Annotated in this window: 56 protein-coding genes (2 of these 56 only partly in view); 37 read left to right on the forward strand and 19 right to left on the reverse strand. The window is 51.4% G+C overall.

Annotated elements, in window-relative coordinates:
• On the reverse strand, positions 1-1,152 hold the 5' portion of the coding sequence (locus tag U740_RS07720; RefSeq protein ID WP_160172060.1) for an AMP-binding protein. It extends 342 nt beyond the left edge of the window; only the first 1,152 of its 1,494 coding nucleotides appear in the window; it begins with the start codon at positions 1,150-1,152; the stop codon falls past the left edge of the window.
• A complete protein-coding gene (locus U740_RS11870) occupies positions 1,127-1,882 on the reverse strand; it encodes a thermostable hemolysin (RefSeq protein WP_081890888.1) in 756 nt (251 codons plus the stop codon). Before U740_RS11870 ends, U740_RS07720 begins: the two co-directional genes overlap by 26 nt.
• 249 nt (positions 1,883-2,131) lie before the next feature.
• Between U740_RS11870 and U740_RS07730 the strand changes: the two genes are divergently transcribed.
• The 8 genes from U740_RS07730 to alr all read left to right on the forward strand — a co-directional run bounded on the left by U740_RS07730 (position 2,132) and on the right by alr (position 8,982).
• A complete protein-coding gene (locus tag U740_RS07730) occupies positions 2,132-2,650 on the forward strand; it encodes an aminoacyl-tRNA deacylase (RefSeq protein WP_051921295.1) in 519 nt (172 codons plus the stop codon).
• Positions 2,651-2,835: 185 nt separating this feature from the next.
• Positions 2,836-3,618, forward strand: a complete 783-nt coding sequence (locus tag U740_RS07735) for a putative hydro-lyase (protein WP_036860063.1) — start codon at positions 2,836-2,838, stop codon at positions 3,616-3,618.
• Positions 3,619-3,643: 25 nt separating this feature from the next.
• Positions 3,644-4,378 carry a 5-oxoprolinase subunit PxpA gene (locus tag U740_RS07740; RefSeq protein WP_036860064.1) on the forward strand — a complete coding sequence of 245 codons (735 nt, stop codon included), beginning with the start codon at positions 3,644-3,646 and terminating at the stop codon, positions 4,376-4,378.
• Positions 4,378-5,058 (forward strand): 5-oxoprolinase subunit PxpB, encoded by a 681-nt coding sequence (gene pxpB / locus U740_RS07745; protein WP_036860065.1) that lies wholly within the window; start codon positions 4,378-4,380, stop codon positions 5,056-5,058. Before U740_RS07740 ends, pxpB begins: the two co-directional genes overlap by 1 nt.
• On the forward strand, positions 5,055-5,996 hold the full coding sequence (locus tag U740_RS07750) for a 5-oxoprolinase subunit C family protein (RefSeq protein ID WP_051921296.1): 942 nt from the start codon (positions 5,055-5,057) through the stop codon (positions 5,994-5,996). The genes pxpB and U740_RS07750 overlap by 4 nt, the downstream gene beginning before the upstream one ends.
• Before the next feature lie 21 nt (positions 5,997-6,017).
• Complete coding sequence (locus U740_RS07755; protein WP_036860066.1) at positions 6,018-6,872, forward strand: glutamate cyclase domain-containing protein; 855 nt, start codon at positions 6,018-6,020, stop codon at positions 6,870-6,872.
• A 116-nt stretch (positions 6,873-6,988) separates the two neighbouring features.
• A complete protein-coding gene (locus U740_RS07760; protein WP_036860067.1) occupies positions 6,989-7,846 on the forward strand; it encodes an aminotransferase class IV in 858 nt (285 codons plus the stop codon).
• A 41-nt stretch (positions 7,847-7,887) separates the two neighbouring features.
• A complete protein-coding gene (gene alr / locus U740_RS07765; protein WP_036860068.1) occupies positions 7,888-8,982 on the forward strand; it encodes an alanine racemase in 1,095 nt (364 codons plus the stop codon).
• Here the strand turns inward: alr and U740_RS07770 are convergent.
• The 5 genes from U740_RS07770 to ectA form a co-directional block, all read right to left on the reverse strand.
• Positions 8,970-10,391 carry a sodium/proline symporter gene (locus U740_RS07770; protein ID WP_036860069.1) on the reverse strand — a complete coding sequence of 474 codons (1,422 nt, stop codon included), beginning with the start codon at positions 10,389-10,391 and terminating at the stop codon, positions 8,970-8,972. The two genes, alr and U740_RS07770, sit on opposite strands and share 13 nt — an antisense overlap.
• Before the next feature lie 179 nt (positions 10,392-10,570).
• Positions 10,571-12,010 (reverse strand): aspartate kinase, encoded by a 1,440-nt coding sequence (locus U740_RS07775; RefSeq protein WP_036860070.1) that lies wholly within the window; start codon positions 12,008-12,010, stop codon positions 10,571-10,573.
• Between the two features lie 61 nt (positions 12,011-12,071).
• A complete protein-coding gene (locus U740_RS07780; protein WP_036860071.1) occupies positions 12,072-12,476 on the reverse strand; it encodes an ectoine synthase in 405 nt (134 codons plus the stop codon).
• A 90-nt stretch (positions 12,477-12,566) separates the two neighbouring features.
• Positions 12,567-13,928, reverse strand: coding sequence for a diaminobutyrate--2-oxoglutarate transaminase (gene ectB, locus U740_RS07785; RefSeq protein WP_036860072.1), 1,362 nt, complete (start codon positions 13,926-13,928; stop codon positions 12,567-12,569).
• A 27-nt stretch (positions 13,929-13,955) separates the two neighbouring features.
• Entirely contained in the window at positions 13,956-14,465 is a 510-nt protein-coding gene (gene ectA / locus U740_RS07790) for a diaminobutyrate acetyltransferase (protein WP_036860073.1), read from the reverse strand.
• A 238-nt stretch (positions 14,466-14,703) separates the two neighbouring features.
• On the opposite strand from ectA, the gene U740_RS07795 reads away from it, so the two are divergent.
• Positions 14,704-15,255 carry a MarR family winged helix-turn-helix transcriptional regulator gene (locus U740_RS07795; RefSeq protein ID WP_407674719.1) on the forward strand — a complete coding sequence of 184 codons (552 nt, stop codon included), beginning with the start codon at positions 14,704-14,706 and terminating at the stop codon, positions 15,253-15,255.
• Positions 15,256-15,280: 25 nt separating this feature from the next.
• Here the strand turns inward: U740_RS07795 and U740_RS07800 are convergent, their stop codons facing one another.
• Together U740_RS07800 and U740_RS07805 are read right to left on the reverse strand one after the other, a co-directional pair.
• Positions 15,281-16,384, reverse strand: a complete 1,104-nt coding sequence (locus U740_RS07800; protein WP_036860075.1) for a phosphoribosylaminoimidazolesuccinocarboxamide synthase — start codon at positions 16,382-16,384, stop codon at positions 15,281-15,283.
• 149 nt (positions 16,385-16,533) lie between these two features.
• A complete protein-coding gene (locus U740_RS07805; RefSeq protein ID WP_036860076.1) occupies positions 16,534-16,929 on the reverse strand; it encodes a DoxX family protein in 396 nt (131 codons plus the stop codon).
• A gap of 175 nt (positions 16,930-17,104) precedes the next feature.
• On the opposite strand from U740_RS07805, the gene fabV reads away from it, so the two are divergent.
• The 6 genes from fabV to U740_RS07835 all read left to right on the forward strand — a co-directional run bounded on the left by fabV (position 17,105) and on the right by U740_RS07835 (position 22,700).
• Positions 17,105-18,292, forward strand: coding sequence for an enoyl-ACP reductase FabV (fabV, locus tag U740_RS07810; RefSeq protein ID WP_036860077.1), 1,188 nt, complete (start codon positions 17,105-17,107; stop codon positions 18,290-18,292).
• 171 nt (positions 18,293-18,463) lie between these two features.
• Complete coding sequence (locus tag U740_RS07815) at positions 18,464-18,697, forward strand: DUF2789 domain-containing protein (protein WP_036860078.1); 234 nt, start codon at positions 18,464-18,466, stop codon at positions 18,695-18,697.
• An 85-nt stretch (positions 18,698-18,782) separates the two neighbouring features.
• Positions 18,783-19,715 carry an LpxL/LpxP family Kdo(2)-lipid IV(A) lauroyl/palmitoleoyl acyltransferase gene (gene lpxL / locus U740_RS07820; RefSeq protein ID WP_036860079.1) on the forward strand — a complete coding sequence of 311 codons (933 nt, stop codon included), beginning with the start codon at positions 18,783-18,785 and terminating at the stop codon, positions 19,713-19,715.
• A 254-nt stretch (positions 19,716-19,969) separates the two neighbouring features.
• Positions 19,970-20,884, forward strand: coding sequence for a 4-hydroxy-tetrahydrodipicolinate synthase (dapA, locus tag U740_RS07825; RefSeq protein WP_051921297.1), 915 nt, complete (start codon positions 19,970-19,972; stop codon positions 20,882-20,884).
• Positions 20,881-21,924 (forward strand): NlpB/DapX family lipoprotein, encoded by a 1,044-nt coding sequence (gene bamC, locus U740_RS07830; protein WP_036860080.1) that lies wholly within the window; start codon positions 20,881-20,883, stop codon positions 21,922-21,924. Before dapA ends, bamC begins: the two co-directional genes overlap by 4 nt.
• A gap of 2 nt (positions 21,925-21,926) precedes the next feature.
• Positions 21,927-22,700 (forward strand): MBL fold metallo-hydrolase, encoded by a 774-nt coding sequence (locus tag U740_RS07835; protein ID WP_036860081.1) that lies wholly within the window; start codon positions 21,927-21,929, stop codon positions 22,698-22,700.
• Between the two features lie 373 nt (positions 22,701-23,073).
• Here the strand turns inward: U740_RS07835 and U740_RS07840 are convergent, their stop codons facing one another.
• Positions 23,074-23,508 carry a leucine-rich repeat domain-containing protein gene (locus U740_RS07840; protein ID WP_051921298.1) on the reverse strand — a complete coding sequence of 145 codons (435 nt, stop codon included), beginning with the start codon at positions 23,506-23,508 and terminating at the stop codon, positions 23,074-23,076.
• A 138-nt stretch (positions 23,509-23,646) separates the two neighbouring features.
• On the opposite strand from U740_RS07840, the gene U740_RS07845 reads away from it, so the two are divergent.
• A complete protein-coding gene (locus tag U740_RS07845; protein WP_036860082.1) occupies positions 23,647-24,297 on the forward strand; it encodes a YiaD family glycine zipper/OmpA-like lipoprotein in 651 nt (216 codons plus the stop codon).
• Positions 24,281-25,105 (forward strand): class I SAM-dependent methyltransferase, encoded by an 825-nt coding sequence (locus U740_RS07850; protein ID WP_235189838.1) that lies wholly within the window; start codon positions 24,281-24,283, stop codon positions 25,103-25,105. The genes U740_RS07845 and U740_RS07850 overlap by 17 nt, the downstream gene beginning before the upstream one ends.
• Positions 25,106-25,115: 10 nt before the next feature.
• Here the strand turns inward: U740_RS07850 and U740_RS07855 are convergent, their stop codons facing one another.
• The 4 genes from U740_RS07855 to U740_RS07870 form a co-directional block, all read right to left on the reverse strand.
• Positions 25,116-26,120, reverse strand: coding sequence for a DUF481 domain-containing protein (locus tag U740_RS07855; RefSeq protein WP_036860083.1), 1,005 nt, complete (start codon positions 26,118-26,120; stop codon positions 25,116-25,118).
• Between the two features lie 177 nt (positions 26,121-26,297).
• On the reverse strand, positions 26,298-27,434 hold the full coding sequence (dapE, locus tag U740_RS07860; RefSeq protein WP_036860084.1) for a succinyl-diaminopimelate desuccinylase: 1,137 nt from the start codon (positions 27,432-27,434) through the stop codon (positions 26,298-26,300).
• A gap of 137 nt (positions 27,435-27,571) precedes the next feature.
• Complete coding sequence (dapD, locus tag U740_RS07865; protein WP_036860085.1) at positions 27,572-28,603, reverse strand: 2,3,4,5-tetrahydropyridine-2,6-dicarboxylate N-succinyltransferase; 1,032 nt, start codon at positions 28,601-28,603, stop codon at positions 27,572-27,574.
• Positions 28,604-28,625: 22 nt separating this feature from the next.
• Complete coding sequence (locus U740_RS07870) at positions 28,626-28,979, reverse strand: ArsC family reductase (protein ID WP_036860086.1); 354 nt, start codon at positions 28,977-28,979, stop codon at positions 28,626-28,628.
• Between the two features lie 115 nt (positions 28,980-29,094).
• On the opposite strand from U740_RS07870, the gene U740_RS07875 reads away from it, so the two are divergent.
• Positions 29,095-29,616: a SixA phosphatase family protein gene (locus tag U740_RS07875; protein ID WP_036860087.1), complete on the forward strand. Its 522-nt coding sequence runs from the start codon at positions 29,095-29,097 to the stop codon at positions 29,614-29,616.
• Positions 29,617-29,647: 31 nt separating this feature from the next.
• Positions 29,648-30,517, forward strand: a complete 870-nt coding sequence (locus U740_RS07880; protein WP_036860088.1) for a CHAD domain-containing protein — start codon at positions 29,648-29,650, stop codon at positions 30,515-30,517.
• On the opposite strand, the gene nth is transcribed toward U740_RS07880, so the two are convergent.
• From nth to map, 4 genes are read right to left on the reverse strand one after another with little or no spacing between them, the layout of a single operon-like run.
• Positions 30,518-31,171: an endonuclease III gene (gene nth / locus U740_RS07885; protein WP_036860089.1), complete on the reverse strand. Its 654-nt coding sequence runs from the start codon at positions 31,169-31,171 to the stop codon at positions 30,518-30,520.
• Positions 31,172-31,174: 3 nt separating this feature from the next.
• The gene (gene dapC, locus U740_RS07890; RefSeq protein ID WP_036860090.1) at positions 31,175-32,389 is read right to left on the reverse strand and encodes a succinyldiaminopimelate transaminase; all 1,215 of its coding nucleotides are present in this window, start codon (positions 32,387-32,389) and stop codon (positions 31,175-31,177) included.
• Between the two features lie 52 nt (positions 32,390-32,441).
• Entirely contained in the window at positions 32,442-35,153 is a 2,712-nt protein-coding gene (gene glnD, locus U740_RS07895) for a [protein-PII] uridylyltransferase (RefSeq protein WP_051921299.1), read from the reverse strand.
• On the reverse strand, positions 35,153-35,923 hold the full coding sequence (map, locus tag U740_RS07900; protein WP_036860091.1) for a type I methionyl aminopeptidase: 771 nt from the start codon (positions 35,921-35,923) through the stop codon (positions 35,153-35,155). The genes glnD and map overlap by 1 nt, the downstream gene beginning before the upstream one ends.
• Positions 35,924-36,185: 262 nt before the next feature.
• Here map and rpsB point away from each other — a divergent pair, with 262 nt between their 5' ends.
• From rpsB to U740_RS07990, 18 genes are all read left to right on the forward strand, one after another.
• Positions 36,186-36,944: a 30S ribosomal protein S2 gene (rpsB, locus tag U740_RS07905; protein WP_036860092.1), complete on the forward strand. Its 759-nt coding sequence runs from the start codon at positions 36,186-36,188 to the stop codon at positions 36,942-36,944.
• A gap of 91 nt (positions 36,945-37,035) precedes the next feature.
• On the forward strand, positions 37,036-37,899 hold the full coding sequence (tsf, locus tag U740_RS07910; protein ID WP_036860093.1) for a translation elongation factor Ts: 864 nt from the start codon (positions 37,036-37,038) through the stop codon (positions 37,897-37,899).
• 76 nt (positions 37,900-37,975) lie between these two features.
• Complete coding sequence (pyrH, locus tag U740_RS07915) at positions 37,976-38,713, forward strand: UMP kinase (protein WP_036860094.1); 738 nt, start codon at positions 37,976-37,978, stop codon at positions 38,711-38,713.
• A complete protein-coding gene (gene frr, locus U740_RS07920) occupies positions 38,706-39,263 on the forward strand; it encodes a ribosome recycling factor (RefSeq protein WP_036860095.1) in 558 nt (185 codons plus the stop codon). The genes pyrH and frr overlap by 8 nt, the downstream gene beginning before the upstream one ends.
• A 25-nt stretch (positions 39,264-39,288) precedes the next feature.
• Complete coding sequence (uppS, locus tag U740_RS07925) at positions 39,289-40,047, forward strand: polyprenyl diphosphate synthase (RefSeq protein ID WP_036860096.1); 759 nt, start codon at positions 39,289-39,291, stop codon at positions 40,045-40,047.
• Positions 40,040-40,882, forward strand: coding sequence for a phosphatidate cytidylyltransferase (locus U740_RS07930; protein ID WP_036860097.1), 843 nt, complete (start codon positions 40,040-40,042; stop codon positions 40,880-40,882). Before uppS ends, U740_RS07930 begins: the two co-directional genes overlap by 8 nt.
• Positions 40,869-42,062, forward strand: coding sequence for a 1-deoxy-D-xylulose-5-phosphate reductoisomerase (ispC, locus tag U740_RS07935; protein ID WP_235189839.1), 1,194 nt, complete (start codon positions 40,869-40,871; stop codon positions 42,060-42,062). The genes U740_RS07930 and ispC overlap by 14 nt, the downstream gene beginning before the upstream one ends.
• A gap of 77 nt (positions 42,063-42,139) precedes the next feature.
• Positions 42,140-43,495, forward strand: coding sequence for an RIP metalloprotease RseP (gene rseP / locus U740_RS07940; RefSeq protein WP_036860099.1), 1,356 nt, complete (start codon positions 42,140-42,142; stop codon positions 43,493-43,495).
• 40 nt (positions 43,496-43,535) lie between these two features.
• On the forward strand, positions 43,536-45,890 hold the full coding sequence (gene bamA / locus U740_RS07945) for an outer membrane protein assembly factor BamA (protein WP_036860100.1): 2,355 nt from the start codon (positions 43,536-43,538) through the stop codon (positions 45,888-45,890).
• A 30-nt stretch (positions 45,891-45,920) separates the two neighbouring features.
• On the forward strand, positions 45,921-46,451 hold the full coding sequence (locus tag U740_RS07950) for an OmpH/Skp family outer membrane protein (RefSeq protein WP_036860101.1): 531 nt from the start codon (positions 45,921-45,923) through the stop codon (positions 46,449-46,451).
• Positions 46,452-46,484: 33 nt separating this feature from the next.
• The gene (lpxD, locus tag U740_RS07955) at positions 46,485-47,501 is read left to right on the forward strand and encodes a UDP-3-O-(3-hydroxymyristoyl)glucosamine N-acyltransferase (protein ID WP_036860102.1); all 1,017 of its coding nucleotides are present in this window, start codon (positions 46,485-46,487) and stop codon (positions 47,499-47,501) included.
• A gap of 40 nt (positions 47,502-47,541) precedes the next feature.
• On the forward strand, positions 47,542-47,979 hold the full coding sequence (fabZ, locus tag U740_RS07960; RefSeq protein ID WP_036860103.1) for a 3-hydroxyacyl-ACP dehydratase FabZ: 438 nt from the start codon (positions 47,542-47,544) through the stop codon (positions 47,977-47,979).
• A gap of 3 nt (positions 47,980-47,982) precedes the next feature.
• Positions 47,983-48,759 carry an acyl-ACP--UDP-N-acetylglucosamine O-acyltransferase gene (lpxA, locus tag U740_RS07965; RefSeq protein ID WP_036860104.1) on the forward strand — a complete coding sequence of 259 codons (777 nt, stop codon included), beginning with the start codon at positions 47,983-47,985 and terminating at the stop codon, positions 48,757-48,759.
• Positions 48,760-48,762: 3 nt separating this feature from the next.
• Entirely contained in the window at positions 48,763-49,914 is a 1,152-nt protein-coding gene (gene lpxB / locus U740_RS07970) for a lipid-A-disaccharide synthase (RefSeq protein ID WP_036860105.1), read from the forward strand.
• A complete protein-coding gene (gene rnhB, locus U740_RS07975; protein ID WP_036860106.1) occupies positions 49,911-50,522 on the forward strand; it encodes a ribonuclease HII in 612 nt (203 codons plus the stop codon). The genes lpxB and rnhB overlap by 4 nt, the downstream gene beginning before the upstream one ends.
• 260 nt (positions 50,523-50,782) lie before the next feature.
• A complete protein-coding gene (locus tag U740_RS07980) occupies positions 50,783-52,294 on the forward strand; it encodes a wax ester/triacylglycerol synthase family O-acyltransferase (RefSeq protein ID WP_051921300.1) in 1,512 nt (503 codons plus the stop codon).
• A gap of 55 nt (positions 52,295-52,349) precedes the next feature.
• Complete coding sequence (gene dnaE / locus U740_RS07985) at positions 52,350-55,844, forward strand: DNA polymerase III subunit alpha (RefSeq protein ID WP_036860107.1); 3,495 nt, start codon at positions 52,350-52,352, stop codon at positions 55,842-55,844.
• An 88-nt stretch (positions 55,845-55,932) separates the two neighbouring features.
• Complete coding sequence (locus U740_RS07990) at positions 55,933-56,883, forward strand: acetyl-CoA carboxylase carboxyltransferase subunit alpha (protein ID WP_036860108.1); 951 nt, start codon at positions 55,933-55,935, stop codon at positions 56,881-56,883.
• A gap of 68 nt (positions 56,884-56,951) precedes the next feature.
• Here the strand turns inward: U740_RS07990 and U740_RS07995 are convergent, their stop codons facing one another.
• A protein-coding gene (locus U740_RS07995; protein ID WP_051921301.1) for a sigma-54-dependent Fis family transcriptional regulator crosses the window boundary here: on the reverse strand, positions 56,952-57,671 show its 3' portion. 621 nt of this gene lie beyond the right edge of the window; only the last 720 of its 1,341 coding nucleotides appear in the window; its start codon lies beyond the right edge, outside the window — the gene reads right to left on this strand; its stop codon occupies positions 56,952-56,954.

The raw sequence follows: 57,671 nt of genomic DNA on the forward strand, positions 1-57,671 counted from the left end.
GCCGTAACTGGAAATCATCAGGTTTTTACGTCGCCCGAGAATATGCAAGAAGCCCCTGGCATCGAGATAGCCGAGATCGCCCGTGTGGATAGTCTGTTGTCCCCAACTTGATGGAGTATTGGCATAACCGAGCATGGCGTTGCCATTAACGACAACTTCTCCATCGATAATTTGCACATTCAGGTGCCGCAGGGGCTTTCCACAACTACCGGGAACCTGATCGCGGGGGGTGTTCAGACTCACCACAGAGGCGCATTCTGACAGGCCGTAGCCCTGGTAAGCGGGAATGCCTGATTGCCATGCCTCTATCAGCAATTGATTCGCCACCTTGGCACCGCCCACTGCGACGAACTTCAATGATTCGGGGGTCTGCCACCCATTGCGGACACTGACCACCAGCAGTTGCAGGAGTTGTGGTGTCAGGATCAGTGTGTTGGGCTGGTATCTGGTGATGGTTTCAATCAGGGTGGTCGGTTCCACTGTTGAACTACCGCAGACGCCCATTTCCTCCAGAGTGGGGACAATGACCTTTCCGCCGAACAACAGCGGTGCATAAATACCGGCAACATTTTCCAGCAGGGTGCTCAATGGCAACAGGCATAGGTGTCGTGGCTTTGATAGCCCCACAGCACTGCCGAGGAACATCGCCTCATCGATTAGTTGCCGGTTGCTGAGACAGACCCCTTTGGGGGTACCAGTAGATCCAGAGGTGTAAGTGATTTTTCCGGTATTCTCAGGAATGAGTGCATGGTCCTCGAAGGCCGGGATACGGTTCAGCCAGAGTTCGGCAGCGCCGGGTAGCCGGACGGTTTCCGTTACCTGTTCTGATAGGCCGAATACAGCGTTGGGACCGCTGATGATGGCATCGACGGGTGTTTCTCTCAGGGCATGTTGCACCTGCCTGTTGGAGAAAAAGGTTGGCAAGGGGAGTAGGCAGATGTCAGCCTGCTGGCAGGCCAGATCAATCACCACCCAGTCGGGGCCATTATCGAGGTGTAACGCCAGTCTGCCGATCTGATGTTTCTTCAGCAGAGCAGCCAGTTCGCCACAGCGTTGTCTCAACGAACCGTATGTCAGGCACTGTTTTGCGTCTCTGACGACGATCTGGTCGTCGTTATAAAGCCCATCAAGCCGCGAAAGAATAGTCGGCACTATCTACCCCACGGAGCTGTAGCTGTTCTTTGGCCAGGCTGTTAATGCGCGCATCATAAAATGAAAGTGCGGCCCGCAAGGTTTTCCTCTCGTTGATTACCTCTATGGCCTGTGCCAATTGTCCGGCAACCACAACGGGCCGGGTCTGGTAATAACTGCCCCATTCCTCTTCGGTGGATGTCTGCAGTCGGGAAGCTCTGGCGTCTGCGACAGGGTGCAGTTCAAATCCCAGCTTGCTGATGGCTTTCCTGACTTGTGGTGTCGCAGTAAACACCAGCCATTCAAAATTAGCCCGCTGTAGGGTGGCCGCCAGCAGAATGAATAACAGTTGACTCGAGCCCCTTTGGGTGGCGGCCAGATTGCCGATTTCGGCAATCTGATGGCGAGCTACGGGTACAGACGAATAACGGTTAATTTCCAGCTCGATGGGATTGTCCAGGTACTGCTCAAGAAACAGCGGACTTGCATCGACGGGCCGGATGCCTGTTACGGCAGACAGTTGATCCCGACAGGACAGACTGAGGAAGATGGGCAGGAACTCGTGCACTGTGGCGCCATAGGTTTGAAAAAACTGTCTGGCGACATACTGTTGTACAGTCGCGGTGCTTTCAGAATGCGGTGAGTGCAGGTTGAGAGCTGGCGCCGGGACAAGCCATCGGTTCAACCACTGCTTGGCATGGATGTTGTCGGAATATTCCTGACTGGTTTGTCTGATCTCTTGCATGTTCATACCCTGATCGGTACCTGGTTACCTTGCAGAGTACTGACTAATACTTAAAGTATTCTTAACAACAACGGGGGATGCATAATTTCTTCAGCAACCCGGCCAAATCTCGCAGTAAAAAATGGATTAAGTTGGATTAGACCTGTCCCGATGAACCCGATAGATCGAATTGTTCTGTGCCCTGCGAAGGTGAAAGTGCATCAGTCGAACTATACTGTAAGTAACCTGTTTACACTGATCAGGAGGTGCCGGATTATGAGTATCTCACCCGTATTGGCTGATTATCTCGGTCGCAAAAAAATTAATTATGAAGTGCTGAAACATGCACAAACCAGTAACTCGATGGCCACTGCCCGAGAGGCACATGTGCCCCCGGAAAAACTGGCAAAAGCTGTGGTCGTCAAGCAGAACGATCATTATGCAATGTGTGTTATCCCCGCATCCAATAAGTTGATACTTGAGTGGCTGGAGTACGGTCGCCAGCACGAGTATGAAATTGCCGATGAAGGGGATCTGCAGGGACTTTTTCCCGACTGCAATGAAGGTGCAATCCCGGGCCTGGGGCAGGCATTCAAGCTGGATGTCATTGTGGACAGCGCTCTGCTGGATAACCTCGATATTTATATCGAGGCGGGTGACCACAATCATCTGCTTCATTTGAGTCAGGGGGATTTTCAGGAGGTCATGAAAAATGCCTGGTCTGCACCGATAAGTTGTCTGCGAAATGGGCAAAGCGACAAGCCTTATCTATGGGCGCCACCTGAAGACGGTTAAGAAGCCAGCCTCCATTATCCCTAGATGCATTGTTTGCGGCACTAAGCATTCGGGTGCTGTCGGATTTTGTTGTTGAAGTTGGAAAGACTTGCCCCTGAAATTTTGATCATCTCCTGCCTGTGGTCATAGGCCGTGTTCGATGGTTGAATGTCAGTTGACGGTTACTCTGGTCAGGAATATTCCAAATGCCAATATCCAATCCGCATGAGTTGCGACTGGCTGTCCGATCCGGTCAATTTACCGGGCACACTTCTGGGCATTGCCGCGGTTTTGTGCAGGGGAATGTGGTCATTCTTCCTGAGAGCTGGGCCGGTGAATTTCTGCGTTTTTGCCAGCTGAATCCCAAGCCCTGCCCATTGATCGCCGTCTCTGACGCTGGCCAATACAGTTTGCCGTCACTCGGCACCGAGCTGGATATTCGTAGTGATGTGCCGTGTTACCGTGTCTTTGAGGAAGGGCGGCTAGTTGACGAGCCCGTGGATATTACTGCCTACTGGCGGCAGGATCTGGTGACTTTTGTCCTGGGTTGTTCCTTTTCCTTTGAAGAGGCACTGCTGACTGATGGCCTTGAAATACGCAACATTTCGGAGGGAGTCAACGTGCCGATGTATCGCACCAGCATACCCTGTCGCTCGTCGGGTCGCTTTGGTGGAAACATGGTGGTCAGTATGCGTCCCTTCAAAGCAGCCGACGCTATCCGGGCGATTCAGGTATGTACCCGGTTCCCCAGCATGCACGGTGCCCCGATACACTTGGGCGATCCGGCCCAAATTGGTGTCGGGCAGCTAGAAAAACCGGATTATGGCAATTCGGTAACAGTCCATGCCGATGAAACACCCCTTTTCTGGGCCTGTGGGGTGACGCCACAGGTTGCGCTCGAGCAGGCCAGACCACCGTTGTGTATTACCCACAGCCCAGGTTCCATGCTGGTGACCGACCTGCTAAACAGCCAATTGGCGATAATGTGATGGCTCGGCTTCAGAGAGGTTTGTGATGTCATTGATGTTGAACGCTGATCTCGGCGAAACCATTGATAGCGGATTGGTTGGCGCAGACGAAGCGGTGATGCCCTACATTCACCAGGCCAGCATTGCCTGTGGCTACCATGCCGGTGATCACCTGATAATACAGCGGACGCTCAATCTGGCGGCAAAATACAGTGTGATGGTTGGGGCACACCCCGGCTACCTTGATCGCGAGGGTTTTGGGCGCCGTTCCATGACTTGCTCAAACGATGAACTTGTTGCGCTTATGCATTATCAGATATCGGCACTAGACGGAATGAGTCGTTCGCAAAACCTGTCTCTATCCTATGTCAAACCCCATGGGGCGTTATACAACGACATGATGGTGGATGATCAACTTCGTCGTGCAGTGATGTTATCCGTAGCCGGTTTTTATCGACCGATTCATCTTGTCCTGCAAGCCACACCCGAAGCCGAACTGCACCGTCGTGAGGCCGAAGCACTGGGTGTTACGCTCTGGTTTGAGGCTTTTGCCGATCGGCGCTATGACAGCAATGGTATGCTGGTGCCCCGTTCCGAGCCGGGTGCGGTCCACGACAGGAAAACAACGCTCGCTCAGGTTAAACAGCTTAAACGTTATGGCTCGGTTACCACCGAGGATGGCGACTCGCTGTTCATTAAAGCGGATACCCTGTGTATTCATGGTGACAATCCGGAGAGCGTCGCGGTGATTCGTGAAATCCGGGCATTGCTTGAGCAATAATGAAGGTCGTTCCCGCCAGTGAAAATGCGCTGATTATCTATTTTGATCAGGTGGTTAGCGCAGATACCTCAGCCAGAGTACGGCAGGCAACTGTTGTGCTGGAGTCTGCGTTAGCCGATGTGCTGATTGATCTGGTGCCTTCCTATGCCTCGCTACTGGTTATATTCGATCTCTCGAGGATTGAAGCCACAACCCTTGAGCAGCAGATTACAGCGCTACTTGACGTTGCACCAACTGCTTCCGATTCAGTCGGCAAGCTCGTCGAGTTACCTGTCTACTACAGTATGGAGTCCGGGCCGGATCTCGCTGAAATCAGTCGCGCCAAGAAAGTCTCGGTGGAGGAGGTGATCACTCTGCACCAGTCCCGGGAATACCTTGTGTACGCAATAGGTTTTGCCCCGGGATTTGCTTACCTCGGGGAGGTCGATTCGCGCATTGTCATGCCCAGACTTGATACACCCAGGACTTCGGTGCCCCGCGGTAGCGTGGGTATAGCGGGCCGACAGACTGCTGTATATCCGGCGGACTCCCCCGGTGGCTGGAATTTGATTGGCCTTTGTCCCGAGCGAATGTTTGATCCCCTCAGCGAACCCGGCATGCCAATTCGGGTGGGGGATCGGGTACGCTTTTTCAGTATCAGCCGGGAAACCTTTCTTGCCAGGGGTGGCCGGTTAGTATGAAGGGTGGTTTTCGTGTGGATCGTCCCGGCGTCCTGACCCTTCTCCAGGATGCAGGTCGCTTTGGCTATCACCGCCTTGGGTTGACTACCGGTGGTCCTGCCGATCCCCTTGCGTTCAATTGGGCCAATCGTCTGTGCGGGAATGATCCCGGCATGACGGCGCTCGAAGTGACTATCGGCGGTCTGGAACTTGAATGCCGGGCAGCTACAATTTTTGCCCTCTGTGGTGCAGACATGCCACTGACTATTAACGGGCAACCAAAGGAGAGCTGGCGTAGCCACCGGGTAAGATCCGGTGACAGGGTGGTGTTGGGTTATGCCCACAGGGGCATGCGTGCCTATTTGGCGGTGGCTGATGGGTTCAATATCTCCGCAACCTTCGGCAGTACGGCGACGGTTATTCGTGAAGGCGTGGGAGGCTTGTCAGGTAATCCGTTGCAGGCTGGGGACCATTTGCCCTGTGCAGACACCTCGGGTCGTCAATGTCTCTCGCTGGGGCGTGGCTATCGACCGGTTTATGGTGGCCGCGTATTGTTGAGGGTCGTGAGTGGTTATCAGTCAACATTGATCGCAACTGACCAGCAGCAACGTTTTTTTACCAGTGAGTACCGATTGTTGAGTCAGTCCGACCGGATGGCGTCTCGGTTGGCAGGCCCCCCCATTGGTATTGATATCCCCGATCTTTTATCCGAAGGTATTTGTCTGGGGGCGATACAAATCCCTCCGGATGGTCTGCCCATCATACTGATGCATGACCGTCAGACTATCGGTGGTTACCCCAAGCTTGGCTCAGTGATTTCTTTGGACATGTCACAACTCACGCAATTAAAACCGGGTGGTCTGATTTCTTTTAAGTCGGTCACGATGGCGGAGGCCCGTCGCATCCGACTGGCGGCGGACAGAATGTACTGGCAACTAAAACCCGAGGTTTGTGATTGATGGCTAATATTGTGGTGGCGTATGAATGATCTCCGGCGTGAGTTGGCAGTTAGCAAAAGCATTGAACACCTGCTGGTGGCACGCAATCTGCGGGGAATGCAATCCGTTCAGTCCAGCCTTAAACCCGGCTACTGTCTGCGGGCAGCCAGGCGGCTGTTGAGCTGTTCTGGCCGGGTATTGATCGGCACGGGTTTCCCTGTGCTCGACACCTTTGAATCTGATGGGCCGGCCGGTGCAATTGCGCTTTATCGAGTGCTTGAACAGACTGGTGCCGAGCCGATACTGGTTTGTGGCGATGTATTGGCTAACGCCATAGGCGGTGATTATTGCGTGGAGCGCGTGCCCCTTGGTCGTCCCGCAGGGCTCAGGCAGCAGGTAGCCGACCTGTTAGCGTATTGCCAGCCAGAGCTCATGGTCAGTATCGAACTTCCCGGGCCCGCAGCTGACGGACATTATTACAATATGCGCGGCGAGGATATCAGCTCCGGCACCCTCTGCTTTGATGTCTTTCTTGAGCTCACGGATTGTCCGGTCATTGCATTAGGTGATGGTGGCAATGAGATCGGCATGGGTAATGTGCTCGATAAACTGGGTGAACTGACCATTATTCCGTCGGTAACCACCTGTGACGAGTTGGTCATAGCGGATGTATCCAACTGGGCAGCGCTCGGGTTGGTGGCCATGATGTCCCATTGCGTAGGGACAGACTATCTGGCGGACTGGGATAACCGGGCAATACTTGAATACCTGGCCTGTCGGGGCAGTATCGATGGCGTCACCCTTGATAACACACTGACAGAAGATGGCCTGCCCAGTGAAACGGGCAAGGCTCTGGTTGATTCGTTGCGTGATTTGATCGGTGTTAGCGGTGTTTAGGGTCCAGGCTGAGTTGCTGGGGAATTTACTTTGCCTGTCTGGGTACCCACTGCTAAGATTTGCCGCTTTATGACCCCGCTGGCCGGCTTTATTTCGGCGAGATACAAGGTAACTTAATGAGTATTGTCTATCTCGACGGCGTCTATCTGCCAATGGCTGAAGCCCGTATTTCGCCGATGGATCGGGGCTTTTTGTTTGGCGATGGTATTTATGAAGTGTTGCCGTCCTATGATGGCAAGATCGTCGGTTTTTCACTGCATATGCAGCGTATGCTGAACGGTCTTAGGTCTATTGACATAACACTTGACTGGTCGCAACACCGGTGGCGCGTGGTTTGTAATACACTCATCGATAAAAATGGTGGTGGCAATCTCGGCCTTTATTTGCATGTCAGTCGCGGTGCCGATGTCCGCCGTTTTCATGCTTACCCGGAAAATATCACCCCTACCATTTTTGCTTTCACTTATGCGATTCCAGCTGCACCCGTGGCGGACAAAAATCGGGTTAGACCCTACCGGGTTGTCACCGGTCTCGATTTGCGATGGGATCGCTGCCACATCAAGTCCACTGCATTGTTGGGTAACGTCATGCACTTTCAGCAGGGTTTTCAACAGGGTGCTGATGAAATTCTGCTGTTCAATGAGCGTGGTGAGCTGACAGAAGCCAGTGCCTGTAATGCCTACATCGTTAAAAACGGGGAAGTCATTACTCCAGCGCTGGATAGCCAGAAATTACCGGGAGTTACCCGCCATATTCTGTTGGAGCTACTGCGCAAAGAGGGATCTATTGCCGTGCAGGAACGACCTGTCCTGATGGAAGAAGTACTCAATGCGGACGAAATCTGGCTGACGAGTTCCTCAAAAGAGGTGGTGCCTGTCATTGAAGTCGATGGGAAGTGCGTCGGAAGCGGGGAAGTTGGCGATGTATGGCTGGCTGCTCAGCGCATCTATACGGCCGGTAAGTTTAATTATTAATAGAGTGTATCAGCCCGCCTATACTTTTTGGTGAAAGCATTATGTCGAGACCAGCAAAAGCTTATATCGATCTCCTTGCCCTCAGGCACAATTGCGAGTTGGCAAACAGTCTGGCCCCCAATTCCCGAACAATGGCGATTATCAAAGCCAATGCCTATGGACACGGTGTGTTACCTGTTGCTCGCGCCCTGGAGCCGCTGGTTCCCGCCTTTGGTGTTACCTGTTTGGAGGAGGCAATAGAGCTCCGTGAAGGGGGCATCACCAAGCCTGTGTGCCTTTTGGAGGGGACTTTCTCCGACGACGAGATACCCCTGGCCGCTGAACTCGGTTTTTGGCTCTCAGTGGTGAATAAACAGCAACAACAGTCGATCTTGAGAGCATCGCTGAAAACCCCTGTAACTGTCTGGATTTGTGTGGATAGCGGCATGCACCGACTGGGTATTGCGGTTGACGATATTGAGTCTACCTATCGGATGTTGGCCGCCAGCCGCAATGTTGCCAGCGATATTGTGATTGCCACCCACTTTGCCTGTGCCGATGAGTTGGCGAGTGATCTGACTTATCGACAATTACAGCAGTTCAAAGCAGGAGTGGCCAGCTTGGCAAATGCCGATACAGTGCCATTAAGTCTTGATAATTCTGCGGGGCTACTCGGTTGGCCGGAAACCCACGCTGATTGGAACAGGCCGGGGATAATGCTTTATGGTAGTTCCCCTTTTTCTGTTCCTCATGCGGAAGCCGACAGATTGCAACCCGTCATGACATTGCGCTCTTCCGTTATTGCTTTGCGGGATGTTCCCGTAGGGGACTCGGTGGGCTACGGTGCGCGTTGGTCGGCACAACGGCCCAGCAGGATTGCCACGGTTGCAATCGGTTATGGCGATGGTTATCCGGTACATGCGCCAGATGGAACGCCGGTGCTGGTCAATAAGCAGCGCTGCTCCATGGTGGGCCGCGTATCAATGGACATGATAACGGTGGATGTCACGGACTTGCCGACGGTGGCGGTGGGGGATGAAGTGATCCTTTGGGGTAAAGGCCTCTCCGTCAACGAAGTGGCGGGTTGTGCGGGTACGATCAGTTACGAGCTGTTAACCAGGATGCCCCGCAGGGTTCCGAGGGTCTACAGTGGTTGAGTGAGTTGGGCCTCCCTTCTTCTGGATAGAAAAAGGGCTCCGCACAGGATTAACAAACCCGACAGAATACCTGGCATGCCCTCATAGGCGAAATCGTGCCACCCCATCATGCGCCAGCCCAGTGCGACCAGAAGCCCCGAGCAGACGGCCAGGATGCTCACTCCGGATCCCGGTTTGCCTCCCAAACATAGGATAATCAGTAAGGGTGCGAAAGCGCTTGCAAGGCCAGACCATGCCATTACTACTAGGCTGAAGACGCTCTGGCTGTTGAGCAAAGCCCAGAGCAACGCAAGGGCTGTGACGAGTACTGTAATAATCTTCATCACGCTGGTGCGTTCAACATTGTGGGGTAACAGATCGTGGGTGATGGCTGCTGAACAGCCGAGAACCAGTGAGTCCGCTGTCGACATGGTGGCAGCAAATATGCCTGCCAGTACGAGTCCTACCAGTACGGGGGGAAATAGTGCCTGAGCCATCACCGGTAGTGCGAGCTCGGCATCAAAACTTGCCGCATCGGACAGGTATACCCGCGACAGCATGCCAACCGCCGTCGCCATGGCATAAAACATTACGTACCACGCATAATACCAGCGCCGTGCCTGATTCATTTTGCGATTATCGTTCAGCGCCATGAAACGCACCATGATGTGGGGCTGGCCGATAATTGAGAGACCGGCAAATAACCAGCTGGCGGCGAACAGCAATGCGCCCGGTACACCTGGCAGGGGCAAATCGCTCGGGAACCAGCTCATAAAGCCATCTATAGCGCCCATTTCGATAAGTGCCTGCTCAACACCGCCCAGGGAGCTGGTAGCTATAACCAGTAGCAGGCCCATGGCTAAAACCATCACTATGGATTGCGCCGCATCTGTCCAGATCGATGCGCGAATGCCGCCGGCAATACAGTAAAGGGTTACCAGAAAAGCGGAGAGTGTCGCGCCAGCCCAGATGGGCCAGTCGAACAGCACATGAAGTGCCTTGCTGCCAGCGACCAGCTGGGCACTGGCATATACCAGTAAAAACGACAATGAAATTAACCCCATGGTCCGCTGTAGGGCAGAATTTCGTTTGCCGTACCAGTTGCTGATAACTCCGGCATAGCTCACTTCACCGGTTCGCGGTGCGGCATCCCTGAGTCTGGCGTGAACAAATCGCGATGCGAGGTAATCGCCGCTGATCCAGCCCAGCATCAGCCACACAGAAGACAATCCAGCGACATAGGTGTAACCGATTACACCGATAAACATGTAACCGCTATTATTTGTGGCAACTGCAGACAAGCCAACCAGCCATGGCTGGACGGTATTGCTGGCCAGGTAATAGTCCTGCTTTGTTCCCCGACTTTTCTTTGCAGAAAGAACCCCTACAAGGGTGAACATCAAGAGGAAGCAGAGGAAGGAGGGAATCATGGTGCTGTCAGGCTATCCAGGGGTACGGTGCAACTACTCGAAGGATCGGATAATTCACGGTTTGGCAGGCCATAGGCGTTTTCGGGTCTTCCCCGATATATTCGGCAGGGTGCGAGAGTGTATCGCACACCCCGGTGTGTTGGTCCCACAATAGTGGATAGAAGCTGCTGGCTTGCAGATCAGGATGCGAGGCATATGGCACGTCCGTGATCATGTACTTCAACAAGGCATCTGTGCAGGCTTCGTACGGCATCTTCCCAGCGGTCCTTGTTGATAACAAACTGCATGTCGACCTGACGCATGCACTGGTGCATCGCCAACACACTGATATCCTTTTCCGCGAGCGCGCCTACTGTTTTGGCCAATAGTCCGGGTACCTGCATGTCACTGCCGACAGCCGATACGATAGCGACTTCCTGATTATTGATTTCTGCATCGGGAAATTGTTCTTCCAGTGCACGACAAATGCGCTTCACTGTCTTCAGGTTGGTGGACAGGTAATGGGTAATCGTGTTCGCGTTGATATCCTTTGAAACCACATGTGCCTTGAACCGGCTGATACACCCCAGGATGGTTGTGTCATAACGGCTGAAATTGCCGGCCATATCTTGGTCAAATAGTTCAATAGCATGTACTCCCCGACACCCTGCAATAATCTCGACGCGAGGTTTTTCACTAATATAGTCGCTGGTAATCAACGTCCCGGCGTGCTCCGGTTCAAAAGTATTCTTGACGCGCAGGGGGATATTGTTTTGACGCAGACCCTTGGCGGCCTTGGGGTGAATTGCCTCCATGCCGAGATTGGCCAGCTGGTCAGCCACATCGTAGTTGGTGCGACCGATGGGTACAGCATTGTCGTCGCCCACGATACGGGGATCGGCACTGCTGAGGTGAAATTCTTTATGGATGACGGCTTCACGCGCATTTGTGATTACGGTCAAACGACTGAATGTCATTTCACTGTAACCTCGGTCAAAACTGGACATTAATCCATCCTGAGTATGGGCATAGCCGGTGACGATAGGCAGTTGACTCTCGAGATCTATGTCCTCAAAAGTGACTTTAATTCGTTCATCCAGCGACATGTGTCGCGTGGTTTTCCAGCCGGTTAAATCTACAAAGCAGGCATTGACACCATCTCTCTGAAGCAGCCGGGCAGTATTCCAGGCACTGTGTGCTTCACCGATACTGGCCAGCATTTCACGGACGGTTGCCAGGTGGACGTCCAGTGCAAAGTGGCCGTGTTGGCAAAGTTTTTTCAGGTCGCTCAGGCAGTGTTCGGCCTCGTCGAGCCGATCACCAATAAACCGGTTGGCATCGGCGAGCATTTCCGGATCGTCAAATAGATTGCTGTTGATTTCAATAACCTGGGTTCTTAATTCATTAAGAAGATCCAGCCAGCTATCGTCATTGACACCATTGGCAAATGAGGCAAAAACACCGGCTTTGCCCGTTTTCTTATGCTCCAGCAGTTGATCCGTTATGCCGGCATAGGCGGACACCACAAAAATACGCTGATAAAGCGTATCACCTGTGGGTTTAAGAATAATATTGTCTCTGACAGCGGCATAGTTGCTCATTGAAGTGCCGCCGATTTTTTCCACACTGTGAAAACTCATTAAAGGGCTGTCTCCTGTTGCATCTTTTTCCATTTTTCTGAGCTGGAACGACTCTCGTCACTCATTGGCTCACTGAATCCGCATCCAGTTCATATGCACCTTCCGCGTTGTGTACTTCCTTGCCATTGAGCGGAGGATTGAATACGCAGGCCATTGTCATTTCTTTAAAGGATCGCAGAATATGACGGTCGTGTTTATCAAGAATATAGAGGGTCCCGGGGCTAATCGAATATTTTTTGCCGTCGTCCAGTGTTTCCACTTCACCCTCTCCTGAAATACAGTAAACAGATTCCAGGTGGTTCTGGTAATGCATCCGGAAATCGGCTCCGGCATAGATTGTTGTGATGTGGAAAGAAAATCCCATCTGATCATCTTTGAGTAGCATTCGCGTGCTTTCCCAGTTGCCGTCGGGGGAGACGATTCTGCGAGAGGTTTTTTCTGCTTCCTGAAGTTGTCTGACTATCATCGTGACCTCGGTTGTCTGTAACGGGGCGGGGCTGACCCCGCCAGATAAGTGAATATCCTGTATTGACCGGAGATAGGCCCCCGGTATCTATCAGGCAGAAATGGGGTTAGACCCGGTTCTTTTCGGCGTGCCCTTGTCAACTTCATCGCTGACCGAATAGTCGCCTTCAAAAAAATCTTTTTCCTCGGGGATGGAGTCTGCTTTGGCGCAGACTTCCTTGATTGCTTCCTCGAGAATATCGATACCTTTTTGCAGGTTTTCCTGACGGATTGTCAGTGGGCAGAGGAACTTGACCACATGATCCTCCGCACCGCTGGTCTCAATAATCAACCCTTTCTGGAAACACCGTCGGGTAATCTGCTCAGCCAGTTCGCCGCTGACACAGTTGATGCCCCTGAACATACCGCGACCGTGAGAGTTGAAGTTTCCTTCACCGTATTCGCTGACGATCTTATCTACCCGGTCGGCAATGTAGTCGCCTTTTTGCTGGATTTCCTTGGCAAATTTGTCGTCTTTCCAAAAGTGGTCGATGGCCGCTTTGGCGGTGACAAATGCGTGGTTGTTGCCCCGGAAAGTACCGTTGTGCTCGCCCGGCTTCCATTCATCAATCTCCGGTTTCATCAGAACCACAGAAAATGGCAGGCCATAACCACTCAGTGACTTGGACAGGGTGACAATGTCGGGGTAAATACCGGCTTCTTCAAAACTGAAGAAGGTCCCGGTGCGACCGCAGCCAGCCTGAATGTCATCAATAATCAACAATATCTCATGGCGCTTGCAGATTTCCGACAGGCTTCTGAGCCAGGTCATCGAAGCAGCATTGATGCCGCCCTCGCCCTGTACCGTTTCGACGATAACGGCTGCGGGCTTGTCGACTCCGCTACTGGAGTCTGACAACACTTTATCCAATAGATTGGTGGTATCAAAATCATCACCGAGATAGCCGTCATAAGGCATTCTTGTCGCGCCTGGCAATGTGATGCCTGCACCGCCACGGTGGGTCGCGTTACCTGTGACGGATAGAGCGCCGAGTGTCTGGCCGTGCCAGCCATTGGTGAACGAAATAATGTTTTCGCGGCCAGTATACTTGCGCGCAATCTTGAGAGATGCTTCAACTGCATTGGTCCCGGTCGGGCCGGTAAACATGACAATGTAATTGTAATCTCTGGGTTTCAGGATGTTCTCGTTAAAGCTTTCCAGAAACTCACCTTTGGCTTGAGTATGTAAATCAAGGCCCTGGGTGATGCCGTCCCGTTCTATATATTCCAGGAGTTTTTTCTTGAACACCGGATGGTTGTGCCCATAATTCAACGAGCCGGCACCGGCCAGAAAATCCAGATATTGGTTACCTTCATCGTCATAGATAAATTCGCCCTGGGCCTTGTTGAATAAACGTGGGAAGGCTCTGGCGTAACTGCGTACTTCAGATTCAATTTCATCAAAAATTTTCATGATTTCCTCAATTAGTCCTTTCTGGAATTAGGCTTCAGTGGTCACGGGCTGCTTAAATGGACCGATTCTGACCAATACCTCTGTGTCATGTTGACCGGCAAAATGCAATTCACGGTCAAATTGTGGAGACTGGGTCAGAGTGGTTTGTAATTTGTCCGCCAATCCCTGGAACAATGCCCAGGAAGCTTGATTGTCTTCAGTGATAGTGGTTTCAAGGTGATCGACCTCTTTGCACTCATCCCGGGCGAGTATATTCACCAACATCCGAGAGGCGAGACCTTGACCGCGTGCTTTTTCACCGACAGCGACCTGCCAGATAAACAGAGTGCTGATTTGTTGTGGTGGGCGATAACCCGAGATAAAACCGACCAGTTCCCCTTCAATGTCAGCTGCCACGGATGTACCTGAAAAATGAGTACATTGCAGTAGGTTGCAGTAGATGGAGTTAGGGTCGAGAGGAGGACACTGGGCAACCAGTTGGTGTACCGGCACGCCGTCCTCCGGCGTTGGTGGACGAAGTGTTATTTTACGGTCCATAAGAAGTGACAAAATTCCCGTTATTAATAAAAGTTATAGCTGAAATAATATTTTCTTGTGAAAACTTTTCATTTCATTTGGAAGCCAACAATGACTTCCTTATTTCTAAAAATAATTAAACTATATAATTAGAGCTCTAAACATTATACTCGAAAGCATTAAAATGTCCAGTTTGGCCTCGCCTTGAGGGCAGGCGACAGAGCGGATGTATTCCATAACAGGGCGGTATAAATTGATTATGAGAGGTAGTTCTATCGAGCATGTCTTGGTTGCACTGCGGCGGGTTATCAGGGCGACAGACCTTTATTCCAAACGCTTGGCTAAAACGTCCGGTCTGACTGTGCCGCAAATTTTGCTACTGCAGGCGATTCGTGACCGGGGGCAGGTGACAATTGGTGAATTGGCCGCCGAAATCAGTCTGAGTCAGGCGACGGTAACCACCATTATTGATCGACTCGAGAAGCGACAATTGGTTTACCGTGTCCGGTCATCGACAGACAAACGCAAAGTGCATGCTTTTTTGACAGAGAATGCAGTTGATGTATTGAAAAATGCACCCACTCCCTTGCAGGAACATTTTTCGCGCCAGTATGCCAATCTTCGTGACTGGGAGCAGGCCATGATTGTTTCTGCACTGCAGCGAGTCGCCCAAATGATGGATGCAGAACATATTGATGCCTCACCGGTGCTGGACCTGGGCGTCCTGGACAGTCATTCGTCCTTGGCAGAGCCAGATGCTCTGCAGTTGGGAGATGAAATCAAAGGGCGCTCAACCTCGCCTGCAGACTGATTGGTCAGACTGACCTGGTTAAAACCTAGACAATGAGGTTATATCGGCTACTGAGGATATCCATAATTTCTGCTTTCGGCCGGTCGGGTAGGTGTAGTTTTCTCCCGATGATCTTTTCGGCAATCGAAACATACGTTCTGGAAACTTCCAGCAGAACATCGGCAGGCAGTTCGTTGTTTCTGGCCAGTGCCTGGCGTTCGGTCATCCGGTCCTTGTTGAGTAGGATGTCGGGATCCGGGAAGTGGTTGAGCAGCAATTGCCGGAAACTTTCTTTTGAGTTTTCGACCACTTCGCCGTTTCGATAGCTCTGACCGTCCCAGATACGGGATGAGTCAGGAGTGCCAACCTCGTCCATGTAGATTAGCTTTTCGATACCGGCTTTGTCTTTGACGTAGCCAAATTCAAATTTGGTATCCACAAAAATCTGATCCAGTGCAGCCAGTTCACGGCTTATGACATCGAACCCCTCTCGCAACAGATTTTCGTAGAGATCGATATCGTCAATACTGCGAAAATTGAAGGCTGTATGGTTTCTTTCAATATCACGTCGGGTAATGTTCACGTCATCCGCTTCTGGAATACCCGGCAAACCCGTCAGTATGCCTTTGGTGGATGGAGTAATCAGTAATTCTGGCAGCTTCTGGTCTTTTTTTAGATTGTCCGGCAACTGGATGCCGCAGAACTCTCTCTCTCCCTTGGCATATGCACGCCACATGGAGCCGGTAATGTATTGGCGACAGATAGCCTCGATCATGACAGGTTGGGCTTTTTGTACAATCCATACCAGGGGATGTGGGATATCCAGAATGTGGCTGTCTGCCAGACCATTCTCGCGAAATAACCTGAACCAATGGTTCGAAATGGCATTCAGTGCCGCCCCCTTGCCCGGGACGCCATGCATGCCGCCTTCGCCATGCCAGATGCAGTCAAATGCAGAAATGCGATCACTGATTACCATGATGGCAAGTGGCGCACCGGGAGCCACATCATAACCCTGTTGCTCTATCAGTCTGAGACTGTCTTTTTCTGTAAGCCAGTAGACTGAGCGTACCTTGCCACTGTGCACAGGCGCATCAGTGCGAATAGGGAGATCATTGTTAACGGCGAGAACTTTGTCTGCGAGTTTCATGGTTATGGGTCCTGTCAGCGGGCAGGTAGTGTTATGGAATAATTTGGGGCTTTTGTGCTCACATCTACCAGAGGGTCTGGAAACATTTAATTCTAGCAGATCGATAGCCCTCAGATACAGGCAACCCTGCGTTGTCTGTACCCTGAGGATCAGTCCGGGCGAATGGCATATTTGCCGCTGCCCTGTAGCGCGATAGCCAGTGCTGCTAAAAGATAGAGGCCCTGTAGTTCCAGCGCCCAGCCACCATGATTGGTTAGTTGGAAAAGCTCACCGGCATGGACCAACAATATAGCCGCCAACATATTGCCAATGACCAACAGGGCCCCGGCTCTAGCGAAGTAACCGAAAATAATCATCAGCGGACCTAATACCTCACCGAGATAGACGGCATAGGCAATCTCTGGCGGTATGCCAAACTCTGTCAGTTTGCTACCAATAAAGCCCAGCGAATCCGGGTTCAGGATCTTGGCAATGCCGTGTAATAAAACGAGCAGCCCGACAGCGATGCGCAAGACCAGTTTTGCGAGCTCTTCATAGTAGGTCATAACCAGTAATCTCCGGTATAAACGGGTTTGAAAGTACAATTTAACGGGATAGTACCAGTGGGGCAATTCCTTTAATACGCATTCCGGGAGGTTTCTTGGAGCGTTGCTGCCTTCGGGGTATCATTGCGGCGTTATTTTAACTGACGCCCCCTCGGGGTTCCTGTGGAGATAGGCAATGATTATTAAACCGAGAGTCCGCGGTTTTATGTGTATTACCAGCCACCCGGTTGGTTGTGAGGCAAATGTCAAAGAACAGATTGATTACATCAAGCGTCAGGGTCCGATAGATGGCCCAAAAAGGGTGCTGGTGATAGGTGCTTCCACAGGGTATGGTCTGGCCGCCCGAATCGCGGCTGCTTTTGGCTGCGGAGCTTCAACACTGGGCATATTTTTTGAAAAGGAAGGTGGAGATAAAAAGCCCGCCTCAGCCGGTTGGTATAACTCGGCAGCTTTTCACAAGTTTGCGGACGAGCAGGGTATTTACGCGAAAAGTATCAATGGAGATGCGTTTTCCGATGAAATAAAGCAAAAGACAATTGATACGATCAAAGCCGATCTGGGACAGGTGGATCTGGTGATCTACAGCCTGGCGTCTCCCCGGCGACAGCACCCGAAGACGGGCGAAGTATTCAATTCAACCCTTAAGCCCATCGGGAAGAATGTAACCCTGCGGGGTATCAACACGGATAAGGAAGAAGTTCAGGAATTTTCGCTGGAAGCAGCCACAGAACAGGAGATTGCCAACACCGTAGCAGTTATGGGTGGTGAGGATTGGCAAATGTGGGTAGATGCACTGTTGGAGGCTGACGTATTGGCCTCTGGGGCGAAAACAGCAGCATTTACCTATTTGGGTGAAAAAGTCACCTGGGATCTGTATTGGCACGGTACGATTGGTCAGGCTAAAAAAGACCTGGATAGTAAGGTTGCGGGGATCCGTGAAAAACTGGCGACCGTCGGTGGTGATGCTCGGGTTGCGGTGCTCAAGGCAGTGGTGACACAGGCCAGCTCTGCGATACCGATCATGCCGCTTTATCTGGCGCTGCTGTTCAAGGCGATGAAAGAAGATGGCAGTCATGAAGGTTGTATTGAACAGCTGTATCGTCTCTACACAGAATGCCTTTACAGTGACTCTCCGCGTATGGACAGCGAAGGGCGGATTCGGGTGGACGAACGTGAACTCCGCCCGGAAATTCAGCACCGGGTTGGCGATGACTGGCTGAAAGTCACCAATGATAATATGGCTGAACTGACCGATATAAAGGGCTACAAGCATGAGTTTCTCAAGCTCTTTGGCTTTGATATAGACAGCGTGGATTACGAGGCTGATGTCGACCCTGTGGTTCCCATCAGGGGATTAATCTGAGTATTTATTTGCCAGGGCAGTCAAATGGCGGGTATCTGTAGAAGTGTTGTATAAGGTCGAACGGTTTGTTGCCAATATCGCTTCAGCGTGGCCTGCAGCAGCAGGTTCAGGCGGAGGTGAATTGCTTCAACTAACATTGCCAACGGTTGCGGCAGCGCCTATAAGACATGTATGGATACCAGTGTTCACTCCTTATCTACGCTCTTTGAGCAGTTGGGACTGCCCTCCACCGCAGCCGCCATCGAGCTTTTTATTGCCCTACACCAGCCATTGCCCCCTGAAACGAGATTGGCTGAAGCATTGTTCTGGAATGAGGCTCAGAGAGCGTTTCTGGAAGAGGCTATCAGTGAAGATGCCGATTGGGCCGAGTTGGTTGATCAGCTCAATGCCCGTTTCAGGGACTAGTGTTTTCAGCTTCAACCCGCGCTCCACGCATGGTTTTACGCGTCAACGTCTTTATAATGGCTATCCCCTTTGACCAGTAATTAACATGATCAATAACCACGATTTCAAGTGGCGCTTTCTCCACCCCCGTTTTTGGTTGACCTGGTTGAGTCTGGGTTGCTGGCGCTTGTTGGTGGTCCTTCCGTATCCGGTATTGCTTTGGTTGGGGGGGGGCATCGGCCGGATAATGTTCTGGCGAAGCCGCTATCGTCGAGAAGTTGCAGACATCAACCTGCGATGGTGCTTTCCCGAGATGGAAGAATCGCAGCGCCAGAGGTTGCTGCGGGCTAATTTTATCAGCTACGGCATTGCTTTTTTTGAAATTGGTATGGCCTGGTGGTGGCCCACACAACGACTTGATAAGCTGATTACCTTTGAGGGGCTGGAGCACCTTGATGGCTTGCAGGGTAGGGGGGCGCTACTGATGGCCATTCACTTCACCACGCTTGAAATCGGCGCATCCGCCCTGTCTGCGAGACACTCGATTGATGGAATGTACCGCCCCCATAAAAATCCTGTGTATGACTATGTGCAAAGCAAAGGGCGTCGGGTAAGAGACCCTTTGGGGGTAGTTTATCCACGGGAAGACATCCGCGGTATGTTCAAGGCCCTTCGCCAAGGCAGAATTATCTGGTACGCACCGGATCAGGATTATGGGCGCAAACAGAGTGTGTTTGCCCGATTCTTTGGCGTTCCGGCAGCCACGGTCACGGCTACTGCACGTTTTGCCAAAACCGGCAACGCCCTTGTTCTGCCCTTCTCTCAGGTGAGGTTGCCCGATGGTCGGGGATATCTGATTAAGGTGCATCCGCCCTTACAGGATTTTCCGACAGGCGATGATCTGGCAGACGCTGAAACGGTTAACCGGCAGGTTGAGAAGATGATTCTCGAGCAACCGGACCAGTATATGTGGATTCACCGGCGCTTTAAAACCCGCCCGCCCGGCGAGTCAAGACCCTATCCAAAAAGTAGCAAATAACAGAGTCTGCCCAGACGAGGCGAAACTGGGAATGATGGGCCGGAAACCATCATGCATTGCCAGGATGGGGAACTCTGTCGTGTTCAATGGTCTGAAATACCGGTTGCTTCTCTGGCCAGCCGGATCAAACTCTCCCGGTCTTCTGTTGTTAACCTTGGAGCTGGTGTCTAATTTATTCATAACGCTTGTGCCCCAGGTTGCTGGTCAGTAACATTACGCGTTCTATTTTTCTTGGCTATTTTGAGGCTCCTCCGATGATCACCGGCAGTATTGTTGCTCTGGTTACGCCCATGTTTCGCGATAATCAGGAAGTTGACTGGGATTGTCTGAAACGTTTGGTGGAGTGGCATATTGCCCAGGGGACCAATGCGATTGTTGCTGTGGGTACCACCGGTGAATCCCCGACACTCGATGTGCAGGAGCATATGGCGACCATCGCTGCGATTGTCGAAGACGCAGATGGTCGTGTTCCCGTGATTGCTGGCACTGGTGCAAACTCGACCAGAGAAGCCATAGAGTGGACCCATCGAGCACAACAGATCGGTGCAGATGCCTGCCTGCTGGTAACGCCCTATTACAACAAACCTACCCAGGAAGGCCTCTATCTTCACCACAAAGCAATTGCAGAGGCCGTGGATATTCCACAAATTCTCTACAATGTGCCCGGTCGTACGGCCTGTGATATGCTTCCTGCCACTGTTGCGAGGCTTGCCGAAATCCCAAACATCGTCGGTATTAAAGAGGCTACCGGTGATCTAGACCGTGTTAACCAGTTGGTCAGTACCTGCCCTGAGGGTTTTGCCATTTATTCGGGCGATGACTTTACTGCACTGGAATTGATCCTGAGGGGTGGTCATGGTGACATCTCTGTTACGGCCAATGTTGCCCCCAAATTAATGGCTGAGATGTGTCGTTTGGCGCTCGCCGGCGAGGTGGATGCAGCGCGTGAAATCAACAAGCGACTTATTCCTGTTCATGAAGCCATGTTTGTCGAATCCAACCCCATCCCGGTCAAATGGGCTGTAGCGGAAATGGGTTTGATGGAGCATGCCATACGTCTCCCGCTCACTGAATTGTCTGCGGCCTATCATTTAAAAGTTATCAGAGCTCTTGAGCAGGCTGATCTGCTGAGCGGTGCACAAACAGTCAATTCGGAGTTCACTGGATGAAGGCAACACTGAAAAAGCTATCAGTGATTATAGCGTTACTGGCAATGGCTGGTTGTGGAAATAATCTTGTTCGCGACAAAAGTAATGATTATCTGCTTTCAGAGGAAGTCCCTCCCATGGTTGTGCCCGAGGGCAAAAGCTCAGGTGCAATCGGTCAGCTTTATGATGTTCCTGCAGTTCCTGATGCCGGGGCTGGCTCAGAATATTTTGTTGTTCCCAGGCCACAGCCGCTCTCGGAAAATGTTTTTGAAGAAACGGTAAAAATTGAGACATTCTCAGGTAGTCGATGGATAGCGATTAACAAGCCTGCTGAAGAAGTTTGGCCAAGAATCAGGAATATTCTCTCGCGCAGTAGTGTCCCCACGACCCGGGTAGATGCCAGTAGCGGTATTATTGAAACGGGTTGGCTGCAATTCAAGGACGATGAAGACAAGAGCCACCGTTTTCGCTTTAAAATAGTTCCTGGCATCGGTGTTAACAGTACAGAAGTCAGCCTGCTGCAGATGTCTGCACCTATTGGCAAGGAAGGCGATGCGGGTTCATGGCCTGCAAAGTCGATGGATGACTCCCGGGAGTTGGAATTTGTCGAGATCGTTTCCAACTCTCTCGCCAGTGAAATTAACAGTGGCAGCGTTTCACTGCTGGCCCAGACGATCGGTGGTCAGGAGCAGGTTGAGGTCGTATCTTCCGCAGATACTGATCCCTACATCAAAATGAATCTCAACTATGACAGGGCCTGGGCGTCCCTACTCAACTCGCTCTCCCGGGGCGGTTACACTATCATCGATCAGAATCGTTCAGCGGGTAGATTACAGGTTGAGTTTCAGGAAATTGTTGCTGAAGAGAAGGGGCAGACACTCAAGGAATGGGTACTCAATCTTGGCAATAAAGTTGAAAAAGTGCCCCCTGTCGAGTATTGGGTCGAGTTGGTTCGCAATGAGCAGACAGTGGAGGTGCGGATAGCTGATAAGAGCAGGGATAAGCTGGAGCGCTCACTCGCTATTAAGTTGCTCAAGGTAATCCGCGGCAATTTGAGCTGATTATGCGGTTTGCTTCACTTGGGAGCGGCAGCAGGGGTAACGCTACAATTGTGGATGTCGGCTCAACCCGGTTGTTGATTGATTGTGGGTTTTCAATCAAGGAAACGGAAAAGCGCCTTGAAAGGCTGGGTACGCAGCCCAGTGACCTCAACGCCATTCTGGTGACCCATGAGCATGGGGATCACATCCGAGGCGTCCTTCCATTGGCCAGGAAGTACGGATTGACGGTCTATATGACGGCGGGGACCCACCGAGCCTTGTCCTTTTCACTTTTCTCCGGTATTGATCTAAAACTGATAGACAGTCACCTGGACTTTGTTATTGGTGATTTTGCTGTGACGCCTGTCGCTGTGCCCCATGATGCCAGAGAACCTGTCCAGTACGTCGTACGAGGTGGCGACAACCTGTCTCTGGGGGTGCTAACAGACTTGGGAAGTATCACGGCCCATGTCATAGAGCATTTCGAAGGATGTCACGGTTTGTTCCTCGAGTGTAACCACGATGCCGCTATGCTGGCTAACGGAACCTACCCGCCGTCGTTGAAAAAGCGTATTGCCGGTGATTGGGGACATTTGAACAATCGGCAATCGCTCGATTTGTTACAAAACATCCAGACGTGCCAGCTGCAACAGCTGGTATTGGGTCATATCAGTGAGCAGAACAATTCTCTGGCTGCAGTGCAGGCAATGATGAGCAACCTGCCATCTGATCTGTTTTCTATCCACTATGCCTGCCAGAACGACGGTGTTGATTGGCTGGCGCTATCCCGAGTATGAATACGTTTTTGCCGGAAAGCCGTGTTGTTGACTGATGCAGTTACATGCCCGGCAACGCAGAAAAGCTGGTCAGCCCTCCAAAAGCAGTATCAATCAGTTTTATATTGTCCACAATTACACTAATAACCTTAAGTAAATGTTTAGAATCTATTGTAAGTTATTGATTTAAGTTTTTTAATTACTTAACTTGATGATTTGTAAGGGATTTATGTAATGATCAAAAAGTAGCCATTTTGTTTGAGCGCCCCATTTTGCGTGGATTCATCGAAGTTTTACGAAAGTAATGCACAAAGTTATCCACAGAATTTGTGGGTAACTTTGGAGAACTATTTATCGTTTGTTGTCAACTGATCCTGTTGCGATTCGTTAGGTGTCAGCAATGTGTCGGGAGTTTAATCTGTCCCTCGACTTGTTCTGAGAGTAGTTGCGCATCAGGACAATCGAGAGAGGTGTTGCCTTCCAGAGAAATGCTATCGAGGTTGGGTAAATAGAGTAACGGCTTTATAGAAGTAAGCTGATTTTGTGCCAGGTTGACGATAATAAGGCCCGTGAAAATTTCAAGACCGGAAAGGTTGACAATACCAGCGTTAGAACAGTTGAGCTGTGATAACTGATTCGCACGGGTCACGGCAAGGTCTTTGATCGCCTGTTCAACACAGACAGCAAGCGCCGGGTCCTGAATTTTGTAGCCGGAAAACAACTCGGTTGGTTTTAGAACAGGTTGTTCGTTAAAGGTGAAGGTATATTTTTCGCAGCCACTCAAAAACGTGCCGATGACCACAATAACGAAGAGGATGTGCTTTTTCATAGGGTTGGAAACCGCATCTTGTATTAAAGTAAGGCAGCAAATTTCAACGCGTTGCCTGTCCTGTTAGTAAGAATATAGTAGTTTATTGTTTCAGGTATCCACGTTCAGTACGTTTTATCGTTTTAATGAGGAAGTGACATGAAAAAAATTCTGTTAGCCATTCTTGCTATCTCCCTGACGGCCTGTATGTCCACAGACCCCTATACCGGACAACAGAAAACCAGCAACACAGCGAAGGGGGCTGGCATTGGAGCCGTATCGGGTGCTTTGATCGGTGCAGCCACCTCCAGTAGTGGGGATCGCAAGAAAGGGGTTCTGACTGGTGCAGTAGCCGGTGCTGCTGTTGGCGGTGGTATTGGCTATTATATGGACCGTCAGGAAGCCGCACTTCGTGCAAAACTGGAGGGGACCGGCGTTCGGGTTGTTCGCGAAGGTGACAACATTCGCCTTGTCATGCCCAGCAGTATCACATTTGGTGTGGATCGTCACGAAGTTCGCCCGGAGTTCTATAGCACGCTTGAGTCCGTTGCGATTGTCCTAAAAGAGTTTGATAAAACCAATATACGCATAGCAGGCCACACAGATTCAACCGGTAGTGCAGAATACAACCAGACCCTGAGTGAGCGGCGTGCAGCCAGTGTTGGACAGATGCTCATGAGTCAGGGAATTGTGAGTGGGCGGGTGTGGAGCACCGGCTATGGTTACCGCTATCCCGTTGCCAGCAATGATACGGCAGAGGGTCGACAAGCTAACCGTCGGGTAGAGCTTGAGCTTGTCCCTACCCAGTAACAAAAAGTTGTTTCTGGCTGTCTGGCCCCGGCCCGGCTTCGAAAACCGGGCCGTTATGCTTTCCAGAGAGCTGTCGTTGCCACTCCTGCCTGTGGCGCCGGCACTGGGGACACTTGATACGGAACAAGAGTGCTTAGTGTTGGTTGTCGATGATGACGGGTTGTCGCTACAACAACTGGGTCCAAAAGCGCCGGGGCCGGTTCGATGCGAATTCGCCTTGGGTGCAGCACGCCATCGTCGTTTGTATGGTGGTGGCAGGGGTCAGGATATCGCCAAGGCCACTGGTCTCGGTCATAGTGGGTTCTGTCCTAAGCTGCTGGATTTGACTGCAGGTCTGGGTCGAGATGGCTTCATTCTGGCTTCCCTGGGGGCGCAGGTAACCATGATCGAGCGAAATCCCATTATTTATGCGTTGCTTGCCGACGGGCTTTCTCGTGCTGGTGACAAGGTGGAAGGAGATCCGCCGTTGGCGGAAATTCTGCAGCGTATTAACACGGTCTGCCAGAACTCCGTCGATTACCTGGAAACACTGACGGATCAGGCATGCCCCGATGTGATATATCTCGATCCCATGTTTCCCTCCAGAGAAAAGTCCAGCAAAGTGAAAAAAGAGATGCAGATTTTTCATCAGCTTGTTGGGCCAGACGATGCCGGGGAATTGTTGCCTGTGGCTCTCGGTAAGGCGCGTTACCGTGTTGTTGTGAAGCGGCCCGTGCACGCTCCGGTCCTGAATGGCTGTGAACCGGGTTATTCTCTCAAGGGGAAATCTACCCGTTTTGATATTTACCCATTACAAAAACTGCCCTGAGTTGGCCCAGTCACCATTGATAGCCCAGTGATATGACCCACTCTTCATCGGCCCTCTTTTGCCCATCACCGGGTTGGTTGACATAATCAAAATCATATCGAAGTTCACTGAACAGATTGCCGAGCAGTGGTATTTTAATGCCGGTACTGCTTTCTGTCTGATTGTTATTGAAGTCGTCCACGGTCCAGAAAAATTCATTCTCGTGGAAAAGCATCATGTCTGTTCCGGGTATGGGCCAATCCATGCGCATTCTCCAGCGCCCCGCCAGATCTTTTTCTGAGCCCGATCCGTCATAGTGGGAAACCAGAAAGGCCGCGCCCAGCTGTAAATTCAGTTTCATCTGATTGGCAAGGTTGATGCGACGGCCAGCGCCTGCACCCAATTGATATTGCTCGTCAATGGCACTGAAGCGGTTTTTTGTATAGCCCAGACGACCGTAGCTGAACCATCGCTCGGTAAAATCATAATTCAGCTGGTAGTTTGTTTCGTAGTGCTCATCTACCACAGCGCCATCAGCTTTCTCTGATTCTGCTATTAATTCGGTTTCATGTCTGAACTGTTCCTGTAGCCACTGTGCCCTGACAATGAAGTCGAGATTCTCTGTATTGGTATTACCGTCTTTGCGGTTGAAGCCAAACCGAACGTCGCCAGTAAAAGCCTTCGGTGGTTCCATGGCCACAAGCGTCATGAAGGGTAGTGATGGTTTTGTACCCTCATCACAGTGGCCGGTAACAGTCTCCTCCATTGTCAGGGAACAGTTGGTGGCTGTTTCATCAGGACTGGTGATTAACGGCATCCTGGAGGAGGAATTGAAATCGGTAACCTGGTTTTTGGGGATTTTGATCAGACCGAAGATGTCTGATTTCCAGATAACCTGGTTCTCATTCAATGAATCCAGTTCGCCGTGGATAATATCCCCGTTTTTTAAAGTGATTTCACCTGCAAGTGACATTACCGGGAGCAGCATGCAGACCAATAATATCAGGCGGTGGCGAAGGTTACTCAAATCCGGCATTTTCAGTCCTTGTTGGTGATTGATCGATGCAAAGACTGGCACCCTACAAAAACCGTCATTGAATATCCACTGTGAATGAGAATATGTGAGGCGTATCAGATCGCTCAAAGCCCGGATGCCGGCAGTGAGTAGTGTGTGGGTATAGAAGAGTGGATGATCCCGGCTACGAGAGTGACCTTAAATAAGCAGCTTTTCGAGAATACGTCGATAAATTTTTTCGAGGGCGTCAATGTCCTCGACGCTGGCGCATTCGTTGACCTTGTGAATTGTGGCATTTACGGGCCCCAGTTCGACGACCTGGCAGCCATGGGGAGCAATGAAGCGACCATCAGAGGTGCCTCCTGCTGTCGAAAGTTGCGCCTCGATGCCGGTGATTTCCCGGATACTGGCCACCGTAGCCTCTACCAGTGGCCCTTGTTCGGTCAGAAAGGGCTGGCCGCTGAGGTGCCACTGGAGTTCATAGTCAAGCTGATGTTGTTTTAAAATCATTTCAGTGCGGGATTTAAGTTGCTCGACGGTCACTTCGGTCGAAAAGCGAAAGTTGAACAGTACCTGCACGGTCCCGGGAATCACATTGGTGGCACCGGTGCCGGAGTGAATGTTGGATATCTGAAAACTGGTGGCAGGAAAAAAATCATTGCCGTTGTCCCAGCTCTCGGTGGCGAGCTCGGCCAGTGCTGGCGCCACTTTGTGGATAGGGTTATCCGCCAGTTGTGGGTAGGCCACATGCCCCTGGATGCCCCTGATTACCAATTCAGCTCCCAGAGAGCCGCGGCGCCCGTTTTTTATCACATCACCTACGCGTTTAGTGCTCGACGGTTCTCCCACCAAGCACCATTCAGGGATTTCATGGTTGTCCACTAGCCATTGCACCACTTTCACCGTGCCGTTTGTGGCGATACCTTCTTCGTCACTGGTGATCAAAAAAGCGATCTGTCCCGGGTGGTCTGGTTGTGTGGCAACAAAATGTTCTACCGCCGTAATCATGGCGGCGAGTGAGCCCTTCATATCGGCAGCTCCCCGGCCGTAGAGAACGCCGTTCTCAATGTGGGGGGAGAAAGGCGGATGTTGCCAGTCACCTTCGGGACCCGTGGGCACTACATCGGTATGTCCGGCGAAACAGAGCGTTGGGCCTCTTTCACCGCGCACGGCCCAAAAGTTATCCACATCGCCGAAGGGCAGCCTGACCACACAAAAACCGATCGCTTCCAAACGCTCAATCATCAGTTGCTGGCACCCCTCGTCCGCCGGAGTTACAGACCGGCGTTTGATAAGTTCACAAGCCAGTTCAAGAGTGGGGGAAAGGGTAGTCATTCAGTGATACTCCGGGGCAGTCATTACAAGTTTAACGAGCTGGGACAGCCCAGGCCACTGGCATTTTCTTCCAATAAGCCGCATATGGTGGCGGAGTCAGTCCGGAGCGCCACAGGGCGACCGGACTGGCAAATATTCTAATTGGATACGTGCAACGCCTCATTCAATTCCACGGCGGATTTATTGGTCAGGCATTCCACGGCACCTGTCGCAGAATTTCGGCGGAAGAGCAGGTCATCCTTGCCAGCCAGTTCTCTGGCTTTGGTTTGCCCTACCAACTGGTTCTGGTCATCCAGCAGGCTTACTTTGGTTCCGGCGGTGATATAGAGCCCAGCCTCTACGGTACAGCGGTCACCCAGGGGTATCCCCAAACCGGAATTGGCTCCCAACAGACACCGGTTACCAATAGTGATAATGATATTGCCACCACCGGACAGCGTGCCCATTGTAGAGCTGCCACCTCCCAAATCTGAGCCGGATTTAACGAATACACCCTGAGAGATTCGGCCTTCCACCATGCTGGTACCTTCGGTGCCGGCGTTAAAATTCACGAAGCCCTCGTGCATGATAGTAGTGCCTTCACCGATATAAGCCCCGAGGCGTACCCTTGCCGTATCGGCGATGCGAACGCCGGAAGGGACAACGTAATCAACCATCTTGGGAAACTTGTCCACGCTGTCTACAGACAGAGGGGAGCCTGCCAGGCGGGCCTGTAACTGTCGGGCGGGCAGTTCCCCTATGTCGATGGCTCCCTCACTGGTCCAGGCGACATTGTGCAGCACACCGAACAATCCGGTCAGGTTTGTGGCGTTGGGTTTTACTAGGCGATGGGATAGCAGGTGCAATTTCAGGTAACCCTCTGGCACGGAGGCCGGGGCATCGTCGCTGACAAGTACAGTGGCCACTACCGGACGAGAACTCTTTTGAAACTGTCGGGCAATGCTCGCTTGCTCTTCTTCCCCCGCCGTTGCGAAGGCCGCAGCAAGCGTATCCAGTTGTTCAGCGGTGAGCGTCATCACCTGGTTTTTACCCTGGATTTCCAGCGTAGTCTTAATTGCAGTGAGGGAAGTGTCTCCGGGGTTTAGTAGGGGTTTTGGGTAGAAAACCTCGAGCCATTCGCCGTTGTTATTCTGGGTGCCGATACCCAATCCAAAGCTGTAGAGTGTCATTGGTTGTTATATCTCCGGAAAATTACAGGTTAAAAAGCAAAGCGTATTGATCTGGCCGAAAGCCGACGGTAATAGTACCGTTCTGGTCCAGCACCGGGCGTTTGATAATGGCCGGGTATTCCATAAGCAGGTCGACAACATTGTCTGCAGAGACATGGTCCTTGACAGTCTGGTCCAGTTTTCGCCAGGTGGTGCCCACCTTGTTGAGCACTTTTCCCCAGCCGGCAGCGGCGATCCAGCGTTTGATCATTTGAGGGTCTAGGCCGTCGGTGCGGACGTCGTGGAAGCGATAGCTCACCTGTCGTTCATCCAGCCAATGTCGTGCCTTTTTCACGGTATCGCAGTTCTTGATGCCGTAGAGAATGGTTTCAGTCATAGGATTTGTCACGTGGTTGTCATGAATTGGCGTTATCAAGCATCAATACACATAATCGGGTTTAAGCAGCGGCGAAGGATAGCAAACTTGGGCCACGCATTCACGGGAGACCGCCATGAAGATGATCGCACTGATTCGTCATGCCAAATCCAGCTGGAAAGATACTACCTTACCGGACCTGGAGCGGCCCCTTAATCGCCGTGGTCGGTTGAACGCCCCGGAAATGGGGCGCAGGTTACAGGAGCAGCCAGTGTCTCTGAAACGGGTTTTCTCGAGTCCGGCGGTGAGGGCCATGGAAACGGCTGAGTGGTTGATGCCCAGTCTCGGGTTGAGTGAGGCGAAGCTTGAAGTGGTCACGGCCCTGTATACCTTTAATTACGAAGATATCCTGGCCTGGCTGCGATCTCTGGACAGAGATGCCGACAGGTTCGCCCTGATTTGTCACAATCCGGCCATAACTGATATGGTGAATTTTCTCACCCTGATGCAGATCGATAAAATTCCCACCTGTGGTATTGCCCTGATGCAGGTTGACGTAAACCATTGGCAGGATTTGGGCGCCGGTATGGCCGAGTTGAGCTATTTTGGTTTCCCAAAAAGTGTCAGCGGAAAAGCCATTTCATTGGGGCCGGGCTAGATAAGCATTGCCTTAAAAGTTACGGATTTTCATGGATAATTTTGTTTTCCAGGAAAGGGATCTAAGTGCAGAATTCAACCGTGTCGTCCTCCAGCAAACGAGATTGGCGCGGGAACAACTGCGGTCTCTGACCTCAAAACAGCTAGAAGGCATTCACGAAGCACGCAAATGCTTTAAACGCCTGCGTGCCTGTTACAGGTTACTGAAATCAGCGGATAAGGTGACCTTCTGCCAGGGCAATCAGTTCTTTCGTGACCTCTCTGCCAGGCTGTCTGTCCTCCGGGATACCGAGGTCATGAGCCAAACCCTGTTGTCACTGCGTGCCGACAATCACGGGTTGGTTGATACTGCGGTCTTTGACCAACTGGAGCGACAGCTGGCATTGCAACAGCCAGAGACGATAACCGAAGCAATGACCCAGTCACAGTTGGTGTCCGATCAATTGGGTCAGTTTATCCGTCGGTACAAGCAGGCGGAGCAGCCGACCATGGACGCAGATGTTTTGCTCAGGGCCCTGGTCAAAAGCTATGCTGTGGCACGACGCAGCTGGAAGCAGGCCCGGCACAGTGGTGATGACGATGATTGCCACCATTGGCGCAAATACGCCAAGTATTATTGGTATCAACTACGGCTCATCTCGGTGCTCTGTCCACCACCCAACAAAAAACTGAATTCGCTGGAAAGGCTGTGCAGCCTCCTGGGTGACTATCACGACCTGGCTGTATTAAAAGTGCAGTTGACAAGGGTGTCCACCGCTGAACAGTCGTTGCAGGCGCTAATTGCCCAGCGGCAGCAACAACTGTTGCAGGCTGCTGATGATCTGGCTAAGTTCTTGTTCAAGCGTCGTGTAAGCCATTATCACGTGTGGTTGGCCAAACGCTGGCACAAGATTGCACCTTGATCAGGCCTTGCGGGTTTTGATGGGTCGCTTCCGGTTGGGAAAACAGGTTTTACAGATATCACAACTCAGGCCATTGCAACTGCGGGCGGGGCAGTATTCGCGACCGTAGTAAATAATCTGCAGATGCAGAGCGTTCCAACTTTCTCTGGGAAACAACCGTTTCAGATCCTTCTCTGTCTGCACCACGCTGTTGCCGTTGCTCAATCCCCAGCGTTGGGCGAGACGGTGAATGTGGGTGTCAACCGGAAAGGCGGGGTGGCCAAAGGCTTGGGACATGACCACGCTGGCCGTTTTGTGGCCGACGCCGGGCAGTGTTTCCAGCGCTGCGATATCTTCGGGTACCTCTCCGTCGTACTGATCCACCAGTATCTTCGAGAGGTTTACAATTGCTTTGGACTTCTGGGGTGCCAGACCACAGGGGCGGATAATGTCATATACCTGCTGTTCTGAAATCTGGCTCATGGCCTGGGCATTATCGGCCGATGCAAACAGTATGGGTGTCACCTGGTTGACTCGGTCATCAGTACATTGAGCAGATAAAAGCACGGCTATCAGCAGAGTAAAGGCGTCCTGGTGGATAAGGGGGATTGGCGGGTTTGGATACAGTTCATTCAGTCTATGGTGGATAAACGCTGCCCGAGCTTTTTTTAACATGTTTCAGCCCCTCTGTTGAGCGGCTTCGACAAACTTGCGGATGCGTATGGCCGCTTCTCTGCATTCCTCCAGAGGTGCCACCAGCGCCATACGTACTCTGTTTTCTCCCGGATTGATGCCATCAGCTGTGCGCGCCAGATAGCGGCCGGGCAGAACAGTAATATGCTGTTGCCTGAACAGTTCCCTGGCAAAGTCTTCATCACTGCCAATGTTTGCTCTGCGGGTATCTGCCCATAAATAAAAGCCGGCATCCGGCATGCTTAATGGCAACACAGGTTCGAGGATTTCTCTGAATATCGCAAATTTCTGCCGGTACTGATCGCGGTTGTCCCGCACATGCTGCTCATCTCGCCAGGCGGCAATACTGGCCAGTTGTGACGGGACCGGCATGGCGCAGCCGTGATAGGTGCGGTAGCGCAAAAAATTTGCCAGGATACGACTGTCACCGGCCACAAACCCGGATCTCAGGCCCGGTAAATTGGAGCGTTTCGACAGGCTGTGAAATACCACGCAGCGATCATAGTTGTGACTACCCATTTGTGCGCAGGCCTCCAGTAAGCCAATGGGTGGGCAGTTTTCATCGGGATATATCTCTGAATAACACTCATCACTGGCGATGACAAAATCGTATTGATCTGAGAGCTGGATTAGCGTCTGTAATGTATCGATGTCCAGCACTGCGCCGGTCGGGTTTCCCGGTGAGCAGATGTAGATAAGCTGGCACTGCTGCCAGATTTCCGGTGAAACAGATGCCCAGTCCGGGCAAAAAGCATTGTCTTCCGTGCAGTTAAAAAAATGCAGCCTCGCGCCAGCGAGCAGGGCGGCACCCTCGTAGATCTGGTAAAACGGATTGGGGCTGACCACCACCGGCTCGTTACTGCGGTTTATGATCGCCTGGGCAAAGGCAAACAGTGCTTCTCTGGTGCCATTGACCGGCAATACCTGGGTTTCGGGGCAAACTGTCTGAAGTGTGAAGCGTTGACACAGCCATTCGGCTATTGTCTCCCGGAGCTCCGGAAGACCCTTGGTCAGTGGGTAGGTCGAGAGTTTGTCGAGAGCATTGGCGAGAGTCTCCCTGACGAATGCCGGCGGTGGGTGTTTTGGCTCACCGATAGATAGCGCAATATGGGTGAGCGCTGCTGGTGGTGAAATACCCGATTTGAGAGCATTGAGTTTCTCAAAGGGATAGGGGTGTAGCTTGTTCAGGTCAATGTTCATACGATCATCGGTTTATCGGGAGCAGTTGATGGCGGAGTGAGTGTACAGTTTGCTATTGCCACAGCTTCATCTTTTGCAATGGAGCCCCTTCAATATCCTCCTTGTTGCGGGCATCCAGCTCCCGGCAGATGGTATCGCGCAATTGTTCGCAGAATGCTGCGTCACTGAGTGGCTGATAGTCCATATCGACCAGAGAGAACACATCTTCCACCCGCTCACCAAGGGTTGCAATTTTGGCGCTCAATAGTCGCAGACGAAACTGCATAAAAATTCTGCCTAAATGCGCGAGCAGCCCGGGACGGTCGGGTGTGATAACTTCCAGAATGGTCGCACTCTTCCCAATATCATTGCTGATGCTGGCGATGGTGCGCATCGTAAAGTGTTTGAGGTGCCTCGGTGTTCGCCTGTTCACGTTGAACATGGCGGGTGTAGGATTTTTCAGGGTTTCTGAGAGAGTTCGCTGGATTTTGAGCAGCATCTCGGTTTTGTGCCCGAAGGGTTCGTTGTGTTCGTTAAGTACATAAAAAGTGTCAAAGGTATGGCCTTCTGTATCCCTGTGCAGGCGGGCATCCTGGATGTTTAGCTGAAGATGATCGAGCGTAGCCGCAGTGGTAGGGAATACGTTATTGATCCCTTTGGTATGAATAAAAATCTGTGTGGCAATCGGGACTTCTACGCCGGCGTCCTGTATTAAAATAACCGGGTCCGAGCTGTCGCCCTGTGCGGCGATGGCCGCAGTATAAGTGGCAATATCATCGGCCCTCTCCCTGAGGAAGAACTCGTCATCGACATTCCCCCAGATTGCGCGGGCACTTTCCTCATCAATCCCCAATTCGGCCAGTTGATTAATGGCGGACAGTCGGTTGCTGTCCACCCACACGCTTCGGTCAACCGGATTTTCCAGTCCGCGTTGTAACGCTCGCTTGGTCTCGGAGTAGAGTTGGTGCATCAAGGCGGCTTTCCAGGCAGTCCAGAGAGTCGGGTTGGTGGCCGTGATATCGGCGACGGTTAAAACAAACAGGTAATCCAATTGCAGTTGGTTGCCGACCAATTTGGCAAATTTATAAATAACGTCCGGGTCGGAAATATCCGTGCGCTGTGAAGCATTTGACATCAGCAAGTGGTGTTCCACCAGCCAGGCAATCAATTTTATCTCTTCGCTGGGCAAGCCGTGTCTGCGGCAAAAATCGGCAGCATCCATGGCGCCCAGCGCTGAGTGATCTCCCCCTCGCCCCTTGGCAATGTCGTGGTAAAGCCCAGCAATAAAAGCCAGTTCAGGTTTTGGCAGGTTTTTATAAATATGTGCGGCAACGGGAAATTCTTCTGCCACCTCCGGCCGGTCGAACAACCGCATATTCTTGATAAGCTGGAGCGTATGCGCATCTACCGGGTAACGGTGAAAAAGATCGTGCTGGGTCTGACCGATAATTTGCCCAAACTCTGGCAAATATCGTCCCAGAATGCCATAGCGGGTCATGCGTTGGAGTTGAGTACTCATTTTGTGAGGGCAGCGGAGTAGGCGAAGAAACAGGGCCTTGTTTTGCGGCTCATTGCGAAAGTCGTCGCCGATCAGTTTGCGGTGCTGGCGGATCTGTCGAATGGTGGTGGCCCGAATACCCTGAATATTATCGTTCTCACCCAGTAGACAGAAAATTTCCAGCAGGGCAGAAGGGTATTTGGCAAAAATATACTCACCGAGTGTTTCGATATGGTTGTCGCGAACCTGGAACCGATCATTCAGTGCGTAGACATTCTTTGCCTTATCTTTTCGCAAAATGGCTTCATCGAGATACTGCAACATGACATCGTTTAGCTCCCGCATGGAGAGTACGACCTGATAATAATGCTGCATGAATTTCTCAACGCCGAGACGCTCTTCGCTGTCATGATATCCGAACATTGCGGCCAGCTTGCGTTGATAGTCGAACTGTAGTCTTTCTTCGGGGCGCTCTGCAATGAGGTGTAAACCGTAGCGAACTTTCCACAAAAAAGCTTCGCCCCGTTTCAGCTGCAGGTATTCCTCCGGTGTGAGGAAATCCCTGCCAACCAGTTCTTCCAGTGACTCGACATTAAAATGGCGCTTGGCTACCCAGTTGATCATCTGAATGTCGCGCAGGCCGCCGGGCGCTTCCTTGATGTTGGGCTCCAAATTGTACTCGGTATTGCCGTGCTTGTTGTGCCGTTCGATCTGCTCATCCCATTTGGCACGAAAGAACTGCTTGTCCGGCCAGATACGCTTCGGGCCGGTTTTTTTGACCATTGCGAGACGGAGCTTTTCATCGCCGGCAATGGTGCGGGTTTCCATCAGGTTGGTGGCAATGGTGATATCAAACCGGGCTTCGGCAACGCATTCGGACAGAGAGCGCACGCTGTGACCAATTTTCAGCTGAATATCCCAGAGAAAGGTGAGAAATCCTTCAATACTGCGCTGGTGGCGTCTCGGGTTGCCGCGTCTGATCAACAGCATCAGGTCAATATCCGACTGCGGGTGCAGTTCGCCACGGCCGTAACCACCCACTGCGATCAGACAGATATTTTTTCCCCAATCGAATTGTGCCCAGGCGTGTCGCAGGATAAGGTCCATGAAACTGGCGCGTTCAGAGATCAGATTGGCAGTTTGTTCACCCTCATAAAATCGGGCATTGAAATGCGAGTTGGCAGCGGCGATGGCATTCTTGAAGACGGGGATGGGGTTGCAATTATTGAGGTCTTCCCGGAAACGGCGTTCGTCAAAAAAAAGTAGTGGTTTTGCGTGTCTGTTCATTACCACTGCTCATCGGTGCGTGCCGTGAGTACTTCAACTCCATCAGCGGTGACTGCGAGCGTATGTTCCCATTGAGCGGATAAGCGGCCATCCCGGGTTTCAACCGTCCAGCCGTCTTTCTTCAGCTTTGTGTGGTATTTGCCGGCATTCAGCATCGGTTCAATAGTAAATGTCATCCCTTGCTGGAGCGTCATGCCAGTATCCGGTTTGCCAAAGTGAAGTACTTGGGGATCTTGGTGAAATTCTGTGCCGATTCCGTGTCCGCAGTAGTCTCGGACAACGCTGTAGTAGTTGGCCTCGGCATGTTGCTGAATGATATGACCGATATCACCCAGCCGGATGCCGGGGCGAACAATATTGATCGCTTTGTAAAGACATTCCTGTGTCACTTTTATCAAACGTACGGCATGCTCCGGTACATCACCGACGCAAAACATTTTACTGGTATCGCCAAAGTAGCCATCCTTTATCACGGTGATGTCAATATTAAGTATGTCGCCGTTTTTCAGCACTTTCTTTGTTGAAGGTATCCCGTGGCAGACCACTTGATTGACCGAGGTGCAGATGGATTTTGGAAAGCCCCGATAGTTGAGCGGGGCGGGAATGGTGTGTTGTTCATTGACCATGTAATTGTGACAAATGTTGTCCAGTTCTCCGGTGGAGACGCCGGCCACCACATAGGGTTCTATCATTTCCAGCACCTCGGCGGCCAGTCGGCCGGCCACGCGCATTTTCTCCAGTTCTTCGGCGGTTTTCAGTGTGACTGCCATAGTTATCTGTTCCGTTGCCAAGGATCAAAGCAGCGCATTGTATCGGATTGTCTTTATCAGTGGCAGATTCCCCTGAAATAGCGGTTTCATCTTCAATAAAGTCTCCTTTTGTGGTATAAAGCGCACCGCTCTGAGGCCAATGGTTTCTGGCGTAACGTAATCTTAACGACACACACGTATCGACACATCGGTCTGGGTGCCTGCAAAGCGGGTTGACCGGTGGGATATGTGGAGGTTTAACCCTAACAAGGAAAATATCATTATGACTACTGTGACCATGCGTGACATGTTGCAGGCCGGTGTCCATTTTGGCCACCAGACCCGCTTCTGGAATCCCAAAATGGATAAATTCATTTTCGGTGCCCGCAATAAAATTCATATTCTCAATCTTGAACACACGGTTCCTGCCTTTAACGATGCGCTGGAAATTGTTCGTCAAGTTGCCGCCAACGGCAATAAAGTACTGATGGTTGGCACCAAGCGTGCTGCGCAAAAGGCCATTGTTGAGCAGGCCGAGCGCGCCGGAATGCCTTATGTGAGCCACCGCTGGCTCGGCGGCATGCTGACTAATTACAAAACGATCCGTGCGTCCATTCGTCGCTTCCGTGAACTGGAGACCCAGAGTCAGGATGGCACATTCGACAGGCTGACAAAAAAAGAAGCACTGATGAGAACACGTCTCATGGAGAAGCTTGAGCGCTCTATCGGTGGCATCAAGGATATGGGCGGTTTACCCGATATGTTGTTTGTGATCGATGTGGATCACGAGCGCATTGCTATCCAGGAAGCCAATAAACTGGGCATCCCTGTCATTGGTGTTGTTGACACCAATAGTAATCCGGACGGCGTGGATTACGTCATCCCTGGTAATGACGATGCCATTCGTGCCATCAAGCTTTATACCACCGCTGTTGCCGATGCCATTCTGGAGGGCAAGGCCCAGTCAGCCAATGCCACCAGTAAAGATGAATTTGTCGAGGTGGTAGAAGCTGAGGCTACTACGGAATCAGCTAGCGAATAAACAGCTGCTTTATATTTATGGGCACTGTTAAAAAGAGGGGGCCTGCCCCCTCTTTTCCAATTTAATTAAAATGATTGAGAGGAATGAACCGATGTCAGCAATTTCTGCATCCCTGGTGAAAGAGCTGCGTGAGCGCACTGGGTTGGGCATGATGGAATGTAAAAAAGCGCTGGTGGAAGCAAACGGGGATATCGAGAAAGCGATTGATGATCTGCGTAAGTCGAGTGGTCTGAAAGCTGCGAAAAAAGCCGGTCGTACTGCCGCTGAAGGCGTTGTTGCGATCAAAGTGGCCGATGACAACAGCTATGGCGTGTTGGTCGAGATAAACAGTGAAACGGATTTTGTCGCTCGCGATGACAACTTCCTGTCATTTGTCAGCTCGGTGGTCGAGAAAGCCTTTACCGATAGGCAGACTGATGCTGCTGCATTGGCCAATGACGTAGAAGAGGTTCGTCAGGCGCTGGTTCAGAAAATAGGTGAAAACATCTCGGTTCGTCGAGTGATTCTGCAAGAGGCACCAGTGGTTGGCAGTTACGTGCACAATAACAACCGTATTGGTGTGTTGGTATCCATTGCTGGTGGTAACGCTGAGCTGGCAAAAGACATTGCCATGCACGTGGCTGCGGTTAATCCTCAAGTGGTAAACCCTGAGGACATGCCTGAGGAATTGTTAGCCAAAGAGCGTGAGATTTTTTCTGTACAAGCCAGAGAGAGCGGCAAGCCAGAAGAAATTATCGAGAAGATGATCGAAGGTCGGATCAACAAGTTCCTTGCCGAGTCCAGCCTGGTTGCTCAGCCCTTTGTCAAGGATCCCGATGTGAAAGTTGGCAAATTGTTGAAGGATGCCGGTGCTGAGGTTCTCTCGTTTACCCGCTTTGAAGTCGGTGAGGGGATCGAGCGAGAAGAAGTTGATTTCGCTGCAGAAGTAGCTGCGCAGGTCGGCTCTGCCAAGTAATGATAGTGACGACGGGGGCTTAGGCCCCCGTTATTATGTTAGGTCCTTTTAGATTCACCCATGGAGAACATTTTCTATGCCCGGTTTGAGAGACAAAAAGTACAAACGGATACTTCTTAAGCTCAGCGGCGAAGAATTAATGGGCGAAGAGGGTTTTGGTATCGACCCGAAAGTACTGGATCGCATGGCACTTGAAATCGGTCAGTTAATCGGGATCGGTGTTCAGGTAGGGCTGGTGATTGGTGGTGGCAATCTGTTCCGTGGTGCCGCATTGCATGCGGCGGGTATGGAACGTGTCACCGGTGATCATATGGGTATGTTGGCGACCATGATGAACGGTCTGGCGATGCGCGATGCCCTTGATCGAAATAATATTTCTGCCCGGGTGATGTCAGCCATACCGATGAGTGGGGTAGTGGAGCATTATGATCGCCGCACGGCCATGCGCTATCTGACTGGTGGCGACGTGGTGATTTTTGCTGCCGGTACAGGTAATCCATTTTTTACGACGGACTCTGCCGCCTGTCTCAGGGGGATTGAGATCGATGCCGGTATCGTACTGAAGGCAACCAAAGTGGACGGTGTATACTCTGCCGATCCTATGAAAGACCCTGAGGCTACTATGTTCAGTCGTCTCACCTATGACCAGGTCATTGAGAAAAAGCTTGCGGTAATGGATCTCACCGCAATATGCCTGTGTCGTGAGCATCATATGCCATTGCGGGTATTTCGTATGTCCAAACCCGGCGCCTTGCTGAATATTGTGGTCGGCAGTGATGAGGGAACCCTGATTGAGGAAAGTGTTGATGATTGAAGATCTGAAAAAGGATGCTGAATCGCGCATGGCTAAATGTGTCGATGCGCTGAGCCACACCTTCAATAAAATTCGCACGGGCCGTGCGCATCCCAGTCTACTGGATGGTTTAACTGTGTCCTACTACGGTGTCGAAACACCGTTGAATCAAGTTGGTAATGTCAATGTGCTGGACGCGCGTACTTTGTCTGTTTCCGTGTGGGAGAAGGCATTGGTACCCGAGGTGGAAAAAGCGATCATCAAATCCGATCTGGGGTTGAACCCTTCTACCACCGGAGAGTTGATCAGAATACCTATGCCGGCCTTGACAGAAGAGACTCGCAAAGGTTTTACCAAGCAGGCCAGATCAGAGGCGGAATCGACCCGTGTATCCATCCGCAATGTTCGTCGCGATGTGATGTCCGATATCAAGGAATTACTGAAGGAAAAGGACATCAGTGAAGACGATGAACGGCGTGCCAATGAGAGTATTCAGAAGATAACTGACAAGTATATCCAGCTGGTGGATAAAGCGCTGGCCGCCAAAGAAGTCGATTTGATGGAAATCTGATCCTTGGATCGCTGTCTGTTAAAGTATGAAATCGTCTAGCAAGGTGCCTGAAAAGGTTCATCCGTTGCGCCATGTGGCTATTATCATGGACGGCAATAACCGCTGGGCTGCCATGCGGGACTTGCCCGGAAGTGCCGGTCATGAAGTCGGGGTTAATCGGGTTCGTGATGTGCTTGATGCCTGCCAGAAACACAACGTTGATGTGATCACCTTGTTTGCCTTTAGTAGTGAGAACTGGAAACGCCCGGATCTTGAAGTCCGGGCGCTGATGGCACTTTTGACCTCTTATCTTAAAAAAGAGGTTCGACAACTGGTTGAGCGGGGTATCAAACTGCGGTTTATCGGTCGTCGTGACAATTTTAGTGCCCGGTTGAACAATTTGATCACTGAGAGTGAGGCATTGACCTCGGCGGGCAAGCAAACTTTGGTGCTGGCTGTTGATTACGGTGGTCGATGGGAAATTACCCAGGCCGCCAGAAAACTGGCCGGTATGGTTCAACAGGGTATGCTGAAGCCGGAAGAAATTACCGAACAATTGATGCACGGACAGATGTCCTTGTCAGATTTGCCTCCCCCGGATCTTTGCATCCGAACAGCCGGTGAGCAACGAATCAGTAACTTCATGTTGTGGCATATGGCCTATACTGAGTTCTATTTTGCCGATTGTTATTGGCCTGATTTTGATGGGCTGGCATTTGACCGGGCCATTGATGAGTATCATCGTCGGCAACGGCGTTTTGGCAAGCGGGAAACCGGGCCAGAGGTTGGCCAACGACATGCTTAGGCAACGCATCACCACAGGTATTGCCATCGCTGTCGTTTTTTTCGTAGCACTGTTTTTGCTGAGTCCCACCGGTTTCTCTCTAGCTATCGCCTGTCTCGTTGGTTATGGTGCCTGGGAGTGGTCCAACCTGAGCGGGTTTTCCTGTCTGTTGCAACGGCTGTCCTATCTCTGCATTGTATTGATAGTGTTATTGCTGTCAGCCTTCCTGATTAATTTTCCTGCGGTATCAGCCCTAGACTTTAATGCTGGTCAGACAATCCTGGCGTACACCGTACCTTGGTGGGCCATCGCATTATTGTGGGTGCAGGGGTATCCCTCCAGCGCTATTCTCTGGGGTGGCCGTTGGATGAGAGCCCTCATGGGGCTGCTTGTGCTGGTTCCCACTTGGGTCGCTGCAGTTATGCTCATTCATCTCGACCGGGGTCCCTGGCTTGTTTCCCTTGTCGTAGTGCTTGTCGCAACAGCGGACATTGGCGCCTACTTCAGCGGGCGTCGCTTCGGCCGACGTCACCTGTCCCCCCATGTCAGCCCGAAAAAGACCTGGGAAGGGCTATTTGGCGGTGTTCTCGCAAATGTACCCATTGTCATCGCGATAGGTGTTGGTTTTGGTTTGGATGCCGGACAGTGGTTAATACTGGGATTGACCGTGATGGCAACGGTACTCTCGTCCGTTCTGGGAGATTTGCTGGAAAGTATGGTTAAGCGTCATCGAGGTATAAAAGACAGTGGCAACATACTTCCCGGTCATGGCGGGTTGCTTGATCGGATTGACAGTCTGACAGCGGCTCTGCCGGTATTTGCGCTAATAACTGCATCCAGTAATGGCTGGTTCTGACGCTATGCAGCAACTGACGATACTGGGTGCCACCGGTTCTATCGGTGTAAGTACGCTTGATGTTGTGGGAAGACACCCCGATCGGTTCGGCGTTTATGCATTGAGTGGGAACAGTCGTATTGCCGAGCTGGCCGAACAGTGCAGACGCTTCAAACCGTCTTTTGCGGTAGTCGCTGACGCACATGCGGCCGCTCAACTGCGTGAACGGTTAAACAGCTGGAACATCAGAACCGAGGTTCTCTGGGGGGTGGAAGGGCTCTGCCAGGTGTCTTCAGCCAAAGCGGTTGACGTGGTCATGGCTGCCATTGTGGGTGCCGCTGGGTTATTGCCAACCTTGGCAGCGGCCAGAGCCGGAAAAAAAGTGCTTCTGGCCAATAAAGAGTCGCTGGTGATGGCCGGCCAGTTATTCATGGATACTGTGCAGAAGTCCGGTGCCATGCTGTTGCCAATCGACAGTGAGCACAATGCCATTTTTCAGTGCTTGCCCAAGGGTTATGACCCATCTGAACAATGTGGTGTGAGGAAAGTTCTACTCACTGCCTCTGGTGGGCCTTTCCGCAGTATTCCTCTGAATGAATTGGCAACAGTGACCCCGGATCAGGCCTGCGCACATCCCAATTGGCAGATGGGAAGAAAAATCTCTGTAGATTCAGCGACGATGATGAATAAAGGACTGGAGCTGATCGAAGCATGCTGGTTGTTCGGTCTTTCGCCCAATGAGATCGATGTTGTCATTCATCCACAGAGTGTTATTCATTCTATGGTCGAATATGTGGACGGCTCGGTACTCGCTCAATTGGGCAATCCCGACATGCGTACGCCAATAGCCCACGCGCTGGCTTGGCCAGAACGTATTGAGTCAGGGGTTGCCAGTCTGGATATCATTGCTACCGCCAGACTGGATTTTGGGGAGCCAGACTTAAAGCGCTTTCCTTGTCTGGGGCTTGCAATACAGGCGGCAAAAGAAGGGGGCAGTGCGCCGGCAGTACTGAATGCTGCAAACGAAATTGCGGTTGAAGGGTTTTTGCAGGGGCAACTTTCATTCATCAATATTGCCCGTATTGTTGCCGATACGCTCGAAAAGCATGAAGTGGCTGAACTGGACTCCCTTGAGCATGTCCAACAGCTCGACACAGAAGCCCGTGAAGTTGCCTTAAAGCTGATCCGTTCAACGCGTTAATACTGGGATCAGGTTTTCAGTAAGCATAATTGCCAGCATAGAGAAATGGCGAAAAACATCTATTTCAGGAAGCAAGAATGGATTTACTCCAAACAATTTTTTTCATGTTGGTGGCGCTTGGGATACTGGTCACCTTTCATGAGTTCGGTCATTTCTGGGTAGCCCGCCGCTGCGGTATCAAGGTGTTGCGTTTCTCCGTCGGATTCGGCACACCGCTGGTCCGTTGGCACGATAAATTGGGTACAGAGTTTGTTATTGCCGCATTGCCTCTCGGCGGTTATGTGAAGATGGTGGATGAGCGTGAGGGTAATGTGGCTGCTGAAGACTTGCCCTATGCGTTTACTCAAAAGAGCGTTTGGCAGCGGATGGCCGTGGTTATTGCCGGCCCAGCGGCGAATTTTGTGCTGGCCATTCTGGTCTACTGGTTGATATACAGCCTGGGCGTTACCGGTATGGCGCCAGTTATTGATTCGGTTACCCCGGGTTCAGTGGCGGAGCGCGCCGGCTTGCAGCAGGGCCAGGAAATTGTTGCAGTCGATGGCAAGCCTACGCCTACCTGGCAAGCACTGAATGAGCAGTTGGTCGGTCGGATCGGTGAAACGGGTTCAATAAGCTTTACGGCTAAACAGCCTGATACGATCCAGACCTATGAGTATCGAGGCCAGCTGGAAACCTGGTTGATGGAAGCCGATCAGCCAGACCCTATCGGCGGATTGGGGCTGACGCTCTACACGCCTCCAATTCTTCCTGTTGCCGAGGAAATTACTTCCGGTGGTCCGGCAGATCAGGCGGGTCTGGTTGCCGACGATAGAATATTAGAGGCCGATGGTATCGTCATGGACGACTGGATCACTTGGGTGAATTATGTCCGGGCCAGACCGGCCGTTGCCATTGAGCTCAGTGTACAGAGAGGTGAGGATATCTTTACGACCAATCTGGTGCCCAACCAGGTCAATGACGATGATGGTAAGGCAATAGGTCAGGTGGGTATGTCCGTCCGCATGCCGGAATGGCCTGAGCATATGATCAGAAAAACTGATTACAGCCTGTTTGGCGCGCTCGGTCGGGGTGTTGAGCAGACATGGAGTATGTCCGTGTTGATACTCGACTCGGTAAAAAAGATGCTTACAGGACTGATTTCCTCAAAACACTTGAGTGGGCCCATCACCATTGCTAAAGTGGCGGGCGCTTCTGCCCAATACGGGTTTACGGCCTATCTCGGATTTTTGGCCTTTCTCAGTGTTAGTCTGGGTGTTTTGAATTTGCTCCCCATCCCGGTTCTGGATGGGGGACACCTGATGTATTACATGATAGAAGCAATAAAAGGGAAACCGGTGTCCGAAAAAATCCAGATGATTGGCTTCCGGATTGGTATGTTCCTAGTGATTGGGTTGATGTTGCTCGCCCTCTACAATGATCTGATGCGGCTGTAGCTGCTGTAACCAACAAGAATCGAGAGAAAACCAGTCTCCAATGAAACACTTTTATCTATTGTTGTGCCTTTTTTTTCTGGCTGTCTCGGTTCGAGCAGAAGTGTTTCAGGTCGAAGATATTCGTATCGATGGTTTGCAGCGGGTGTCCTCGGGCACTGTGTTTGCCTCGATGCCGCTCAGTGTAGGCGATCTGGTCGATGACGATACGGTACGTCGTGCCACGAGGGCGCTTTTCCGCACAGGCTATTTTGATGATATTCGTATATCGCGAGATGGCGGCATTCTGATTGTTTCTGTTAAGGAACGTCCGGCTGTCGCCCAAATAACCATGGAGGGTAACAAGGCGATACCAACAGAAGAGCTGCTAAAAGCACTGCGGGATAATGGTCTGGCCGAGGGACAAATATTCCGTCAATCCATTCTTGAAGGGATGTCCCAAGAGCTTGAACGTCAGTATGTGTCACAGGGTAGATATGGCGCGAAAGTGACTACTGATCTCCAGGAAATGCCAAGAAATCGTCTTGCTATCAATATTGTTGTTGACGAAGGTCAAGTCGCTTCAATCAAAAAAATCAATATTGTTGGTAATCGCGCTTTTGAAAAGGATCAATTGCTGGGATTGTTCGAGCTGAAAACCACGAATTGGCTTTCCTGGATGTTTGGCGATGACAAATACTCCAGGGAAAAACTGGCTGGTGATATTGAGCGGATTGAATCCTGGTATCTTGATCGCGGTTATCTGAAGTTTAGTATTGAATCCTCGCAGGTCACCATCAGTCCGGATCGAAAATCGGTCTTTATTACAGTGAATATCAATGAGGGTGATGTTTATACGGTGGATGAAATCAGGCTGGCCGGCGACCTGATTGTGTCCGAGGAGGAAATTCGCCGTCTCATCATGCTGAAGGAGGAACAGACATTTTCCCAAGTGTCGATGACCAATACATCAGAGCTCATTACGCAGCGTTTGGGAAATGAGGGCTACACATTTGCAGAGGTCAATGGTTCTCCAGAAATTAATGAGGATGACAAAACCGCAACTGTGACATTCTTTGTCAATCCCGGTAAGCGTGCTTATGTGAGACGGATTGAGTTCCGTGGCAACACTAAAACCATGGATGAAGTCTTGCGTCGTGAGATGCGGCAGATGGAGGGTGCATCTGCCTCGACCAGGAAAATAGAGCAGTCCAAAACCCGTCTGAATCGTACCGGCTTTTTTAAAGAAGTGAACGTAGATACGCAGCAGGTACCTGGCACGAATGACCAGGTTGATGTGGTTTACACTGTCGAAGAGCAGCCGTCGGGAAGTATTGGCGCGAGTCTGGGTTTTGCACAAACCTACGGTTTGGTGATCGGTGGCAATATTCAGGAGCGCAATTTTCTCGGTACCGGCAATAATGTCGGAATAGGTGTCAACCGTAGTCAATATTCCACCAACTTCTCTTTTAGTGCCACCGACCCCTATTTTACCCGGGATGGAATCTCTGCGGGGTTTGGTGTTTTTTACCGCAAGACCGATTATGGTGAGGTGAATCTGTCCAGTTTCACCACGGACAGCTTTGGTGGCAACCTGACGTTTGGCTACCCCATATCCGAAATTTCAAGCGTCGGTTTTGGCCTTGGCTTCGAAAACCTGAAAATTGATGAGGGGGCATTTGCCTCTGAAGGCGTAAAGGAATTTATTGACCGGAACGGCGAAGATTTTAACACTTTTACAACCAGTCTATCCTGGGGTTATTCCACCCTCAACCGTGGTCGGCTCGCAACCACGGGGACTTCTCACAGGGTGACGGGAGAGCTGGCTATTCCCGGAAGTGATCTGGAATATTACAAGGCATCCTATGCAGGGCAACATTACCGCCCACTGACTTCTTCACTTACCATGCGGCTGAGAGCAGATGTAGGTTATGGTGAGAGCTATGGCGGTACCTCGGTATTTCCCTTCTTCAAACATTACTACGGTGGTGGCAATGGTTCAGTGCGCGGCTACAAGAACAATACACTTGGCCCACGAGATATCTCGGTAAATCCTTTCAATTGCGCAGATGCTAATGACCTGAGCACCTGTGAAACTGATGATGATCCCTTTGGTGGTAATGTACTGGTTGCCGGCAGTGTAGAAGTCATGTTCCCTGTTCCCTTTATCAAGGACCAGCGATCTTTGCAGGCGGCCTTTTTCCTTGATGCGGGTAATGTTTTTGATACTGACTGCGGTGACAGGGATGAAGACTTCTGTCAGGAACCGGATATCGGTGAACTCCGCTATTCGGTGGGGATTGGTGGTACCTGGATCAGTGGCTTCGGGCCCATAACGGCCAGTATTGCCTTCCCATTGAATGCTGGTGAAGAGGATGAGCGTGAAGTCTTCCAGTTTCAGCTCGGGCAGACTTTCTGACAATTTCATTAAAACGAATGGAGAATTGATGTGCGTGTAGTTAAAAAGTTATTCATTATCACAGTTGCCCTGTTTAGCGTTTCTGCATTTTCGGCTGAGGGAAATGCCGCGGAGGGGAATATTGCCATTGTGGATTTTGGCAGGGCAATTTTCGGTACTGATGTGGCCAAAGCCCGCCTGAAACAGAAGCAGGGTGAGTCGGATTACGCCGGTCTTGAAGCAAAATATGAGAGTACGGTTGCCGACATGAAGTCACTGAAACAGGAAGTTGACAGCAAAAGCATGACCTGGTCACAGGAGCAAGCAGAAGAGGCACAGAAGAAAATGGAATACTACCGTGCCGACCTGGAGCTGATAACCCGAAAAATCAAGGCGGACCAAAAAGATCTACAGAACAGTATTGTCCAGGAATTGCGCCCAAAAGCCGCTGAGGCACTTCAGGAGGTCGTCGATGAGGAGGGAATCGTACTATTGATTAACGCCGAGGCTGTGGTCACAGCGGCTCCCTCACTGGATATCACAGACAAGCTCACTGATCGGTTGAATAAAAAGACAAAGTAAGTTTGTTGATCATCAAATAGAGGGCTCTTGAGGGTGACAGTCAGTTATTCTCTAAAGGATATCGCCGAGCATATTGGTGCCGATGTTTGCGGCGACAACGATTTTCGCATTTCCGGTATCAGCACACTCCGGCTGGCGGATACGAATGAACTGGCTTTTCTTGCAAATAGCGCCTATCGCCAGGACTTGGAGAGAACAAAGGCCGGGGTCGTTATCCTGAGCCCGGAAATGGTGGAATACTACTCCGGGCAAAAACTGATTGTGACTAACCCTTATCTTGGTTACGCATTGGCGACTGCGTTATTTGATCGCGCACCGGTTGCTGTCCCTGGCATCCATTCCAGTGCCGTTGTAGCGAACTGTGCCAATATCGATCCGACTGCAGCGATTGGTCCGCTTGCGGTGATTGGTGAAGGGGTGACAATTGGAGCCAATACCCGGGTTGGCGCCGGTACCATTATCGATAACAACGTCGCGATTGGCGAAAACTGCCGAATTGCCGGTAATGTCAGTATCTATCACAGTGTTGTCCTGGGGAATTTTGTTACGGTTCACAGTGGTGCCGTTATCGGCGCGGATGGTTTTGGTTTTGCTCAACATCAGGGGCGCTGGATCAAAATTCATCAGCTTGGTGGTGTTGTGATTGGCAACAATGTCGAAATAGGTGCCTGTACTACCATAGATCGTGGTGCACTTGCTGATACGGTTATTAAAGATGGTGTTATTGTAGATAACCACGTTCAGATAGCTCATAACGTTCAGGTGGGCGAAAATACTGCCATGGCAGCCTTTACCGGCATATCAGGCAGTACAACTATCGGAAAAAACTGTACCTTTGCCGGCAGAGCCGGTTGTGTGGGCCATATCACACTCTGTGATGGCTCCCATTTAACCGGTGGAACCATACTGACAAAATCGCTCCTTGAGCCAGGTTCATATTCATCCGGCACAATGTTTAGTAAAACCCGTGAATGGAAAAAAAATGCAGTTCGGTTCAATCAACTGGATGACCTGGCTCAGCGAGTCAGGCAGCTGGAAAAAAAATTATAGCCGCCACTGTTATTGTCGCCCTGTAGAATATTGAGAAAAGCTGATGGATATTACTGAAATAAAGAAGCGGTTGCCGCACCGTTACCCCTTCCTACTGATCGACAGGGTGGTAGAGCTTGATCCCGGGAAGAGGATTCTTGCCTACAAAAATATTACCGCTAACGAAGAAGTGTTTAACGGGCATTTTCCCAACGTGCCGATTTTTCCCGGCGTGATGATTATTGAAGCCATGGCTCAGGCTGCCGGTGTGTTGGGGTTCGTAACTGAGGACAAATATGCGGATGACAACGCACTGTATTTGTTCGCCGGTGTTGATGGGGTCCGCTTCAAACGGCAAGTGATTCCGGGGGACAGATTGATGCTTGAGGCGCAAGTTGATTCCGTCAAGCGGACAATCTGGCGATTTAAATGCCGAGCAACAGTTGATGGTGAACTGGCTTGCGAGGCGACGATTTTATGCGCCCTGAAAACGTATTAGCTTATGTCCCTCATTGATCCCCGCGCCATTATTGACCCCTCCGCTGTGTTGGGTGAAGGAGTCCATGTGGGCCCCTGGACCTTGATTGGCCCCGATACCATTATCGGGGCTGGTACGGTGATTCATTCCCATGTGGTGATTCGGGGCCTGACTACGGTTGGCGAAAACAATCGAATTTTTCAGTTTTCCACGATTGGCGAAGATACGCCTGACCTGAAGTACAAAGGTGAACCGACCCGTCTGGTAATTGGTGATAACAACACCATTCGGGAAGGCGTGACTATCCATCGGGGTACCGTTCAGGACGAGGGCCTAACTTCAATTGGAAGCAATAACTTGTTGATGGCCTATGTGCATATAGGCCACGACTGTGTTGTAGGTGATAACTGTATTCTGGTAAATAATGCGTCTTTGGCGGGACATGTCCACGTGGGTGACTGGGCGATTATTTCCGGTTACGCTCTGATCCACCAGTTCGTGTCCATTGGTGCCCATAGCTTTACCGGCGCTGCCGCCTACCTAACCCAGGATTTGCCCGCTTATGTCATGGCAGCTGGTTCACCAGCTGAGGCGAAAACCATCAATGTAGAAGGTCTGAAACGGCGCGGTTTTGACAGAGCAGCGATTGCGGCCATCAAACAGGCTTTCAAAATTCTTTACCGGCAGGGGTATGGTCTACAGGAAGCCATTGGTTTACTGGACACACTGGCCAGGGAACAGCCTGCTGTAAAACTACTGGTTGATTCTGTTCGCGCCTCTTCACGCGGTATTCTTCGTTAGCCCATGTCATCACCCCTTAAAATTGGACTGGTTGCCGGGGAGTCATCCGGCGATCAATTGGGTGCGGGCCTCATCAGGTCTTTAAAATTACACTACCCGGAGGCACAGTTTGAGGGCATCGGTGGCGATAAAATGTTGTCCGAGGGTTTCCGCTCTTTATACCCTATGGACCGTCTGTCGGTTATGGGCTTCATTGAGCCACTGAAACGGTTGCCTGAATTACTGGGTATACGTCGCCATCTCTATCAACACTTTACCAACAACCGGTTTGATCTGGTGGTGGGTATCGATTCTCCGGACTTTAACCTGGGGCTTGAAAAAAAACTCAGACAACAAGGGTTGTTGACGGCGCACTATGTCAGCCCCTCCGTTTGGGCCTGGCGTCAGGGCCGGGTAAAAAAAATAGCCAGTGCAGTGGATTTAATGCTGACACTTCTGCCGTTTGAAGCTGATTTCTACAAACAGCATGATGTCCCGGTGGTTTTTGTGGGCCACCCTCTCGCCGAGGAAATTCCCCTGGTTACAGACACCATCCAGGCTCGCAAGTGGCTTAACCTTCCGGAAGCCGGGCCTATATTGACGCTGATGCCGGGTAGCCGGGCCTCTGAAGTCGATTCCCTGGGTCGACTGTTCCTTGAGGTGGCGCAAAGCTGTCGCCGGCAATTGCCCGATTTACATCTGATTGTCCCCGCTGCCAGCCATGATCGTCTGGAACAGTTAAATGGCCTATTGAATAAATATCCTACGATGTCAGTCACGTTGCTTGATGGCCAATCTCATTTGGCCATGGCAGCGGCAGATGTTGTGTTGTTGTCGTCCGGTACATCGACGTTAGAAGCGATGTTGCTCAATAAGCCCATGGTAGTGAGCTACCGTCTGGGTAAATGGACGTATGCGCTGGTTTCCCGAATGCTGAAAGTCCCCTGGGTGTCGTTACCGAATTTGCTTGCATCGGAAACACTGGTACCGGAGCTGCTTCAGGATAATGCCACTGTGGATAATCTAAGCGAAGCCGTGTTGACGTATTTCCTGGACGAGAAAAAAGTTCTAGCGCTGCAGCACCGCTTTGCTGAGCTTCACCAAACACTTTGCCACGGCGGCAATCGAGCCGCGGCGCAGGCATTAGTGGGCCTGTTGGAGAACCGCGGACGATGACTGGCTACCAGCTGCGTTATCGGGGGAAATTGCTGGCCGGGGTCGATGAGGTTGGTCGAGGGCCACTGGCAGGCGACGTTGTTACGGCTGCCGTGATTCTCGATCCCCGAAAGCCAGTGGCTGGTCTGGCCGATTCCAAGAAGCTTTCTGTTAACCGTCGAAACCAGTTGGCTGAAGAGATCAGGGAAAAAGCTCTCAGCTGGCATGTCGCCAGAGCCTCTGTGGACGAGATTGACAAATACAATATTCTTCGCGCTACCTTGATGGCCATGGTGCGGGCAGTCGATGGTCTGACACTGAAACCGGAGTATGTGGCCGTTGATGGAAACCGGCTCCCGGACTGGGAGTATGCGGCTGAAGCCGTGGTCGGTGGTGATGATAAAGTTCCGGCAATCAGCGCAGCATCTATATTGGCAAAGGTCTGTCGCGATGCTGAAATGTGTCTGGCGGAGCAGGCCTTTCCCGGGTACGGTTTTGCCTCCCATAAAGGGTACGGGACCAGAGCGCACCGCGAGGCTATTGTTTTGCTGGGCCCCTGCCTAATTCATCGAAAATCTTTTGAACCGGTAAAAAGTTTGTTGTCAGCCCGTCAGGACGTGTTGACCTGATCGTCAGTGAACCTTCCCAGGTTGATCGGCAGCCGGACTCTGCGAAGCGGGTTTTTTTGCTATGCTAGGGGGGCAGTGCGCAAGTTAGGTAACCACCGTAATTTTATTTCTAGAGTCAGGCAGGCCTGACTCCTCCCGCCACCTATTTGGTTGGAAAGTGGCAATAGCCTACAAAAGAAGTGCTTGTCTGACCGCAAAATCCCTATGACTATCGCTGGTCAATACCCAGTTGATATATTGGCTTTAATACGGGAATTTCAATGAAACAGTTAAGTGGTCACGATTCGGTTTATCTCTACGCTGAGACACCCTCTACACCCGGACATTTGGGGTTGCTCTATATTTATGATCAATCCACTGCTGAAACCGGAACGGTTCGTTTCAAAAGTATCCTGCAACATATCGAGGAGCACCTGGACATATCACATGTCTTCCGCTCCCGCTTAATGAGAATGCCGTTGGATGTGGATCATCCCTACTGGGTGGATGATGAAAATTTTGATCTCGAATACCATGTTCGGCATCTTGCGTTACCAAAGCCTGGGGATTGGCGACAATTCTGCATCCTCGCTGCCCGATTGCACTCCCGGCCCCTGGATATGTCCCGGCCCTTGTGGGAGATGTATGTCATAGAAGGTCTGGACAACATTCCCTCAATGCCCAAGGGCTCGTTCGCTATCTATACCAAAATTCATCACTGTGCTGTGGATGGTGCGGCAGCCATTGACCTGGCTGGCTTGTTCCATGACAAATCGCCGGAACCGGATAGAGAAGTTGTAGAACGGCAATGGAAGCCAGAGCCAAAGCCGAAATTGGGGACACTGCTGGTCAATACTCTGGTGAATAATACCCGGCATAATTTTGAAACCAGCTTTGATCTGATCAACATGCTACCGGCATTCGGCAAAAAACTGCTCGCGAAAGCCCTGAGACAGGATATGGAGCCGAAGGAAACGGTTGTGAGGCCTGAAACCCGTTTTAATCGGGATCACGTGAGCCCTCACCGGGTATTCGGTGGTGTGGATTTTTCCCTTGAGGATATTCGCTCCATCAAGCGCGCAGTTAATGGTGCCACCGTCAATGATGTATTGCTGGCCCTGTGCGGGGGCGCATTGCATCATTACCTGCAGGACAAGGACGAGCTACCGTATCACTCCCTGCGTGCAATAGTTCCGGTCAGGCAGAATAAAAGAGACCGCAAAGGCAAACAAACCATGGCGGTGATGACACCGCCGTTACATACGCAGGTCGTTGACCCACTGGAGAGGCTTGAAGCGATTCAGTGGGATACGTCTACCAGCGCTGCTCTTGAGGAAGCTCAGGGAGCAAAAGATATGACCGACATTACTCGGCACATGCCATCCTTTACCTTGGCTCTGGGTATTGGCATGGCTACGCACAGCCATTTGTCGCGAAAAACACTGGCGGGGATCGGCAACTGTGTCATGACCAATGTGCCGGGCCCACAATGGCCACTTTATATGCGAGGGGCGAAGCTGGTCTATGTGTCTGCGCTGGCGCCATTGCTGGAAGGGCTGACATTGATGTTTAACGCTGTGAGCTACGACGGTCGCATCAGCGTCTCATTCCAGTCAGACAGGGACATTCTGCCCGATCCCCAATTTATGGAAGACTGTTGGCAACGGTCTCTGGATGAGCTGCGTTGTGCGGCGACTCAACAGTGTGATGAAGCAGATGCACAGGTTATCCATAAGGTCAGAATTCCCAAAACCGCCAAGCGCAAACCAAATTCCAGTAAATCTGGGTCCTGAAGACGATTAGAGTTCGAAGTCAGTGCCCATCAAAACAGAGGAGAGAATATTCAACGTGAAAACATCGTTTGTGCACCTCCGCCTGCACAGTGAATATTCGCTGGTTGACGGAATGGTCAGGATCAAGCCGCTGGTGCAACAGGTGGTTAAGCTGGGCATGCCCGCAATCGCATTGACGGATGTCACCAACTTTTACGGACTGGTCAAGTTTTATCAGGCAGCTCAGGCCGTCGGTGTTAAACCCATTTGCGGAGCAGATTTGCAGATGAGCAGTCCGGTTCCCGATGGATTGCCCGCGAGCCTCACATTGCTGGTAATGAATCAACAGGGCTACCGCAATCTGACCAAGCTTATTTCACGAGCCTTTCAGGAGGGGCAGCACCGGGGTGTTCCCTATGTTGAACGCCAGTGGATTAGTGAGGCAAGTGAGGGCCTGATTGTTCTGTCAGGTAGCCAGGGCGATGTGGGCCAGGCCATACTTTCAGGTAAGTCGGATTATGCCAAAGAGTTGCTGCAGGGCTGGCTTGCCGATTTCCCGGATCGATTTTACCTGGAGCTCACCAGAACCGGTCGGCCGGATGAGGAAAATTTTATTCATGAATTGTTACCCATTGCCACAACGTACCAGTGTCCTGTTGTGGCAACGAACGATGTCCGCTTTCTTGACAGTGAGCAGTTTGAAGCCCATGAGGCACGGGTATGCATTGGTGAGGGCCGAGTACTCGGTGATCCTCGTCGGGAGCGACGTTACAGTGACCAACAATACCTGCGTTCGCCGGAAGAAATGGCCGAGTTGTTTTCCGATTTACCGGAAGCGCTGGAAAACAGTGTTGAGATTGCCAAACGTTGCACGCTGGATTTAAAACTGGGTGAGCACTTTTTGCCGGATTACCCGATTCCAGAGGGTATGACGGAGGACAGTTTTTTCGAAAAGGTCTCCTTCGACGGTCTGGATAAACGTCTGGGCAGATTGCTGGACCCGTCTGCTCCGGATTATCAGTCTCAACGTCAAGTCTATCTTGACCGGTTGCGCTTTGAACTGGATATCATCATCCAGATGGGTTTTCCCGGCTATTTCCTGATTGTCATGGATTTTATCCGGTGGGCCAAAGATAACGATATTCCGGTAGGCCCGGGACGGGGATCCGGCGCTGGTTCACTGGTGGCCTACGCGCTGGGCATCACGGATCTCGATCCGCTTGAATACGACCTGCTGTTTGAGCGATTTCTCAACCCCGAGCGGGTATCGATGCCCGATTTTGATATTGACTTCTGTATGGACAATCGCGATCGGGTGATTGCCTATGTGGCGGATCGCTATGGCAGGGATGCGGTTTCCCAGATCATCACATTTGGCACCATGGCGGCCAAAGCAGTTGTTCGCGATGTGGCGCGCGTGCAGGGAAAGGCCTACGGCCTGGCAGATAAGCTATCAAAAATGATTCCACCGGATATAGGTATGACTTTGGAAAAAGCGGTTGCTCAGGAGGAGGTCCTGCGAGAGTTTCTTGAAAGTGATGAAGAAGCTCAGGAAATCTGGGAGATGGCGCTTCAGCTTGAGGGCGTCACCCGCAATGTTGGTAAGCATGCCGGCGGTGTCGTGATCGCGCCAACCACTCTGACAGATTTCGCGCCACTGTATTGCGATGAAAACGGTGAGGGGTTGGTAACCCAGTTTGACAAGGATGATGTAGAGAAAGCGGGGCTGGTGAAATTTGACTTTCTCGGTTTGCGAACACTGACCATTATTGACGGGGCCATCAAAATGGTCAATCAACGTCTGGCAAAGGTCGGTGAACTCCCCATTGCTATTGACGCAATTCCGCTGGATGACGCGGCAACCTATGGATTGATGCGGCGTGCAGAAACGACTGCGGTGTTTCAGCTTGAATCCCGGGGAATGAAAGATTTGATCAAGCGGGTGGAACCGAACTGTTTTGAGGATGTTGTCGCGTTGGTGGCACTGTTCAGGCCCGGTCCACTGCAGTCGGGCATGGTGGATGATTTCATCAATCGCAAGCACGGTCGAGCCCAGGTGGCCTACCCGGATGCAAAATTTCAGCATGAGTCGCTGAAGCCTGTGCTGGGTCCGACTTACGGTGTAATTGTCTACCAGGAACAGGTCATGCAGATCGCGCAGGTGCTGGCTGGATACACGCTGGGTGGTGCTGATATGTTGCGCCGCGCCATGGGCAAGAAAAAGCCCGAAGAAATGGCCAAGCAGCGCAGTATTTTTGAAGAGGGTGCCCGTCAGCAGGGAATAGATCCCGAACTTGCAGTGAGGATTTTTGATCTTGTTGAAAAGTTTGCCGGTTACGGTTTTAACAAGTCTCACTCCGCCGCTTATGCTTTGCTGGCCTATCAGACGGCGTGGCTGAAAGCCCATTATCCGGCAGAATTTATGGCGGCAGTGTTGTCAGCCGATATGCAGAATACCGACAAAGTAGTGACCTTGATTGATGAATGTCGGGCGATGGATCTCGTTGTGTTACCACCGGATGTCAATCGCGGTCGATTTGCCTTTACTGTCTCTGATGACAATGAAGTGATTTATGGGCTCGGCGCCATCAAGGGGCTTGGTGAGGGGCCAGTCAACAGCATTATAGCTGCGCGGGAGGAGGGCGGCTCGTTCGGCGACCTGTTTGATTTTTGTGCCCGCGTTGATGGCCACAAGCTCAATAAGCGAGCCCTGGAGGCTTTAATACGGTGCGGGGCTTTGGACGCCATAGGACCAACAGGAGAGATCGGCTATCGCCGGGCAGTGATGCTGGCAGCCAGTGAAGAAGCTGTGAAAATGGCTGAGCAAAATTCCCGTAATACAGATTCCGGCATGACAGATCTATTCGGTGACACACCCAGTGAAAGTGCCCCGGAAATTGGTTATCAGAGCTTTCAACAGCAGCGGGGGCTCAGTGCCAAGGAGCGCCTGCGAAGTGAGAAAGAAACGCTGGGTCTCTATCTTACCGGGCACCCGGTTGATGAATACCTGGAGGAGTTGAAGCATTTTGTGCACAGCCGCATAGCCGATCTTAAACCAGACAAGAAGAGTCAACTGGTGGCCGGCCTGGTGGTCGGTATGAGGGTCATTAAAACCCGGCGGGGAGACAATATGGCTGTGATTACACTGGATGATCGCAGTGGGCGCATTGAAGTGGCCATCTTCGCTGATGCCTACAAAGCCCATCGGGATAAAATTGAGAAGGATGCTTTGTTGGTGGTTGAAGGTCAGGTCGCTGAAGACGACTACACCGGTGGCCTGAAAATGCGGGCGGATCATGTCAGGAACCTTTTTGAAGCTCGGGTCAATTATCTCAAGGCCATTTCCCTGGATATCAATCAGGAGAAACTTGGGAGTACCTGTCTCGATCAACTGGCTAACATTATGTTGCCGTTCCGTGATGGAAGCTGCCCGGTAAGAATTAACTATCAATCGAGTACCGCCTCGGGAGAAATCATGCTGGGGGAGCACTGGGCGGTATCGCCGGAGGACGATTTGTTGCACAAATTGAGGGAGTTGTTGGGTAACAATGGCATTCATCTCCGATTCTAGCCGGGTATGCATAACTTCCCGCTGCCATTACAATTGCCGTATGTCTGCCCAGAGATGGCTGTAATCCAATTCCACGGACAAAAAATCTATGAATCTCAATTACCTCGATTTTGAGCAACCCATTGCAGAACTTGAAGCAAAGATTGAAGAGTTGCAGCTGGTTGGCAATGACAACGAGCTGAATATTACCGACGAGGTAGCCAAACTCCGTGATAAAAGTCGGCGGTTGACAGAGAAGATCTATTCCGACCTTTCGGCGTGGCAGATTGTACAGGTGGCCCGTCATCCCCAGCGCCCGTACACCCTGGACTACATCAGTCGGATTTTTACGGAGTTTGAGGAGCTGCATGGTGATCGGCACTTTGGCGATGACAGAGCCATTGTCGGAGGGGTTGCCCGTCTCGACGGCAAACCGGTGATGGTTATCGGCGAGGAGAAGGGTCGCGGTGTGACAGAGAAAGTCTATCGCAATTTCGGAATGCCAAAACCGGAGGGTTATCGCAAGGCATTGCGCCTGATGGAGATGGCTGAACGCTTTAAAATGCCTGTACTGACATTGATTGACACGCCGGGGGCATACCCCGGTATAGACTCTGAAGAACGCGGTATCAGTGAGGCGATCGCTCAAAACCTTGCAGTAATGTCACGTCTTAAAACACCGATTATCTGCACGGTTATCGGTGAAGGCAGCTCTGGTGGTGCGTTGGCGATTGGTGTTGGTGATTACCTGAACATGCTGCAATACGCTACGTATTTTGTGATCTCGCCTGAGGGATGTGCCAATATTATCTGGAAAACGTCTGCCAAGGCCCCGGATGCCGCTGAAGCGATGGGTGTAACATCCTCTGTATTGCAAGAACTGGGCATCATTGATGAAACCATCCCAGAGCCAATGGGTGGCGCTCATCGGGATATTGAGGCAATGGCCAATACGCTCAGGGAGCGGTTATCCCAGCAAGTTGATCAACTATTGGAGACACCCATAGATGCCCTTCTGGAAAAGCGCTATGAGAGGCTGATGGGTTACGGGAACCCCTGAAAATATTATTCACCATAAAGGCATTATATTGGGCAACTCTCTCCTGGTGGATCGGAGCGTAGTATCAGTTATTTGTGGTGGGCGGAGAGCACAACCAGTGTGCCAACCCTTTGCCCTCTCAATTCTATGGGGAGGCGTAACTGTTCGAGAAGCCAAGAAGGTGTATGGGCGGGGGCATCCGGCATTTCTAGATCCAGTGCCGGCAACCTACATTGAGGGGTGAGCACCAGGTCTGCTCCGAGTATTTTTAGCGTGGTATGTGCCTGGTTGTTGGCTTTTACCAGTCGACCCCGTCGATCAAAGGCCAGTAACCCTTCGGTTTTCCAGCCCAAGAACATGGTCTTGGTCGCTTCTATAACGTGGTTACGGGATTTAAAATACTCCTTAGCCAGATTGGACTCAATGAGTCGCGCAGCCATAATGGCAAAATCCAGGGCATTGCTCTGATAGCTGTCCGTCAGTCCGGATAAGTCGACCGCTCCCAACACCCGGCCATCGTGCGGATCCCTGATAACATCTGCGGAGCAGGTCCAGTGCTTGATACCTGCACAGAAGTGTTCTGCACCATACAGCTGAACAGGTTCGGCTGCTGCCAATGCCGTGCCGATCGCATTGGTCCCCGCCGTTTTTTCATCCCAGACCCCACCCTGAATCAAGTTGATGTCGCTGGCATGACTCAGCACATTGTCATCCGCATGAATATCGAGAATGAGCCCCTCTGAATCGGCAAGAAGGATAAGGCTGTTCGAGCGAAACAACACCTCTGAAGCACGCTTCATAATAGGTTG

Origin of the sequence: Porticoccus hydrocarbonoclasticus MCTG13d (assembly GCF_000744735.1) — a bacterium.
Classification (GTDB): domain Bacteria; phylum Pseudomonadota; class Gammaproteobacteria; order Pseudomonadales; family Porticoccaceae; genus Porticoccus; species Porticoccus hydrocarbonoclasticus.

Coding starts and splice junctions, on each gene's coding strand:
- dapA (WP_051921297.1), top strand. CDS start 19,970: ATGATCACCGGCAGTATTGTTGCTCTGGTTACGCCCATGTTTCGCGAT.
- U740_RS07740 (WP_036860064.1), top strand. CDS start 3,644: ATGTCATTGATGTTGAACGCTGATCTCGGCGAAACCATTGATAGCGGA.
- U740_RS07780 (WP_036860071.1), bottom strand. CDS start 12,476: ATGATAGTCAGACAACTTCAGGAAGCAGAAAAAACCTCTCGCAGAATC.
- rseP (WP_036860099.1), top strand. CDS start 42,140: ATGGATTTACTCCAAACAATTTTTTTCATGTTGGTGGCGCTTGGGATA.
- U740_RS07795 (WP_407674719.1), top strand. CDS start 14,704: ATGAGAGGTAGTTCTATCGAGCATGTCTTGGTTGCACTGCGGCGGGTT.
- ectA (WP_036860073.1), bottom strand. CDS start 14,465: ATGGACCGTAAAATAACACTTCGTCCACCAACGCCGGAGGACGGCGTG.
- uppS (WP_036860096.1), top strand. CDS start 39,289: ATGAAATCGTCTAGCAAGGTGCCTGAAAAGGTTCATCCGTTGCGCCAT.
- dapE (WP_036860084.1), bottom strand. CDS start 27,434: ATGACTACCCTTTCCCCCACTCTTGAACTGGCTTGTGAACTTATCAAA.
- dapD (WP_036860085.1), bottom strand. CDS start 28,603: ATGACACTCTACAGCTTTGGATTGGGTATCGGCACCCAGAATAACAAC.
- fabV (WP_036860077.1), top strand. CDS start 17,105: ATGATTATTAAACCGAGAGTCCGCGGTTTTATGTGTATTACCAGCCAC.
- map (WP_036860091.1), bottom strand. CDS start 35,923: ATGGCAGTCACACTGAAAACCGCCGAAGAACTGGAGAAAATGCGCGTG.
- bamA (WP_036860100.1), top strand. CDS start 43,536: ATGAAACACTTTTATCTATTGTTGTGCCTTTTTTTTCTGGCTGTCTCG.
- frr (WP_036860095.1), top strand. CDS start 38,706: ATGATTGAAGATCTGAAAAAGGATGCTGAATCGCGCATGGCTAAATGT.
- pyrH (WP_036860094.1), top strand. CDS start 37,976: ATGCCCGGTTTGAGAGACAAAAAGTACAAACGGATACTTCTTAAGCTC.
- U740_RS07875 (WP_036860087.1), top strand. CDS start 29,095: ATGAAGATGATCGCACTGATTCGTCATGCCAAATCCAGCTGGAAAGAT.
- U740_RS07750 (WP_051921296.1), top strand. CDS start 5,055: ATGAAGGGTGGTTTTCGTGTGGATCGTCCCGGCGTCCTGACCCTTCTC.
- bamC (WP_036860080.1), top strand. CDS start 20,881: ATGAAGGCAACACTGAAAAAGCTATCAGTGATTATAGCGTTACTGGCA.
- U740_RS07730 (WP_051921295.1), top strand. CDS start 2,132: ATGAGTATCTCACCCGTATTGGCTGATTATCTCGGTCGCAAAAAAATT.
- dapC (WP_036860090.1), bottom strand. CDS start 32,389: ATGAACATTGACCTGAACAAGCTACACCCCTATCCCTTTGAGAAACTC.
- U740_RS07870 (WP_036860086.1), bottom strand. CDS start 28,979: ATGACTGAAACCATTCTCTACGGCATCAAGAACTGCGATACCGTGAAA.
- pxpB (WP_036860065.1), top strand. CDS start 4,378: ATGAAGGTCGTTCCCGCCAGTGAAAATGCGCTGATTATCTATTTTGAT.
- U740_RS07735 (WP_036860063.1), top strand. CDS start 2,836: ATGCCAATATCCAATCCGCATGAGTTGCGACTGGCTGTCCGATCCGGT.
- U740_RS07990 (WP_036860108.1), top strand. CDS start 55,933: ATGAATCTCAATTACCTCGATTTTGAGCAACCCATTGCAGAACTTGAA.
- U740_RS07755 (WP_036860066.1), top strand. CDS start 6,018: ATGAATGATCTCCGGCGTGAGTTGGCAGTTAGCAAAAGCATTGAACAC.
- U740_RS07775 (WP_036860070.1), bottom strand. CDS start 12,010: ATGAGTTTTCACAGTGTGGAAAAAATCGGCGGCACTTCAATGAGCAAC.
- U740_RS07835 (WP_036860081.1), top strand. CDS start 21,927: ATGCGGTTTGCTTCACTTGGGAGCGGCAGCAGGGGTAACGCTACAATT.
- U740_RS07880 (WP_036860088.1), top strand. CDS start 29,648: ATGGATAATTTTGTTTTCCAGGAAAGGGATCTAAGTGCAGAATTCAAC.
- lpxB (WP_036860105.1), top strand. CDS start 48,763: ATGTCATCACCCCTTAAAATTGGACTGGTTGCCGGGGAGTCATCCGGC.
- U740_RS07930 (WP_036860097.1), top strand. CDS start 40,040: ATGCTTAGGCAACGCATCACCACAGGTATTGCCATCGCTGTCGTTTTT.
- U740_RS07805 (WP_036860076.1), bottom strand. CDS start 16,929: ATGACCTACTATGAAGAGCTCGCAAAACTGGTCTTGCGCATCGCTGTC.
- ectB (WP_036860072.1), bottom strand. CDS start 13,928: ATGAAAATTTTTGATGAAATTGAATCTGAAGTACGCAGTTACGCCAGA.
- U740_RS07815 (WP_036860078.1), top strand. CDS start 18,464: ATGGATACCAGTGTTCACTCCTTATCTACGCTCTTTGAGCAGTTGGGA.
- U740_RS07800 (WP_036860075.1), bottom strand. CDS start 16,384: ATGAAACTCGCAGACAAAGTTCTCGCCGTTAACAATGATCTCCCTATT.
- nth (WP_036860089.1), bottom strand. CDS start 31,171: ATGTTAAAAAAAGCTCGGGCAGCGTTTATCCACCATAGACTGAATGAA.
- alr (WP_036860068.1), top strand. CDS start 7,888: ATGTCGAGACCAGCAAAAGCTTATATCGATCTCCTTGCCCTCAGGCAC.
- U740_RS11870 (WP_081890888.1), bottom strand. CDS start 1,882: ATGAACATGCAAGAGATCAGACAAACCAGTCAGGAATATTCCGACAAC.
- U740_RS07770 (WP_036860069.1), bottom strand. CDS start 10,391: ATGATTCCCTCCTTCCTCTGCTTCCTCTTGATGTTCACCCTTGTAGGG.
- U740_RS07855 (WP_036860083.1), bottom strand. CDS start 26,120: ATGCCGGATTTGAGTAACCTTCGCCACCGCCTGATATTATTGGTCTGC.
- U740_RS07845 (WP_036860082.1), top strand. CDS start 23,647: ATGAAAAAAATTCTGTTAGCCATTCTTGCTATCTCCCTGACGGCCTGT.
- U740_RS07840 (WP_051921298.1), bottom strand. CDS start 23,508: ATGAAAAAGCACATCCTCTTCGTTATTGTGGTCATCGGCACGTTTTTG.
- lpxL (WP_036860079.1), top strand. CDS start 18,783: ATGATCAATAACCACGATTTCAAGTGGCGCTTTCTCCACCCCCGTTTT.
- lpxA (WP_036860104.1), top strand. CDS start 47,983: ATGTCCCTCATTGATCCCCGCGCCATTATTGACCCCTCCGCTGTGTTG.
- tsf (WP_036860093.1), top strand. CDS start 37,036: ATGTCAGCAATTTCTGCATCCCTGGTGAAAGAGCTGCGTGAGCGCACT.
- glnD (WP_051921299.1), bottom strand. CDS start 35,153: ATGAACAGACACGCAAAACCACTACTTTTTTTTGACGAACGCCGTTTC.
- U740_RS07980 (WP_051921300.1), top strand. CDS start 50,783: ATGAAACAGTTAAGTGGTCACGATTCGGTTTATCTCTACGCTGAGACA.
- rpsB (WP_036860092.1), top strand. CDS start 36,186: ATGACTACTGTGACCATGCGTGACATGTTGCAGGCCGGTGTCCATTTT.
- U740_RS07760 (WP_036860067.1), top strand. CDS start 6,989: ATGAGTATTGTCTATCTCGACGGCGTCTATCTGCCAATGGCTGAAGCC.
- rnhB (WP_036860106.1), top strand. CDS start 49,911: ATGACTGGCTACCAGCTGCGTTATCGGGGGAAATTGCTGGCCGGGGTC.
- ispC (WP_235189839.1), top strand. CDS start 40,869: ATGGCTGGTTCTGACGCTATGCAGCAACTGACGATACTGGGTGCCACC.